This window comes from Paenibacillus sp. J31R109 (assembly GCF_059692055.1).
The window spans coordinates 57672-115048 of record NZ_JCAUAR010000010.1 but is presented as its reverse complement, the minus strand read 5'-3'; the positions used below and the strand labels follow the sequence as shown (position 1 = coordinate 115048).

At 45.4% G+C, this 57377-nt stretch carries 57 protein-coding genes (2 of these 57 cut by a window edge); 43 read left to right on the top strand and 14 right to left on the bottom strand.

The genetic code is table 11. The features are described from left to right. From AC58QT_RS23020 to AC58QT_RS22990, 7 genes are all read left to right on the top strand, one after another. On the top strand, window positions 1-698 hold the 3' portion of the coding sequence (locus AC58QT_RS23020; protein ID WP_497288259.1) for a transglutaminase domain-containing protein. It extends 451 nt beyond the left edge of the window; the window shows 698 of its 1149 coding nt (coding positions 452-1149); its start codon lies off the left edge, out of view; its stop codon occupies window positions 696-698. Window positions 699-725: 27 nt separating this feature from the next. Further along, the gene (locus tag AC58QT_RS23015; RefSeq protein ID WP_497411071.1) at window positions 726-1475 is read left to right on the top strand and encodes an HAD-IA family hydrolase; all 750 of its coding nucleotides are present in this window, start codon (window positions 726-728) and stop codon (window positions 1473-1475) included. Then, window positions 1472-3529, top strand: coding sequence for a peptidoglycan D,D-transpeptidase FtsI family protein (locus AC58QT_RS23010; protein ID WP_497411070.1), 2058 nt, complete (start codon window positions 1472-1474; stop codon window positions 3527-3529). The genes AC58QT_RS23015 and AC58QT_RS23010 overlap by 4 nt, the downstream gene beginning before the upstream one ends. Before the next feature lie 362 nt (window positions 3530-3891). Then, complete coding sequence (gene asnB, locus AC58QT_RS23005) at window positions 3892-5766, top strand: asparagine synthase (glutamine-hydrolyzing) (RefSeq protein ID WP_497411069.1); 1875 nt, start codon at window positions 3892-3894, stop codon at window positions 5764-5766. Between the two features lie 44 nt (window positions 5767-5810). Beyond that, complete coding sequence (locus AC58QT_RS23000; RefSeq protein WP_497411068.1) at window positions 5811-6548, top strand: Cof-type HAD-IIB family hydrolase; 738 nt, start codon at window positions 5811-5813, stop codon at window positions 6546-6548. 67 nt (window positions 6549-6615) lie between these two features. Further along, window positions 6616-7095, top strand: coding sequence for a DUF456 domain-containing protein (locus AC58QT_RS22995; protein WP_497411067.1), 480 nt, complete (start codon window positions 6616-6618; stop codon window positions 7093-7095). A 46-nt stretch (window positions 7096-7141) separates the two neighbouring features. Continuing rightward, window positions 7142-8833: a putative polysaccharide biosynthesis protein gene (locus AC58QT_RS22990; protein ID WP_497411066.1), complete on the top strand. Its 1692-nt coding sequence runs from the start codon at window positions 7142-7144 to the stop codon at window positions 8831-8833. Window positions 8834-8847: 14 nt separating this feature from the next. Here AC58QT_RS22990 and AC58QT_RS22985 read toward each other — a convergent pair whose 3' ends face one another. Continuing rightward, on the bottom strand, window positions 8848-10146 hold the full coding sequence (locus tag AC58QT_RS22985; protein ID WP_497411065.1) for a DUF2515 family protein: 1299 nt from the start codon (window positions 10144-10146) through the stop codon (window positions 8848-8850). A 221-nt stretch (window positions 10147-10367) separates the two neighbouring features. On the opposite strand from AC58QT_RS22985, the gene AC58QT_RS22980 reads away from it, so the two are divergent. The 6 genes from AC58QT_RS22980 (at window position 10368) to AC58QT_RS22955 (ending at window position 14507) form a co-directional block, all read left to right on the top strand. Next, window positions 10368-10754, top strand: a complete 387-nt coding sequence (locus tag AC58QT_RS22980; protein ID WP_497411064.1) for a GntR family transcriptional regulator — start codon at window positions 10368-10370, stop codon at window positions 10752-10754. After that, window positions 10751-11440: an ABC transporter ATP-binding protein gene (locus AC58QT_RS22975; RefSeq protein WP_497411063.1), complete on the top strand. Its 690-nt coding sequence runs from the start codon at window positions 10751-10753 to the stop codon at window positions 11438-11440. Before AC58QT_RS22980 ends, AC58QT_RS22975 begins: the two co-directional genes overlap by 4 nt. Further along, window positions 11437-12270 carry a hypothetical protein gene (locus tag AC58QT_RS22970; protein WP_497411062.1) on the top strand — a complete coding sequence of 278 codons (834 nt, stop codon included), beginning with the start codon at window positions 11437-11439 and terminating at the stop codon, window positions 12268-12270. Before AC58QT_RS22975 ends, AC58QT_RS22970 begins: the two co-directional genes overlap by 4 nt. Window positions 12271-12332: 62 nt before the next feature. Continuing rightward, window positions 12333-13562, top strand: a complete 1230-nt coding sequence (locus AC58QT_RS22965) for a hypothetical protein (RefSeq protein ID WP_497411061.1) — start codon at window positions 12333-12335, stop codon at window positions 13560-13562. Window positions 13563-13710: 148 nt separating this feature from the next. Continuing rightward, window positions 13711-14073, top strand: a complete 363-nt coding sequence (locus AC58QT_RS22960) for a DUF4183 domain-containing protein (protein ID WP_497411060.1) — start codon at window positions 13711-13713, stop codon at window positions 14071-14073. Window positions 14074-14078: 5 nt separating this feature from the next. After that, window positions 14079-14507 (top strand): DUF4183 domain-containing protein, encoded by a 429-nt coding sequence (locus AC58QT_RS22955; protein ID WP_310501498.1) that lies wholly within the window; start codon window positions 14079-14081, stop codon window positions 14505-14507. A 45-nt stretch (window positions 14508-14552) separates the two neighbouring features. Here the strand turns inward: AC58QT_RS22955 and AC58QT_RS22950 are convergent, their stop codons facing one another. Beyond that, a complete protein-coding gene (locus AC58QT_RS22950) occupies window positions 14553-14744 on the bottom strand; it encodes a type II toxin-antitoxin system antitoxin (protein ID WP_497411059.1) in 192 nt (63 codons plus the stop codon). Between the two features lie 12 nt (window positions 14745-14756). Further along, window positions 14757-15596 carry an SPFH domain-containing protein gene (locus tag AC58QT_RS22945; protein ID WP_310501496.1) on the bottom strand — a complete coding sequence of 280 codons (840 nt, stop codon included), beginning with the start codon at window positions 15594-15596 and terminating at the stop codon, window positions 14757-14759. Between the two features lie 294 nt (window positions 15597-15890). Here AC58QT_RS22945 and AC58QT_RS22940 point away from each other — a divergent pair, with 294 nt between their 5' ends. Then, the gene (locus AC58QT_RS22940) at window positions 15891-16334 is read left to right on the top strand and encodes a GNAT family N-acetyltransferase (protein ID WP_497411058.1); all 444 of its coding nucleotides are present in this window, start codon (window positions 15891-15893) and stop codon (window positions 16332-16334) included. Between the two features lie 173 nt (window positions 16335-16507). Here the strand turns inward: AC58QT_RS22940 and AC58QT_RS22935 are convergent, their stop codons facing one another. Then, the gene (locus AC58QT_RS22935; RefSeq protein WP_497411057.1) at window positions 16508-17878 is read right to left on the bottom strand and encodes a hypothetical protein; all 1371 of its coding nucleotides are present in this window, start codon (window positions 17876-17878) and stop codon (window positions 16508-16510) included. Between the two features lie 368 nt (window positions 17879-18246). Here AC58QT_RS22935 and AC58QT_RS22930 point away from each other — a divergent pair, with 368 nt between their 5' ends. The 9 genes from AC58QT_RS22930 to AC58QT_RS22890 all read left to right on the top strand — a co-directional run bounded on the left by AC58QT_RS22930 (window position 18247) and on the right by AC58QT_RS22890 (window position 29977). Beyond that, window positions 18247-18858 carry a histidine phosphatase family protein gene (locus tag AC58QT_RS22930; protein WP_497411056.1) on the top strand — a complete coding sequence of 204 codons (612 nt, stop codon included), beginning with the start codon at window positions 18247-18249 and terminating at the stop codon, window positions 18856-18858. A 203-nt stretch (window positions 18859-19061) separates the two neighbouring features. Then, window positions 19062-20477 carry an ABC transporter substrate-binding protein gene (locus tag AC58QT_RS22925; RefSeq protein ID WP_497411055.1) on the top strand — a complete coding sequence of 472 codons (1416 nt, stop codon included), beginning with the start codon at window positions 19062-19064 and terminating at the stop codon, window positions 20475-20477. Window positions 20478-20710: 233 nt separating this feature from the next. Then, window positions 20711-21517, top strand: a complete 807-nt coding sequence (locus AC58QT_RS22920) for a carbohydrate ABC transporter permease (protein WP_497411182.1) — start codon at window positions 20711-20713, stop codon at window positions 21515-21517. Next, the gene (locus AC58QT_RS22915; protein WP_497411054.1) at window positions 21514-22344 is read left to right on the top strand and encodes a carbohydrate ABC transporter permease; all 831 of its coding nucleotides are present in this window, start codon (window positions 21514-21516) and stop codon (window positions 22342-22344) included. The genes AC58QT_RS22920 and AC58QT_RS22915 overlap by 4 nt, the downstream gene beginning before the upstream one ends. A gap of 74 nt (window positions 22345-22418) precedes the next feature. Next, window positions 22419-23342 (top strand): glycoside hydrolase family 43 protein, encoded by a 924-nt coding sequence (locus AC58QT_RS22910; protein WP_497411181.1) that lies wholly within the window; start codon window positions 22419-22421, stop codon window positions 23340-23342. A 250-nt stretch (window positions 23343-23592) separates the two neighbouring features. Next, a complete protein-coding gene (locus AC58QT_RS22905; protein WP_497411053.1) occupies window positions 23593-25227 on the top strand; it encodes a response regulator transcription factor in 1635 nt (544 codons plus the stop codon). Next, window positions 25224-26993 (top strand): sensor histidine kinase, encoded by a 1770-nt coding sequence (locus tag AC58QT_RS22900; RefSeq protein ID WP_497411052.1) that lies wholly within the window; start codon window positions 25224-25226, stop codon window positions 26991-26993. The genes AC58QT_RS22905 and AC58QT_RS22900 overlap by 4 nt, the downstream gene beginning before the upstream one ends. Before the next feature lie 331 nt (window positions 26994-27324). Continuing rightward, window positions 27325-27903: a DUF3238 domain-containing protein gene (locus tag AC58QT_RS22895; protein ID WP_497411051.1), complete on the top strand. Its 579-nt coding sequence runs from the start codon at window positions 27325-27327 to the stop codon at window positions 27901-27903. A gap of 385 nt (window positions 27904-28288) precedes the next feature. Continuing rightward, window positions 28289-29977: a methyl-accepting chemotaxis protein gene (locus AC58QT_RS22890; protein ID WP_497411050.1), complete on the top strand. Its 1689-nt coding sequence runs from the start codon at window positions 28289-28291 to the stop codon at window positions 29975-29977. 647 nt (window positions 29978-30624) lie between these two features. Here the strand turns inward: AC58QT_RS22890 and AC58QT_RS22885 are convergent. After that, a complete protein-coding gene (locus AC58QT_RS22885) occupies window positions 30625-32460 on the bottom strand; it encodes a UbiD family decarboxylase (protein WP_497411049.1) in 1836 nt (611 codons plus the stop codon). 183 nt (window positions 32461-32643) lie between these two features. Between AC58QT_RS22885 and AC58QT_RS22880 the strand changes: the two genes are divergently transcribed. The 5 genes from AC58QT_RS22880 to AC58QT_RS22860 all read left to right on the top strand — a co-directional run bounded on the left by AC58QT_RS22880 (window position 32644) and on the right by AC58QT_RS22860 (window position 36771). Further along, window positions 32644-32988, top strand: coding sequence for a thioredoxin family protein (locus tag AC58QT_RS22880; RefSeq protein ID WP_056613511.1), 345 nt, complete (start codon window positions 32644-32646; stop codon window positions 32986-32988). A gap of 296 nt (window positions 32989-33284) precedes the next feature. Next, a complete protein-coding gene (locus AC58QT_RS22875; protein WP_497411048.1) occupies window positions 33285-34184 on the top strand; it encodes a COX15/CtaA family protein in 900 nt (299 codons plus the stop codon). A gap of 74 nt (window positions 34185-34258) precedes the next feature. Beyond that, the gene (locus AC58QT_RS22870; RefSeq protein WP_497411047.1) at window positions 34259-35224 is read left to right on the top strand and encodes a DMT family transporter; all 966 of its coding nucleotides are present in this window, start codon (window positions 34259-34261) and stop codon (window positions 35222-35224) included. Window positions 35225-35262: 38 nt separating this feature from the next. Further along, window positions 35263-35970: a Cthe_2314 family HEPN domain-containing protein gene (locus tag AC58QT_RS22865; RefSeq protein ID WP_497411046.1), complete on the top strand. Its 708-nt coding sequence runs from the start codon at window positions 35263-35265 to the stop codon at window positions 35968-35970. 6 nt (window positions 35971-35976) lie between these two features. After that, entirely contained in the window at window positions 35977-36771 is a 795-nt protein-coding gene (locus AC58QT_RS22860; RefSeq protein WP_497411045.1) for an SDR family oxidoreductase, read from the top strand. 183 nt (window positions 36772-36954) lie between these two features. On the opposite strand, the gene AC58QT_RS22855 is transcribed toward AC58QT_RS22860, so the two are convergent. After that, a complete protein-coding gene (locus AC58QT_RS22855; RefSeq protein WP_028558591.1) occupies window positions 36955-37200 on the bottom strand; it encodes a NifU family protein in 246 nt (81 codons plus the stop codon). A 96-nt stretch (window positions 37201-37296) separates the two neighbouring features. Here AC58QT_RS22855 and AC58QT_RS22850 point away from each other — a divergent pair, with 96 nt between their 5' ends. Beyond that, a complete protein-coding gene (locus AC58QT_RS22850; protein WP_310502357.1) occupies window positions 37297-37551 on the top strand; it encodes a YuzB family protein in 255 nt (84 codons plus the stop codon). Window positions 37552-37554: 3 nt separating this feature from the next. On the opposite strand, the gene AC58QT_RS22845 is transcribed toward AC58QT_RS22850, so the two are convergent. Together AC58QT_RS22845 and mqnE are read right to left on the bottom strand one after the other, a co-directional pair. Then, the gene (locus AC58QT_RS22845; RefSeq protein WP_497411180.1) at window positions 37555-38619 is read right to left on the bottom strand and encodes an NAD(P)/FAD-dependent oxidoreductase; all 1065 of its coding nucleotides are present in this window, start codon (window positions 38617-38619) and stop codon (window positions 37555-37557) included. Window positions 38620-38659: 40 nt separating this feature from the next. Then, complete coding sequence (gene mqnE, locus AC58QT_RS22840; protein ID WP_310502355.1) at window positions 38660-39766, bottom strand: aminofutalosine synthase MqnE; 1107 nt, start codon at window positions 39764-39766, stop codon at window positions 38660-38662. Between the two features lie 327 nt (window positions 39767-40093). On the opposite strand from mqnE, the gene AC58QT_RS22835 reads away from it, so the two are divergent. The 4 genes from AC58QT_RS22835 to AC58QT_RS22820 all read left to right on the top strand — a co-directional run bounded on the left by AC58QT_RS22835 (window position 40094) and on the right by AC58QT_RS22820 (window position 43025). After that, window positions 40094-40288, top strand: a complete 195-nt coding sequence (locus tag AC58QT_RS22835) for an aspartyl-phosphate phosphatase Spo0E family protein (RefSeq protein ID WP_310502354.1) — start codon at window positions 40094-40096, stop codon at window positions 40286-40288. Between the two features lie 113 nt (window positions 40289-40401). Further along, entirely contained in the window at window positions 40402-40773 is a 372-nt protein-coding gene (locus AC58QT_RS22830; protein WP_310502353.1) for a HesB/IscA family protein, read from the top strand. Window positions 40774-41007: 234 nt separating this feature from the next. Further along, complete coding sequence (locus AC58QT_RS22825; protein WP_310502352.1) at window positions 41008-42162, top strand: sulfite reductase subunit alpha; 1155 nt, start codon at window positions 41008-41010, stop codon at window positions 42160-42162. A gap of 182 nt (window positions 42163-42344) precedes the next feature. Then, entirely contained in the window at window positions 42345-43025 is a 681-nt protein-coding gene (locus tag AC58QT_RS22820; RefSeq protein ID WP_497411044.1) for a glycoside hydrolase family 73 protein, read from the top strand. A gap of 46 nt (window positions 43026-43071) precedes the next feature. Here the strand turns inward: AC58QT_RS22820 and AC58QT_RS22815 are convergent, their stop codons facing one another. Further along, a complete protein-coding gene (locus AC58QT_RS22815) occupies window positions 43072-43233 on the bottom strand; it encodes a mechanosensitive ion channel protein MscL (protein ID WP_310502350.1) in 162 nt (53 codons plus the stop codon). A 254-nt stretch (window positions 43234-43487) separates the two neighbouring features. Between AC58QT_RS22815 and AC58QT_RS22810 the strand changes: the two genes are divergently transcribed. Then, complete coding sequence (locus tag AC58QT_RS22810) at window positions 43488-43733, top strand: sporulation histidine kinase inhibitor Sda (RefSeq protein ID WP_397341975.1); 246 nt, start codon at window positions 43488-43490, stop codon at window positions 43731-43733. A 302-nt stretch (window positions 43734-44035) separates the two neighbouring features. Here the strand turns inward: AC58QT_RS22810 and AC58QT_RS22805 are convergent, their stop codons facing one another. After that, complete coding sequence (locus AC58QT_RS22805; RefSeq protein WP_497411043.1) at window positions 44036-45037, bottom strand: NAD(P)/FAD-dependent oxidoreductase; 1002 nt, start codon at window positions 45035-45037, stop codon at window positions 44036-44038. 403 nt (window positions 45038-45440) lie between these two features. Here AC58QT_RS22805 and AC58QT_RS22800 point away from each other — a divergent pair, with 403 nt between their 5' ends. Together AC58QT_RS22800 and AC58QT_RS22795 are read left to right on the top strand one after the other, a co-directional pair. Beyond that, window positions 45441-46631, top strand: a complete 1191-nt coding sequence (locus tag AC58QT_RS22800; RefSeq protein ID WP_497288031.1) for an NAD(P)/FAD-dependent oxidoreductase — start codon at window positions 45441-45443, stop codon at window positions 46629-46631. Between the two features lie 27 nt (window positions 46632-46658). Then, the gene (locus AC58QT_RS22795) at window positions 46659-46937 is read left to right on the top strand and encodes a hypothetical protein (RefSeq protein ID WP_310502347.1); all 279 of its coding nucleotides are present in this window, start codon (window positions 46659-46661) and stop codon (window positions 46935-46937) included. A 94-nt stretch (window positions 46938-47031) separates the two neighbouring features. On the opposite strand, the gene hemQ is transcribed toward AC58QT_RS22795, so the two are convergent. Continuing rightward, window positions 47032-47778, bottom strand: a complete 747-nt coding sequence (hemQ, locus tag AC58QT_RS22790; protein WP_497411042.1) for a hydrogen peroxide-dependent heme synthase — start codon at window positions 47776-47778, stop codon at window positions 47032-47034. A gap of 202 nt (window positions 47779-47980) precedes the next feature. Here hemQ and AC58QT_RS22785 point away from each other — a divergent pair, with 202 nt between their 5' ends. The 4 genes from AC58QT_RS22785 to dnaI all read left to right on the top strand — a co-directional run bounded on the left by AC58QT_RS22785 (window position 47981) and on the right by dnaI (window position 51946). Next, window positions 47981-48265 carry a YuiB family protein gene (locus tag AC58QT_RS22785; RefSeq protein WP_310502345.1) on the top strand — a complete coding sequence of 95 codons (285 nt, stop codon included), beginning with the start codon at window positions 47981-47983 and terminating at the stop codon, window positions 48263-48265. 75 nt (window positions 48266-48340) lie between these two features. Continuing rightward, window positions 48341-49231: an alpha/beta fold hydrolase gene (locus tag AC58QT_RS22780; protein ID WP_497411041.1), complete on the top strand. Its 891-nt coding sequence runs from the start codon at window positions 48341-48343 to the stop codon at window positions 49229-49231. Between the two features lie 202 nt (window positions 49232-49433). After that, window positions 49434-50927: a replication initiation and membrane attachment family protein gene (locus AC58QT_RS22775; protein WP_310502343.1), complete on the top strand. Its 1494-nt coding sequence runs from the start codon at window positions 49434-49436 to the stop codon at window positions 50925-50927. Window positions 50928-50989: 62 nt separating this feature from the next. Beyond that, on the top strand, window positions 50990-51946 hold the full coding sequence (dnaI, locus tag AC58QT_RS22770) for a primosomal protein DnaI (protein WP_497411179.1): 957 nt from the start codon (window positions 50990-50992) through the stop codon (window positions 51944-51946). Between the two features lie 59 nt (window positions 51947-52005). Here dnaI and AC58QT_RS22765 read toward each other — a convergent pair whose 3' ends face one another. Both AC58QT_RS22765 and AC58QT_RS22760 read right to left on the bottom strand, forming a co-directional pair. Beyond that, on the bottom strand, window positions 52006-53007 hold the full coding sequence (locus tag AC58QT_RS22765; RefSeq protein ID WP_497411040.1) for a protoglobin domain-containing protein: 1002 nt from the start codon (window positions 53005-53007) through the stop codon (window positions 52006-52008). 108 nt (window positions 53008-53115) lie between these two features. Further along, complete coding sequence (locus AC58QT_RS22760; protein WP_082595384.1) at window positions 53116-53256, bottom strand: YqzM family protein; 141 nt, start codon at window positions 53254-53256, stop codon at window positions 53116-53118. A 209-nt stretch (window positions 53257-53465) separates the two neighbouring features. On the opposite strand from AC58QT_RS22760, the gene AC58QT_RS22755 reads away from it, so the two are divergent. The 3 genes from AC58QT_RS22755 to uvrC all read left to right on the top strand — a co-directional run bounded on the left by AC58QT_RS22755 (window position 53466) and on the right by uvrC (window position 56340). Next, window positions 53466-53849 (top strand): MerR family transcriptional regulator, encoded by a 384-nt coding sequence (locus AC58QT_RS22755; protein ID WP_310502341.1) that lies wholly within the window; start codon window positions 53466-53468, stop codon window positions 53847-53849. A gap of 159 nt (window positions 53850-54008) precedes the next feature. Beyond that, window positions 54009-54323, top strand: a complete 315-nt coding sequence (gene trxA, locus AC58QT_RS22750) for a thioredoxin (RefSeq protein WP_056613612.1) — start codon at window positions 54009-54011, stop codon at window positions 54321-54323. Window positions 54324-54441: 118 nt separating this feature from the next. Beyond that, window positions 54442-56340 carry an excinuclease ABC subunit UvrC gene (gene uvrC, locus AC58QT_RS22745; protein ID WP_497411039.1) on the top strand — a complete coding sequence of 633 codons (1899 nt, stop codon included), beginning with the start codon at window positions 54442-54444 and terminating at the stop codon, window positions 56338-56340. On the opposite strand, the gene AC58QT_RS22740 is transcribed toward uvrC, so the two are convergent. Next, window positions 56300-57377: the 3' portion of a CPBP family intramembrane glutamic endopeptidase gene (locus tag AC58QT_RS22740; protein ID WP_497411038.1), read on the bottom strand. It continues 563 nt past the right edge of the window; 1078 of the gene's 1641 nt are visible here — the last part of the coding sequence; the start codon falls outside the window, past its right edge; the stop codon is at window positions 56300-56302. The genes uvrC and AC58QT_RS22740 overlap by 41 nt on opposite strands.

Sequence of the window (57377 nt, the reverse complement as noted above, 5' to 3'; positions counted from 1 at the left end):
CCGTTTCAGGCGGTGCCATTGGTTCTATAGCTGGATTTGCTAGAGCGCTTATGCTAATCGCAATTTTATTCATCTATGTTTCTTTGTTCCCCCACTCGTTGATAACTCCCTATATTGAGTCCTCGGCCATGTATCAAAAAGGAGCTAAAGAGGTCATTTCACCCTTTACAGGTGATTTTATAGCAGAGAAGGCGCCTGTATTCACACGTGCGGTTGAACAGGAATTTACCAATATTTTACAACGCAAATATGAAGTACTTGATGCGAAAATCCCTGGCAATATCGCAGATGCGGCCAAAGAAATCACGGCGAATGCGCAGACAGATGAAGAGAAAGCCAAACTGCTGTATAGTTGGGTTGGCACTCGAGTCAAGTATGATTGGAATAAAGTGAAATTGTATGAAGAACAGCGGATTTGGAAGGAACAGACACCAGAAGATACGTTTAATACCAAAGAGGGTGTTTGTATCGATTACTCTAGGTTATATGCCCAAATGGCCAGATCGATTGGACTGGATGTGAAGGTAGTCACGGGTTTAGGGTATGATGGACAAGGGGGTTATGGTCCTCACGCTTGGAATGAAGTGTACCTGAAAGAAACCAGTAAGTGGGTACCTCTGGACTCTACTTGGGTAGCCAGCGGTGCTAATTGGTTTAATCCGCCTAATTTTGATCAAACGCACGTGAGGGACGTATAGCTTTAGGCTTGTTTAGAAGGAGACGAGATGCGAAAAGAATTAACAGCATATAAGATGATTTATTTGGATGCAGGTGACACCTTAGTCACGATCCCTGCCGCACAAACAATTTTGAAGCAATACTTAGAATTGCGCTCTGTTGACCGAGATGAAGCGCATATTCATGAACTTTTTACAGAAGCATTTCGTCTATTTTATTATGTGGAGAAAAAAGATAACTTCGTGGTATGCAGTCCTGAGTCAGATCGTGAATTCTGGGTTAACCTATACCACTATGTTCTGCATAAACTAGGCATTCATGAAGATTGGACAGAGGAAGAAATTTTCGACTGCTGTCATGAGCTTTATGACATTTTCACGGCACCAAAGTATTACGATTTGTTCGATGATGTGAAGCCATTTCTGGAAGCACTGCGCGTGAGAGGCTTTCGTATCGGTATTATCTCTAATTTTGCTCCAACGCTGAAAGCCATTCTGGCAGACAAAGACGTATTGCACTATTTCGACCCGGTACTCGTTTCCACAGAAGTTGGCTTAGAGAAGCCTGACCCCGCAATATTCAAGCTTGCGCTGCAGATGGCGGACGTTGCGGCCGAGGATGTGCTGTATGTCGGAGATCATGAGACGAATGATGTATGGGCTCCTAATCAAGTGGGCATTGATGCTGTTCGTATCATTCGGTACCCTTACCATACGGGAGAAGGGATTCGTTCTCTGCTTGATCTGATTCAGGAGCCTGCCGGCGATGTACGAGAGAAAGGATATGAACCCGCATGAAATCATCCATTATGGATGATCCGAAGAAAAAAGAAATCACTAAAAAACGGCACTTTTCGTTTCGGATCAATATATTTTTCTTCGTTACCTTTTTATTGTTTTCCGTGCTAATCGTGAGGTTAGCGATTCTTCAGTTCGTTCAAGCCAAGGATCTGAAGGCCGCGGAGAATACCAATACGAATCAGACCAACAAGATCGCTCCGATTCGCGGTAATATTTATGATTCAACCAAATCCCCGCTGGCCTACACGATCCCGGTACAGTCCTTATTTTTTCGTATAGAACCAGGTCAGGATAAGGATGCTATCATTGATTTAGCCAAACGGATTAAGCGGGATGTTTTTGACCCATTTGCTAAACCCAATACCGTTAGTCCGACAGCTGAAGAGATTGTCCTTGCGATGGATTTAGGCTATGACATTAATAAAAATAAAGTGAAAGACCCCAGCTATTATTCCGTTCCTCGCCGTATTAAAGCGGATTTATCCAATGCTGAAATTGCATTTTTGCTAGAGCATCGTGATGAATTTAAAGGGCTGGAAGTCACGGAAGAAAGTATCCGTACTTATGAAGTGGAAGAAGATAAAACGACTATTGCTACGCAATTAGTCGGGTATACGAATGCTTTTTCAACCCAAACTGCGAAAGAAATCTATAAGGATAATCCGAATAGTGAAGAATATTTAAGCAATGAGAATGTCGGTTTCGACGGCATCGAGCGGATGTATCAGGATGAGCTGCGTGGCAAGAACGGGAGCAAGAAGTACCCCGTGAATGCTGCGATGAAAATCATTGGAAGAGCCGAAGTTACAGCTCCGATCAAAGGAAATAATCTGTATCTGTCCATCAACAAGGACGTTCAGAAGGCGACGGAGAAAATGCTGAAAGATCATATCGCATACCTTCGAAGTCCTACTCATGCCAATGATCTGTATATGAAAACGGGTATGAAGGCTTCTTCGGGCTTTGCGGTTGCCATGGAAGTGGATACGGGCCGCGTTATCACGATGGCGAATTATCCAGATTATGATGCGAATGCTTGGACAGGCGGTATTTCGCCTACGATTTACAAGGATATTAGTACGTTTATTTCCAATGGTACGATCATGACGGCCAAATCGAAGTATCCGGATGAGAAAGAAAATGCAAAGCATCCTTCTTCCATTGTTTTCATGGGATCGACGATTAAGCCATTATCAGTCTTAATTGGTTTGAAAGAGAAGTTGTTTACATCGGGGCAAAAATATTATGATTCAGGCACATTTACCTTCGGTAAAGATGGCAACAGTGCCATTTCGAACTCCGGAAAAGCTGCCTATGGCCCAATTAATGCAGCAGAAGCGATTGAACACTCCTCGAATACGTATATGTCGGCTTTTGTTGGTATTCCATTTTGGAACAAATATGGACGTGAGAATTCGAAAGTAACGGCCAAATGGGCAGAATATCTGGCTAAATTCGGCATGGGTGTGAAGACGGGCAGCGGGCTTCCAGGTGAATTCGCAGGCTCCAATGACTTTATCAAAAATGCGGAAAAAGACAGTTATCAATCGGCTATGGTCTATGCTTCTTGGGGTCAGAATGAGAAAACGACTACGCTTCAGTTAGCCCAATACACGGCAACACTGGCTAGTCGTGGCAAACGGATGAAGCCTTTGTTCGTTGATGAAATTCGTGATTACCAAGGTGAATTGGTGAAAAAGGTGGAGCCTGAGGTCCTCGAGGATGTATCGAAGGAGTTCGCTCAAGCTGATTGGAATACGATTATCCATGGGATGAAAAGCGGCGCCGAAGGCATCGAAGAATTGCCATTCAATGTCGCTCGTAAAACAGGTACCTCTACACAGGTTGTAGCAGGTGGATCTGTAGAGAATGCGGTACTTATCGCCTTCGCTCCGGTCGAGAATCCGAAACTGGCTGTGGCGGTTGTTATACCTGAGGGTGGATTTGGACGCTACGGGGCTTCCCCGATTGCGGCGAAAATCTTCCAAGCGTATGACGCGGCGAACGATGGCATTTTGACAAAGCTTGGCGGCGGGAAGAGACCGTGGTAAGGAATAGGGAAAGAGGGAGAGCTTGCTGCGGCAGGCTCTTTTTTTTGTGATATGAGGCTCTGCATGCACCAGTTACTCTCCTACGGCATATCCTGTATCAAGGGGGAGAACTTGCTCTACCCTAAATGTTGCCCTAACTCAACTTTTATGCATGCAGGAAAGGTGGTCGATTCATTTGAAAAAAAGGCGGTTGTCTGCTTCTTTAAAACGACTTATCATTTCCATCATTTTTCTATAGGCATCTGGGTTTTTCGATTTTCGTACCCTCATGGTATTTCCTGAATGGCGGGCTGATATGGTATACTAATATATCGGTTGTCCAAGAGAAAGAATGATGAGAGTACGGAGGAGTGAGTCTCACCATGTGTGGTATTACGGGTGTAATGTATTTTGAAGATAGAGAACCAACTGAGGCAAGCTTGAAGCAAATGACGGATGTGATTGTTCATCGAGGACCGAATGATGAGGGCTTCTGGACAGAGAATCGTATTGGCTTAGGATTTAGACGATTATCCGTTATTGATATTAAAGAAGGCCATCAGCCACTAGCGAATGAAGATGAAACCGTCTGGATTATTTTCAACGGTGAAATTTATAATTACAAAGAGCTGCGCACGATGTTGAAGGAGCGCGGTCATATTTTCCGCACGCAGAGTGATACGGAAGTCATCGTCCACCTTTATGAGGAATTCGGCGAGGATTGCGTGAAGCACATGCGTGGTATGTTCGGTTTTGTAATTTGGGACCGTAAGAAAAAGCAGCTGTTCGGAGCGAGAGACCACTTCGGCATTAAGCCGTTTTATTATCATGTGAGCGACCGTCAATTCCTGTTTGGCTCGGAAATCAAGAGCTTGCTGGCGGCCGAAGGCATGAACCGGTTGATCCATACGGACAGCTTGCTGAATTATTTGACGTTTCAGTATGTACCAGAGCCGCATACCATGTTCGAAGGCATCTATAAGCTGCCTCCAGCGCATTCAGTTACAATTACATTCGAAGGCAAAATGACCCTACATAAGTATTGGGATCCGATGTTCGAACCGGAAGAAAAGCCATTTGACTATTATGTGGAACAAATTCGTGAAGGCTTGAAAGAGTCCGTTAAGCTGCACATGGTCAGCGACGTAGAACGCGGATGCTTCCTGTCGAGCGGGATCGATTCGACGGCGATTGCTACGCATATGCGGAATATCGAACCGATCCGCACGTTCTCTGTTGGCTTCGAAGGTGCCAATAACGAGACGCCGATTGCAGCGCAGACCGCTGCAACGCTCGGCACAGAGCACTACGATAAAATCATCACGCAGGATGATTTCTTCGCGACCATGCCGAAAGCGATCTGGCACCAGGACGAGCCTGTTGCCGATCCTTCGGCCATTGCCCTTTATCACGTGGCGCAGCTTGCACGTGAGCAAGTGACGGTCGTGCTGTCCGGCGAAGGCGCGGACGAGCTGTTCGGCGGCTATCGCATTTATCGCGAGCCGCAGTCGCTCAAGCCGCTCGATGGGCTGCCGCCATCGGTGAAACGCATGCTGAACCGCTTCGCACGCATCCTGCCGAGCGGAGTGAAAGGCCGCAACTATGTGTTGCGGGGCACGACTCCGCTTGAGGAACGGTTCCTCGGGAACGCCAAAATCTTCTCCGAGGATATGAAGGCAGAAGTGCTTCGCCTCGATAGCGAGATGCTGCGCGCCTATAAGAATCCCGTGCAAATCGCCGGCGATTACTATAACAAAACAAAGCATCTGGATCCAGTAAGTCGGATGCAATACATCGACATGAATTTGTGGATGCCTGGCGATATTTTGATGAAAGCCGACAAAATGACGATGGCACATTCCCTAGAGCTGCGCGTTCCCTTTTTGGACAAAGAGCTGTTCGAAGTGGCTCGCCGGATTCCAGCGAAATACCGCATTGCGAATGGCACGACGAAGTACATTTTCCGTAAAGCGATGGAAGGGATCATTCCAGATCCGATTCTGAATCGTCCGAAGCTAGGCTTCCCTGTGCCACTCCGGGATTGGATGAAGGGTGCGATGGGTGACATGGTCATGGATCAAATCAAGTCCAGCGGAATCGAGGATTATATCGATATCGAGGCGGTTGAGAAAATGCTTCATAAGCACCGTGTTGGTCAAGGGGACTTCGCGAGACGCTTGTGGACCCTCTATATTTTTGCTCTATGGCACAAAACGTTCATGGAAGAACTGCCGAAGAAAGTACTCACTGCTTACTAGGTAGACATCATACAGGCTGCATGAGACTAGGAGTTGACGAGATTGTGGGAACGTATAAATTAATCGCGCTCGATATGGATGGAACCTTGCTGAATGAAGACAAAAAAATATCTGCCGAGAACCAGGCGGCTATTCGCGAAGCATCGTCACAAGGGAAAGTCGTTATTATGTCTACAGGTCGTGGAGCGATAAGCGCAATGCCTTACATCAAAGAGCTAGGGCTAACAACACCACTTGTCGTTGTGAATGGTGGTGAAGTGTGGGCTTCGCCAGATCGGTTACTGAAACGTACTTTAGTACCGATTGAAACGATTCGTGACTTGCATCAGCTAGCGGTAGCTCATGACTGCTGGTGGTGGGCTTATTCCGTGGCAGGCGTGTTCAATCGTGAAAGTGAAGGATTAAATTTGGATGAGCATGAATGGCTTAAATTTGGTTACTTCACAGACAATGCAGAGAAATTGCAACGCATTCGCGAAGTTGTGGCGAGCTGGGGAACACTTGAAATCACCAATTCGCATCCATCGAATTTAGAGATGAATCCACTTGGCGTTACGAAAGCAAGTGGTGTTGAAACGGTGTGTGACTTCTTGGGAATTTCGATGTCTGAGGTTATTGCTATGGGCGACAGCGAAAATGACATTGCGATGATTCGTGAAGCTGGACTAGGCATTGCGATGGGAAATGCGCAAGACGAAGTGAAGCGAATCGCTGATATGACGACAGTTACGAATGATGAACATGCGGTTGCACAAGTCATTCGCACTTACATGCTTGCCTAGTTTAGAGAATGTACTGTCCTACAAAGACCGTGAATCCGTTTAAGATAAATGGAGGAATGAACTGAGCATGATTACCTTAGGCTGGATTGTCGTTATTCTTTTATTTGTTGTCGGAATGGTCGGTGCCATCTATCCGATTCTGCCTGGCGTATTAGCCATTTATGCTGCCTTTTTCATCTACGGCTGGCTGATCACTTGGGAGCACTTCGGCTTGTGGTTCTGGTTGATCCAGACCTTGATCGTCATTATAATTATCGTGGCGGATTATGCGGTTAGTGCATTAGGTGTCAAAAAGTTCGGCGGCTCGAAACCGGCAATCGTCGGAAGCACCATTGGTTTGATCATTGGTCCATTCGTGATTCCAGCGTTCGGGATCATCCTAGGTCCATTCATCGGTGCCGTAGTGGGTGAATTAATTACTGGAACCTCTTGGCAGAACGCTATTCGCGCAGGAATTGGGTCCGTGCTTGGTTTTTTCGCCAGCTCCGTGGTCAAAATTGTTTTGCAGCTCGCTATGATTATTATTTTCTTCTTGTGGATCTTTTGAGGCCTAGATAGACGTAATAAAACTGTAAGAGAGAGAAGGAACGGACTTGACGAAGGTAACCAAAGATTCCCTTGTAAAAGGGACGCTCATTCTCACCGTAGCCGCGCTTGTAGCGCGGTTTCTCGGCGTTTTCCAGCGTATACCGCTGGTGCATTTGCTGCATGAAGAAGGCATGAAGAGTTATGTTATTGCATTTAATTTGTATTCAGTTTTACTGGTCGTTGCAACAGCAGGCATACCCAGCGCATTAAGTAAAATGGTAGCCGAGAAGCGTGCCATCGGTAGACCACACGAAGCACAGCGCATCTATCGAGCTGCGATTTGGTTCGCGGTTGTTGCAGGTGCAGTCATGACTATATTGCTGTACGTTTTTGCCCCGATTTATGCAGAAAGCATATCGCAAGGTGGTCCTGACGCAACGTTAGCTACGAGAGCAATCGCGCCAGCCATGCTTCTATTTCCCCTTATCGCGATCATGCGGGGATATTTCCAAGGACGACAGAATATGATGCCTAACGGCATTTCACAAGTCGTGGAACAAATTTTTAGACTCATTGTTTCTATTTCATTGGCCTTTTTCTTGCTTGATATCTCGCTTGGATGGGGTGTAGCGGGGGCATCATTTGGAGGCGTGGTCGGAGGTGCAGCGGCTCTAGCTGTCATGCTGTACTATGCTGTAAAGCTGAAACGAGCAGATGCACAAGAACAGAAGCAACCAGCTGTTTCACAAGCCGCGGCAGAGGAGATAGGAGCTGCTCGGTCGAATGATCATCCCGTTGAATTGCTCCGGTACAGAGATATTTATCGCAGTTTATTGAGGCTCTCGATACCTATTGTCGTATTCTCCGTGACGGTTACGTTCGTGTATCTGATTGACACTTCCATGATTATTCCCCTTCTGCAAGATGCGATCGGTACTAGTGAAGCCTCACGATTAGTAGGTATTCTTGGCGGGCGAGCCCAACCGCTTGCGGGAATTCCCATTATTTTGGCCATCGCCTTGAGTCAGTCCGTTGTACCTATTATTTCAGCTGCTTATTCGCGGAAAGACTTAAAGCAAGTTGGACATCAGACGACACGTGTGCTTCAATTGGCTATCCTTTCAGGTCTTCCTGCTGTACTTATGATTAGTATTGCGGCTAGACCGCTTGACTACTTCTTATTTGGTCTAGAGGACTCTGCTTACGGCATTGCTCATGGACCTGCTATGATTTCGTTGCTGACTGCCGGTGCGATGTTTCAAATCGTGATGCAGACCTCAGGAGCCGTTCTGATGGGGATGGGACGGATGAAGCCATTAATGGCTCATGTTGGTGTCGGCATCGCAATTAAGCTGCTTGGCAGCTTCCTGCTGGGGCAATGGTTCGGTATTTACGGTATCATTATCTCAACAGGATTATGCTTTATTGCCATGTCGTGGCTCAATATCCGCACACTTCGTAAAGAGGTATCGTTTACGATTCTGGGACGTCGTTTTGGCGGACTTATCGTAACGATTCTGGTGATCGGTGTTCTTGGCTTTGCGGCGGAATGGCTGACGCATACTTATGTGCTGCCTACACCTTGGTTCCGTTTGAATCAAGGTATCCAAGCGGTGTTAATTTGCGGATTCACTGTGGCTTTGTACCCTGTTATGCTGATGCTAACACGTGTGGTGACGAAGGATGATGTGAAAAGCTTTCCTTCACCCGTACAGAAGCTCATCGCGAAGGCGAGTCGGTTGTTAAAGCGATCTTAATCGGTTAAGTATCGCTAACGCATGAGCTTCTTAATCGCTTGTGCACTAACAACAGCGAGTTCAACTTTACTTAATCCGAGGCACATATCACGTGTCAAATCGTAAGATTCCGGAACAGCGAAGGATTGCATATGTTGCAAAGGTTCCTTTAACTCCGTAAACCAATCCCCACGCTCAACCGGCGCTAGTGGCCTGTCAGGCCATGCTGAATGAAGCGGTGGACTATAGAAGGGTGCTGCGCCTTTCTTAAGGCTGTAGCCATCGAGCCTCTCCTGATACTTGAGATCAGGAGGGGTTTTTCGTATTTGTGCAAATAGATGAGGCCAGTAATCAGAACGTGACCCCGTATGGGGAGTTGATGCTGCAAAAGCTATTGCACCTTGAAGGATGCCTGGTGCCCAAAACAGGATGGCGTATAAGCTTTTGCCGAATTCGATGCGTTCAGAGAGGTTCTTAAAATTTTCAAGAATTAGGCCTGCGAGATGTGGTTGTGGTGGATCGACCGAAGCGGAACGAAAAGGGAATCCGACTTGATTGAGCTGCAGCCATGCTTGTGTTTTGAACTGAGGCGTATTTAAAACCGTTTGTTTGTAGATCGGATTCTGAACGACGCGATCCTCGACGTAATGCTGCTCATTGACAATCAAGCCAAGGGTGAGAAGTGTCGTATCTTGATATAACCAGAAATCCTGCCAAATGGGTATCATCCAGGCGGATATATGCAAATGAGGAAGAAGATGAAATAAGTTAAGCTTCCTTCGTTTGCTTTCGGCGTAGAGCAGCAATTGCGGGTAGGCATCTTGAAAAATGAGAGCATTCGCGCGCTCAAGAAAGGCAAACAAATGCTCTGTGGCTTCGTTGTTCAATAGATGAGGCAGCAATTCGCCACGCAAATCGGTCATGCACCAGCCCCCATTGCGGGATACCATGTGCGCTAACAACGCCCAGTGCAGCTCTGGGAAGTCTCTGTAACAAGTCCAGTAGGCTTGCGTGCGAGTCACATTATTACGATTATGGGCTTGGGTCTTGGCGACGATCCGGGTAACAATCTCTTGCTCATACGCTGTGATGGCGGGGGGAATAACGCCTCCTTGCAGCAACGCATGCTGTTGGCGCAAAGCTTTTTCTAGTCTCGCTAACATCGTCGGGGTGATCTCGATAGTAGGAGGCGAAGCTGTATGCTCTGCATCTGACGAGGTAATTAACTTAGCGGCCTGCTGCTTAACAAGCTGAGCAATGGCACCCGGCAATCCTCGCATTTTCGCATATACGCTTAGGTTCTTCTTATTCTCCGGCGGAAGTTGTACTCGCATTATGGCCTCCTTTCTTATGCGAAATCCTTCTTTCTATTATTTGCATGTTGAGTTCGTGGTATGTCAACTGTGTGGAATAAAGGGGAGAGAGTATCTGGAGATACCAAATGTTGACAAATAAAGTGTATGAGTAGTATAGTACACCTATAGTGTGTGAACCACATAGTACACACACTAAAAAATTCCAGTTTTACCTAGAAAGGATCATAGGAGATGGGTAGATGAACATTACGTTTAATAATCGCGATCCCGTTTATCTGCAGGTTATCAGGTATTTCAAGGAGGAGATGGCTACTGGCAGGCTTAAGGGCGGACAAGAAATTCCTTCCAGACGTGAGCTAGCGGGGCTGCTTCAGATCAATCCGAATACGGCACAGAAGGCTTATAAAGAAATGGAGGAGCAGAAGTTGATCACAACTGCAGGTAATTCCCCGAGTCGGATAACGACGGATAAGCTCATATTGACTACGATTCGTGAAGAACTCATTGAAGAAGCGGTTGGCGTATTCGTTCAGTCCATTAGCAAAATCGGATTGCCAACTGATGAATTGCTGCGTTTCGTTAAAGAAAAGTATGAAGCTGAGCGCGGAAGGGAGGTTGCGGAATGATTGAAGTAGATGGGCTTGTAAAGCGATATGGACGGAAGCAAGTGTTAGAGAACGTTTCCTTTACTGCGGAAAGAGGCCAAATCACCTGTTTAATTGGTATTAATGGTGTGGGTAAATCGACGATTATGAAGGCAATCATGGGTTTGACTCCTTTTCAGCGTGGAGAAATTCGTGTGGATGGTCGGATACCAACTTCGAAATCGTATGAGAAAGTTGTCTTCATTCCTGATACGTTAACGATGCCCTCACACATGAAAATCAAAGAAGCCATGCTATTTATGAAGGATTTCTATCGGAACTGGAATGAAGCGCGGGCCGAAGAGTTGATCGCCTTTTTCAAATTAAATCCTGAGGATCGACTTTCGAGTTTGTCAAAAGGAAATTCAGCGAAAGCGAACCTTTTGCTGGGACTTTCTTTGGATGCGGACTATCTGCTGATGGACGAGCCTTTTTCAGGGATTGATATGTTCAGCCGCGAACAAATCACGGGTGTATTCACAAGCCATTTGATGGAAGACCGCGGTGTTCTTATTACGACCCATGAAATTCAAGATATCGAGCATCTCATTGATAAAGTCGTTTTGCTGGATGGAGGGCGGGTTCGCAAACAGTTTTATCCAGAGGAAATGCGCTCAAATGAAGGAAAGTCCGTCGTGGATGTCATGAGAGAGGTGTATGTGACTTGAAAACCTTTATTAAGTTGTTGAACTGGGAACTGGTACGGTTTAGCAAACTATATGGTGCCCTGGCACTTCTGTTGGTAGTATCTCAGTTTGTGGGGATTTGGCTAACGGCTCAATCGTATCTAAGTGATGCACATGCTTGGGTGGACAGAAATGGTGGAACAGAAGTGCAATACGCAGAAAATTTTCAAAAATTGAATCTTGTTTTTATATATCATTCGGTCTGGTACGAAGGAGCCATCAGTTTATGTGTAATCGTACTTGTCCTTTATATTTTTATGATTTGGTACAAGGAATGGTTCGGCCGGAATACGTTTGCTTATCGATTGCTTATGCTGCCAACTTCACGAATGAACGTATATTACGCTAAGTTAAGTGCGATTGTGTTGTTTGTATTTGGTTTTGTCTCTCTACAATTTGTAGTGATTCCACTTCAATTGGCCTCCTTCTTTGCCATCATTCCAGCTGAACTAAGAGTAGCGGTTTCAATAGGGGAACTGATTCGAAGAGATCCTTTGCTAAATTTGTTTATGCCTAGCTATGTTATGCAATTTATTTTATATTATGGAGCTGGCATTCTCGGTGTTTTTGTACTCTTCACGGCCATACTTCTGGAACGAAGTTACCGATGGAAGGGTATCGTTGCAGGTGTGCTGTACGGTGCGGCGATTCTGATCGTGATCGTGTTGCCCCAAGAAATAAGTCAATTAGGAGTTACACTGCCTCTATTTCCAAGTGAAATTGTGTTGTTGCAGGCATTGATTGGACTGTGTTTGATCGCCATTTCAATTGTATTCAGTTCTTATTTGCTGCGAAAAAAGGTGACGGTGTAAATTCTCGAATTCTCGAAATGCGGGTGAAGGGCTTTCAAAGACAATGCTAAGGAGGTGCGCGCATGAAACGATACTGGCTGCTTGCTACACTGATACCTTTTTGTGTTTTAGCAATGGGAACGTATTATGTGTCAGGTACTGGTGATCAGAAGCCGGAATATGAGTTAAAGACGTTGAAAGGTTCAGAAAGCGATGCTGCGGGACTGCAAATTAAGGTAAATAGTGATGGCATCACGACAACAGTCTCAACGAAAGGGAGCGAGTCGGATGTCGAGCAACTCTCCTATTTGGATAGGCTTGATGCTGAAGCTTACTATGATGACGATTTGAAAAGGCTTGTCAACGAGCATCGTTCTTTCATGCGGGGGAAGAATGATGTGAATGCTTTTTATGAGGATGATCAGGTACTTGCATATGTGGGTACTGAAGCTCATAATGATGCATCCAAGAAGCAATCTGACCGGTTAACCATTTCAATCATGGGGAAATTGGACCAAGAAACCATTTCGTTTCATATTCGTGCAGACAAGAAAAACGATGAATATATAGGTATCCATGACGTTCAGGTCAAAGACCAGACCATGAAGGTACTTGTGAATCGTACGCGAACCGACAAATATCCGCAGTTCTATCATGTTGGATACGATATGTATACGATTGATCTAACAAACCAAAGCTTGCTGAAAAGCGAGCAGATCCTGGCTGCCGAGACCCAATCGAATGAAATAAGAACGACTACTTGGTACATATCGAGCAATGATCGGATTGGTCCAAGTGGGTATGCGATATTTGATCGCAGTGAAAATAAAATGATAGATAAGGTCGGCGAAAGTCAGACCGTAAAGAGAAATGAAGGGTTAGTAAACCGGGAGATTCGTGTATACGATATTTGGAACGGACAATGGTGGACACTGCAGAGTGAGCCACTGCATAGCTTTTTGATGGAGGATAACTCGATGGGGATGTCTATCCAGTATGCTAATCAGGAGCTATCATTGGCTGCTATATCGGAGAATAAAGACACTCACGTCATGATAGTACAAGTAGCGGAGAATAAAGTGATTCGTGATGTGCAATTACCGCTTCAAGCGATTCAGAAAGAGTGGGGCAGAGTCAATTATAGCGTAGTAGAGAAGGATCGATTGTATCTACTTATGTCTGGTCGTCCAAATCCAGGCATTGCTATCGTTGAACTACAATCGGGGAATATCCTCTATCAGGGAGAAATTGAGCGTAAGGATCAGAAGAGTATTGGCTATATCAATGCGAACGGAATCAAAGTGCAGAACTAAAATTGAAGAAATAAAAGGTAGAAAACCCCCTAATCACCATGATCAGGGGGTTTTGCCTGTCATAAATGGGGATAAGTACCGAGGTGAATATCCAATTTCAGGTAAAGTTTCTTGCATAAGATATCTTAATCTATGAGTGGCTCGTGAGGTGATTCCCATCCGGAAACGAAAACGTCTTGAAAAAGCGGTCCGCAAGTCAAGAAAGGACAAAGAACGGCTGTGCAAAGCCAAATATGTCTCGAAGACTTATTTTTATTACACCATTTCAGACGGAGACAAGCGTTGGTATACGGAAGAGGATCGTACCAAAGGCTACGGCGCTCAATCGATTCCAGATCCGAAAACGGTGACCTTCGCACAAGTCTTCGTTAATGGTGTACTTCAGCCTAGTACGCTCTACCACATAGATAAAGGCTCTATTATGTTAACCTCGAAGGATGTGCCTGAAAAAGGTGTTCCCATCATCGTGCAATGTATTCGCGTTTACAAGCGAAGATCGGGAAGGGGGTGAATTAGATGGCAGCCTCACTTATTAAACTCTTTGTTACAGCTGCGTTGGCGAATGCGCCAGTTGCTTCAGGTGGTGTTGTGACAACAACCGTAGATCCTGATGTGACGAGATACAATGCAGTACTTGACGCAGGTATGATTGGGGGGACGGAAACAACAATTCTTGCAGAGGATTTTCTTGATGACAATGGTGATCCCTTACTCGCGAACGAACTACCAGCCTTACCTACTAACGGATATATTAATGTGTATGTCAATGGTGTGTTACAAGAAGCGGGTCTCTCGACACTAACCACGGCTTCCTTGGTGTTAGATACAATCTTAGCAGTCGTTGGTACACCTGTCGTTCTTGAAGTTGCAGACTTCTCCAATACAAGCTCTGCGATTACTACACCACAAACCATTTCTGCGCCAGCAATTAACGTTACAACCTAAGAAAAAAACAATCTTACATGACGCCATGTAAGATTGTTTTTTTTGTTAGTTGTCCAAATCTTCATTTGTTTGCTGCGCGGCACTAGGTTTAGGGAGCCGTCCCGAACGGAGGAGCGCTTCTCGGAGTAAATATTCAATGTGTCCGTTAACACTTCGGAACTCGTCTTCAGCCCATTGCTCTAGAGCTTGGTGGAGCTTCGGATCAAGTCGAAGCGGGAAGTTTTTCTTGAGAGCCATACCATGGCCTCGTTAATACAACGTTCCGGTATTAATGACCGGAGTTGCTGAACGATCAGATACAATCGCAACAAGCAGATTGTTGATCATCGCAGCTTTACGCTCCTCGTCAAGCTGCAAACCTTTGGCTTCCAATTGCTCAACAGCCAATTGAACCATGCCTACGGCACCTTCTACAATAATCGAGCGAGCTGATAAAATGGCGGAGGCTTGCTGGCGTTGCAGCATGGCGCTGGCAATTTCCGTCGAGTAGGCTAGATGCGTTAGACGAGACTCAATGACCTCGACACCTGCAACAGAAAGACGTTGCTGAAGCTCTGCGCTAAGTTCAGCCGCAACTTCATCGGCATTGCCTCTTAGCGAATAGCCTTCCGTTTCGTAGCGGTCATAAGGATATTTGCTGGCTACATGGCGTAGAGCAGTTTCACTTTGAATTTCTACGAATTTCTCATAGCTGTCTACATCGAATAAAGCTTTGTACGTATCGACCACTTTAAACACGATCACAGCAGCAATTTCGATCGGATTTCCATCGATGTCATTCACTTTTAATTTGACACTGTTAAAATTGCGAACACGCAGCGAGATTTTCTTATGAGAAGAAAAAGGGATAACAAGCCATATCCCGCTTTTACGAATAGTTCCTAGATAGCTCCCGAAAAAAGTAATGACAGTAGCTTGATTCGGCTGAACGACAGTGAACGACGACAGCGAGATGATGCTAACGACAATTAAAATAGCCCCAATGAGAAAGCTTTGTTGCGTGAAACTATAAATACCTAGCCCAAGTGCGGCGAAAAATAAGAGTAAGCCAATAAAGCCATTGACTGACCCTGCTTTAACTTCTTTCATAGATGTATTGCCTCCCTTAGTTTGTATATTGTTTTGATATTTATATGATATCACTTTTTACTTTAATTGTAAAATGTAAACATGTAGCATCCGATTTGATAAATGTCCGACATCGAAGAATATATTACAAAGTAGTATGACAATCATCGATTAGGTTAAGGGGAGACGATAGTTCAAAACGCAGCCTGCCGGAGAGATCCTGCAGGCTGCGTTTTGAACTATCGGGCAGGATTGCTTCATCAGTTGTCGAATTCATTGCTCATGAAAACTTCATTTTAAGGGGGGGGGCAGGGCATGGAAATAAAGTTACGAGAAATTGAAACAAACGATTTTTCTAAAGTTGTTTTGTTATGGAACGATGTACTTGGCGTTCGTACTGTTACGGTTGAGAACTTTCCCGTTACGATGGAACAGATGAGCAAAGCCGGCAATTACAAAACGTTTGTAGCCTTAATTGAAAATCATATTGTTGGTTTCATATCTATCGTTCATGCATTAGCTGTAGGGTCTGCGAATGGTTATCTGCATATAACCGGTCTTGCTGTTCATAGTGATTATCAGCGTCATGGGGTAGGAACTGAACTGCTACGATTCACAGAAAACTATGCGAAAGACAGAGGAATAACCAGCATTATTCTATGTACCGGGATGAAGCGCATCAAGGCCCATGCGTTCTATGAGCACAATGGCTATGACAAAGATTCATACTGCTTTGATAAAGTTATTAATCTTGACTAATGAATAACCAATTTGCGTTCAACTAAAGGGAACGATAGTGCAAAAACAAGTATCACAAAATCCAATCATGTGACTTGATCTATTTCTTTGCCACTTTTTGAAACATTTTTTTGCCTAAAAGGAAGACGACATGATTGGAGCCATTTTATTACGATGCAGCCTTGAAGACCACCTCACGTTTGCGGATGAGTCGTCTCCTGTTCATCAATGAACTTGTTCATGTTCACCGACTTGATGCCCTCGGCAGTGAGCAGCTCCTTAAGCCGCTTAAGATGCAAATCGCCGAGTCCGTACAACAGATAGCCCTCGTTCTTCGCTTTCTTGATATGCTGGAACATTGAGAAATCACGGGCCTTCTCCGCTTTCATAATCTCGGTATCCGCTGCACCATAATCCGACTTGGCCACATGCCAATTGTCGGCAAAAGCCTTCTTATCCGCAGCCGATGCCTGTGCCTGCTCCTCTTGAAGTTTCGTAGTGGCGTAAGCCGTTACTTCACGAACGAACGTAGTAAACAGATCCTTGCTCTTTGCAGCTTTCATGGCCTCCGTTAAAGGCTCCGCCGATTGGCCATCGCCTTCAAGGCTGGCAGCGGTTCGCTGCCACAGATCTTCCTGAGCCGCATAGGTCTGATAGAGTACGGATTCTTCATCTGCACCCGCCGCAAATCGAATCGCCATACCAAATAATCTCTTTTCTGCCTCCGACGCCATGACCCGATAATCGTAAATCACATCAATCCCTTGCAAGCCTCGAATGACTTTCGGATAAAAACTTTCCGCATAGTGCGATTTAGCCCCCGGACCCGTGCCGATGCCACCGAACTTGGCATTGCGCTCAACCTCTCGCTTCGTTATAGCCGCTTCCAGCTCAGGATTATCGGCAGCTTCAGCCGGACGTTCGGTGTAGGCTTCGTGCATGAACTTATCTGTCCCCACAGCTTTCACAACATCTTCCAACGTAGTTTCCGTATGGATTTCCCCGATTACCGTCAGCTCATCCGGAATGCGAATCCACGTATCCGTCTTCTCGACATACCCGATTTTCTCAGTCGTCTTCGCAGCGTACTGAGACATTTCATCCTTACTGTTGAAATAGCGTGATTTCCCGTCCGCGATCATATTATCTACTTTCCGCTCGCCTGCACCTTCGTTGCCGCGGCCGGTTTTGGTCTTGTTCCTGTAGCCGCCAATTAGTGCCCGCTTGATATACACCTTACGCTGAATATCGGTTTGGGAAGGCGAAGCGGCTTGAATTGTACCAGCGGCTGGTGTCAGCTCCGCAGGTTTTTCCACGGCTCTCGCAGCGGGGTTAGCCGCTGACTGCTGCTTCTTGAACAGCTCGCCAACCGAGCGGTTGCCGATCGTACGCTGCAGATGCATCATCTGCGCTGGGCTCATCGCCTGTGGGAGCTTCGTTGCACGCTGAAGAGCTGCACCTGACAAGCCTTGTGCCGTTTCATTTTCAACCATATTCAACGATTCGGCGGTGCCTGTCGTCGTTGTCTGCTGAGCAGCCTTGCCCGGTTGTTGGTGTGTTTGCATGAATACGCCCCTTCCTGATAGGACTGTTCACTAGATTGTATCATGCTAAGTATTGGAAGAAAATACTAGTACATATGTTAAAGCACCTCATTGGGTGCTCCTCTTCAGATGAAGAAAAACTCTAATCTATTGCAGACTAGAGTTTTTTTGTTTTAATGTGGAAATATATCTATTTACCCCGCCTAGAATCTCCCCAAATCATTAATCTAAGTGAACACTATAGTATGGCGGTGGAACCAATCCATCGCTTGTTTTCGTTTCTGTGAGTTCCGCTCAACTAAAGGGTAGGTTACTTCCAATATATGCTAATATTAAAGGGTTCGAATTTGCCAGAACTAGTAGACGCCATTATACAAGGGGGAAGATATATGGCTATTTATTTTGTGAGACATGGTGTAGACGATGAAGGCTATCGTGGGGGATGGAGTCAAAGAGGACTTAATGTTGAAGGTTTTAGGCAATCACAAAAGCTAGGTTGTCATCTGAAAGATAACCAAAGCACTCTTCAGATACATCGTATAGTGAGCAGTGACTTGCAACGGGCATTAGATACAGCTAATGAGATTGCTATATTTTTGAATTTGTCGGTTGAAAGTACCAATCAATGGAGGGAAATGAATAATGGAGTGATTGCTGGAATGGCTAACGAAATCGTCAATGAACGATTCCCTGGGCTATATTTCTCCAGTTTGCGTATGGATGAGAGGTTTCCTGGTGGTGAGAGTCCACTAGAGTTTTATTCTCGAATAAAAGAAACTTTCAAACGGGAATGTGAGGAGCAATTAGCAAAAGATCATCTCGAGAATGTAATTATTGTTACCCATGGGGGAGTTATCAATATCGTTTATCACATTCTTAAGGAATTGGAATGGGGAAATAAAAATAAGTCGTTTCCAACTTCAAATACGGGCATTCATAAAGTAGAGAGCACCAATGGACTTTGGAAACTAACATTAGAAAACTTTATGGGGCACTTATAGTTTCAATAGGTTGCTCAGCTAACGCATGAACGTTACTCCAATAAACAACAAAATAATTTAGGCTCCACAACGTAAGAAGCAATAAAAGTCCACCATTCTAGAAATGATCGGGTTTCGTAAGCGCTCTCTATCTTTTACAATGAAGGAAGTCATAGACTGCAGCTATGAGCAAATGAGAAGGAAGTAGAGAGGGGCTCAAATTAGTGTCAATTAACAGTTGGAAATTTATCCCTATATGTTTAGCTTTCATTCTGACGACTGTTCTCGTGTTATCTGGCTGTACGAAATCGGATAGCGGAAGTTCAAATACGAATAGCTCTACAGGCCCTGCAACTAGTACGGCTAACAATGGTGAGCGCATTACCCTTCGGTTTACGGGCTGGGGTTCTCCGGATGATTTGGCTGCCTACAAGGTTGCTATTACGAAGTTCGAGAAGACGCATCCGAATATTAAAGTAGATTTCCAAGCTATCTCGGCAGATTACGATACCAAGTTGACGACAATGGTTGCGGGCAATGATGTACCGGATGTAGCGATGATGGAATCAGGGAGCATTGCTTTCCCTCTTGCTGAACAAGGCAAGTTCCTTAATTTGCAGGATTTTCTAGCAAAAGATAAGGAAATTAATAAGGACGTGTTGGTACCGAATATCACGTATTCGCTTGAACCCGGGAATGTGATCGGGATCGCATCGGGGCCGGAAACATTCAGTCTTTTTTACAATGAAGATGTATTTAAGGAAGCGGGAATCGAACCTCCGCCTTCGAACGCCTCCAAAGCTTGGAATTGGGATCAATTTGTAGATATTGCCAAGCGGCTAACGATTGACAGTAAAGGGAAAAATGCAACGGAGGAAGGGTTCGATCCGAAGAATATTCGTCAGTTTGGCATCAACCTTCCGACTTGGTGGGGGGCTTACAGCAACTTTATTTACTCAAACGGTGGAGACTTCTTGTCGGCAGATGGCAAGACGCTAGCGATTAATGAGCCGGCAGCAGCGGAGGCCATCCAGAAATTGGCCGATCTGATCAATGTGCATCATGTTGCACCGTCAGCGCTGCAGGCCAAAAATATTCCTGGCACGAACGTAGCACTTCAAACCAAAAAAGTAGCAATGGCGATTGACGGACAATGGGCAAGTACGGCGCTCGCGCAGTCCAAGTTCAACTTTAATGTGGGTGTTCTGCCCGTTATGAAAGAGCCGGTTACGACGGTTGTCTGCGCGATGTTCTCCATTTTCAAGACTACTAAACATCCGCAGGAATCATGGGAGCTGCTTAAGGCACTGCTTGATCCGGAAGCATCCTTGGATTTGCTGACGGCTGGCACATTGATGCCTGCTCACAAGGACTGGTATACAAATGATGAGAAGTTAGCGAAATGGACGAAAAATCTACCTTCGCGTCCGTCTGGTTACCAAGGAGCCGTTATTGATATGCTGCTTAATCATAGCCATGCTACACCAACGGCTTATGTTAAAAACTTCAGCAAAATCATGGATGATATTAACCCGGCACTGGATAAAGTTTGGCTTGGTAAGCAATCAGCCAAGGAGGCGCTAGACGCGGTTGCTGTGAAAGCGCAAGAACATGTACAGGGTCGACGCGACGTTAAGTAGCAAATCCGAAATAGCGGATGAACAATTGAGGACAACGGCCCTTTCTTCCAAAAGGCGTTGTCCTCTGGCATAGATAGGAGGAATACGGTATGGAGATTTCGGTACTAGACAATCAGAAGGCTATTGTTGCTTCACGCAGCACGAGCACTAAGCGGGAACGGAAGGCTCTGTTCTATGGCCTGCTGTTCACATCGCCGGCGATAGTAGGCTTCCTTATTTTTACGCTGGGACCGATGGTTGCGAGTTTATATCTTAGTTTAACGGACTACAACGTCTTCAAGGATACGACAAACTTCATTGGACTCACCAATTACATCAAGCTGTTTTCAGGTGAAGATGAACTGTTCTACCAGTCGCTTGGCACAACCTTTTATTTCGTCTTATTACGTGTGCCTACGGTTATTATCTTTTCGTTTTTCTTGGCTATTCTTCTAAACATGAATGTAAAAGGCCGTTCCGCATTCCGGACAATCATCTACTTGCCGAGCATTGTGCCGGCGGTTGCCTCTTCGATGATTTGGTTGTGGCTGCTGAATCCGGATCTGGGCTTAGTTAATACCGTGTTAGAAAAATTACATCTCCCAACTAGCGCTTGGTTGTTCAGCGAAAGCAGTGTAATTCCCTCCATTGTGCTTACGACATTATGGGGAATTGGCGGAACCGTCATCATTTTTTTAGCAGGATTATCGGTCATTCCTTCAAGCTATTACGAAGCTATTGATGTAGACGGTGGAGGCTGGTATCAAAAGCTGAGGCATATTACGATTCCGATGATGACACCAACGATCTTTTTTAACACGATTATGACGATTATTGGTTCTTTCCAAGTATTCAGTGAGGCGTATATTTTGACACAAGGGGGACCGAATAACAAAAGTTTGTTCTTTGTGTTCTATCTATGGCGAACTGCGTTCCGCGATTCGGAAATGGGGTACGCCTCAGCACTTGCGTGGGTGCTCTTCGTCATTATTATGATCTTTTCGTTTCTGATCTTCAAAACCTCGAAATCCTGGGTTCATTATGAGGGGGATCGCGCATGAGAGAGTCCAGACTTAAGCTTATAGGCGGGTTTACTGCCCTTGTCATCGTTTCCGTCATGTTTATCGTGCCGTTCATTTGGCTGCTGCGCAGCTCGGTTATGGACTTATCCCAGATCTTCATTATGCCGCCGCAATGGATTCCCAAGCCGTTTCATTTCGAAAATTTCAAAAATGCCCTTACGGTCGTTCCATTTGGTGCTTTTTTCAAAAATACGCTGATTATTGTTGCCGCCGTTTTGCTGGGCACAGTTGTTTCGAGTACTGTTGCAGCCTTTGGCTTCTCACGCATCCGTTGGAAGGGGCGCGAAGTGGTGTTCGCCATCTTGATGTCTGCCATGATGCTGCCGGGGGCGGTTACCCTTATTCCAAGTTTTATCGGCTGGAAGACGCTTGGCTTTTACGACACCTTCTATCCACTCATTGCTCCTGCTTATTTTGGTGGAGGTATTTTTAATATTTTCCTGCTGCGCCAATTTTATATGACGATTCCACAGGATTTCGATGAAGCGGCGTTTGTGGACGGAGCAAATTATTCTCAAATCTATTGGTGGATCATTCTGCCTCTCAGCCGTTCTGCTGTTATCGTCGTTGCTCTCTTTACATTTCTGGGGTCATGGAATGACTTTATGGGACCGCTTATTTATTTGAAAAGTGATAGCCGGTTCACACTTGCACTTGGCTTGCAGATGTTTCAAGGCAGCTATACAGCGCAGTGGGACTTGCTAATGGCGGCATCAACGGTCGTTGTACTGCCGTGCATCGTTGTTTTTTTGGTAGGGCAACGCTATTTCCTCGAAGGAATTACGCTCACGGGGTTGAAAGGATAAGGTATGATTGTTTGCCGCTGCCGACCAGTGGCTTACTTTAAACCATAATCAGGAGGTTCACAAAAGTGAATGAAATGAAGGATAAGCGATCGGGAAATCCGATTTTTCCAGGTTGGTATGCGGATCCAGAGGCCAGAATTTTCGAAGGAAAGTATTGGATCTATCCGACCCATTCAGCACCGTATGATGAGCAAACCTACTTCGATGCCTTTTATTCGGAAGACTTGGTGGCGTGGACGAAGGTAGACCGTATACTGGAAATGAAAAGTATATCATGGGCAAAGAGAGCCCTATGGGCCCCCTCTCCGATTGAACAAAACGGAAAATATTATTACTATTTTGCTGCGAATGATATCCAAAGCAATGATGAGCTCGGTGGGATTGGCGTGGCTGTCTCAGACCGGCCCGAAGGTCCATTCGTTGATGCGATAGGTAAGCCTCTGATCGATCAATTCTATCACGGAGCCCAACCCATTGATCCGCATGTTTACATCGACGATGACGGCAGCGTTTATTTATACTATGGCGGATGGGGTCATTGTAATGTTGTGAGATTAAATGAAGATATGATCAGCATTCGAGCATTCGATGATGGAGAGACGTTCAAGGAAGTCACACCTGAGCTTTTCGTCGAGGGACCTTGCATGATCAAGAGAAACGGGCTTTATTATTTCATGTGGGCAGAAGGCGGTTGGGGTGGCCCGGATTACTCTGTTGCTTACGCGATAGCGGAATCGCCCGTAGGTCCGTTCAAACGAGTGGGGAAAATACTGCAGCAGAACAAGGATGTCGCAACTAGCGCAGGACATCACGGGATTATCAAGGTGCCGGACTTAGACGAATGGTACATCGTTTACCATCGGAGACCGTTATCGGAAACGGATGCGAACCATCGAGTTGTCTGCATCGATCGCATGTACATCGAGGAGGATGGCAGCATTCGACCGGTGAAGTTAACGTTTGAAGGAGTAGCTGCCCGTCCGCTAAAAGAAAGATAAGAGCGGAATGAGCTTCGATTCTGGTCGAAAGAGATTTTATGAGTAGACAAGTTTTTGTCGTTGATGAACGACAAGAGCTTGTCTATTTTGTAGGATAGGGCACGAAGCGACTCCTTATATATGGAAAATAGTGTGATTGTAGCAGGAAATGTAGACAGCGGGGTTTAAGTCCCCCTCTATCCAAGACTTGGATTACGTAGTACTGTGGTAGAAATTGATCGGACACATCGTGGAGAGGAGGGAACACAAGGTGAAAATTCTCATCGTGGACGATGAACCGCGGCATTTGAGAGGAATGGCCGCTATGGTTCAGGCTATGCGTCCGCATGCGCATGTATCCGTGGCTAAGGACGGAGAAGTTGCGCTCGCGAGTATTCGCTCGGAGCTGCCTGACGTCATTTTTAGCGATATTCAGATGCCTAACATGGATGGGCTTTCTTTGTTAAAGTGGTTGGAAGTGGAGGGGATACAGACGAAGGTTATCATCGTTTCGGCCTTCAATCTATTCGATTATGCCCAGACCGCGATTCGATATGGTGCCAGCGACTATTTGCTTAAGCCGGTTGACGCTGACAAGGTGGAAGCCTTGCTTCAGCGGATAGAGCAAAAGCTAGCCGCGGAGATTATGGAACAGGGGGAGACTGCTGACCTCAAGCATAGACTGCAGCTGACTTCTTCCGCGTATAGGAGCCAATTGCTTCATCAGTGGCTGAGTGGCGAGTTGTCCCCGGGCGAAGGCGAACGGTTAGACGATTGGGCGGTGCTGCAGGAAGTCGATCTGATGATTCTGTCCGAGATTGGCACTGGCAGCAGTACAGGCTGCAACACTGGAGGCAACCCGGTCATGTCGCTGGAGTTGTTGGCGGACCGGTTGAGCCAGCTGGGTGCGGGCTTCGGCCATGTTTGTACGTTCCCACTTCAAACCGTACCGAATCAGGGAGGCCGGGTTGTAACCGCGATCCGGTTGAGCGAACCCGCTCGACTGCCCATGTTGATACCGGAGATGCGTGCTTTATTGCAAGCGATATCTGAGCACGGTGAAGCAGGTGGCTATTTGTTCCACGGGATCGGGTGCAGACCACTGGAAGCAGAGAAGTTAACGGATATTCCGCAGCTGTATCAGCACGCGCAAACAGCGCTCTCACATACATTCCACGAAGAGTGGCAAGGGGTTACGAGCAGCTTGGAGCTTGTTCTGTCAGCGACGTCCTCTTTTCGGCTGGACGGGGAGCAGCTGTTCGAGGCACTGCAAGATCCGACGATGGATGCTGCCGAAGCCATGTGCCGCACAGCCTTCCGGGAGCTCGCAAGCGGTGGGAACACCGATCCGAAGCTCATGAAGGATTACGCGTCATTGACGCTGATGAAGATGAAGAGCCGCACGAAGGAAATCGTCGATCGCGATGTCGGGATTGCTATTACGGAAGCTGTTGTTTCGGAAATCGCGATGTGCCGTGGCAGCGAGGAGCTCATGGCGCTGCTGCTCCAGAGCTTGGAGAAGGTGCACCGTTCGATGATTATAAGGAAGCAAGATCGCAATGAGCTGATCATGGAAGATTGCATCGGGTGGATCGACCAGAATTTCCATGAGGATCTTACGCTCGAAATGGCGGCAGAGCGGTTTCATTTCAACCCCTCCTATTTCAGCACGTTAATTAAGAGCAGGACGGGGAGATCCTTCTCTGACCACCTTACGGAAGCTCGCATGCGTCGTGCCAAGGAGCTCCTTAGCACGGGGCAGCTCAAGGTTTACGAGATCGCGGAGCAATGTGGCTACCGGGACACGAAATATTTTACACGGATGTTCAAGAAGCAAGTAGGATTGTCTCCGGAAGCCTATAAGCGGATCCCCTCTCCGACTGATGGAAGTGAGGAGAACTCATGACATTCAAAGCGAGACTGCTGCTGAGTTACTTAATTCTCATCGCGCTGCCGCTCCTCGTGCTGAGTACGATCTTCTACCGAACGAGCCTGAACGTTGTCACGGAGCAAGCCCAAAAGAACGTCTATGCTGTGGTTCAGAAGAATAACGACGTGATCAATACGAAGCTTGGGATTGCAGATCAGAATAGCCGATCCTTGTTTGTGGACAAGGATTTGTTCGAAATCTTTAACAATCTCAACCCGGAAGCCGAAGAGGAGCTTGTCGCTGCCGACCGCAAAGTCACGGCGATTCTGAGCAAATATTTCTCCCAGAACGAGGATGTGTACGCAGCGCAGCTGTGGACGAGCTACTACAGCTTTGGCCTATTGGCGATGCCCCAAGGAGACCCCGCGAAGTCGCAGATCTATAAGGCGGCCGAGCAGGCAGCAGGGAAAATGGTTTGGTACCCGACCTACGATTTTATCAAGATGTTCGACCAGCCTTGGCTTAAGGACGGAACGTTCGACTACCGCTACTTATTCACAGCTACTCGGCTGCTGAACTTCTCTCACCTGCAGGACAGTACCCTGGTGAAGCTTAAACCTAACGTGGAGCGCCCGGTGCTGACGATCAGCTACAAATCTACGGTACTCGATGATCTCTTCGAGAAGAGTATTCCCGCAGGATCGACGTACATGGTGCTGGACCCAGACGATGTTGTGGTGGCATCAAGTGACAAGTCGCAAGTCACCGGAACGTATAAGCAGGACTGGGTCGGCGCCTTCCGTGCGCAAGGGAGCGGGACGACGAGACTTAAGCTGAACGGGGCCAATCAGATCGTTGTCTTTGACCGTTCGGCGGTGACGGGCTGGTTGTCGATCGTCATTACGCCGGAGTCCGCGCTCGTCGGAAGTCTGGTTCCCGTCATCCGCACATCGACACTCGTCAGCGCGCTGGCGCTCGGGGGTGTTGCGCTGTTGTTCGCGTATTTCATCCTTGGGCATGTCACGGTGCCGATTAAGAAGTTGATTAGCGCGATGCGCTCTGTGGGGGAGGGCGATTTCCAGAAGCAGGTTGAGGTGGACAGGAACGATGAATTCGGTCTTCTTTCGCAGCGCTTCAATCGCATGAACGATCGTATTCAGCTGCTAGTCAAGGAAAATTACGAGATTAAGCTGAAGGAGAAAGAAGCAGAGATCCACGCGCTGAACATGCAGATGAATCCCCATTTTCTGTACAACACGCTCAATATCATGAACTGGACAGCAATCGAGAACAACCAAAAGGAACTCAGCAAAATGCTCGTTTGCCTGTCAGGCATGCTGCACTATACATCCCGGAAAGATTGGGGTGCTGTCTCTTTGTCAGAAGAGCTGGAGTGGATGCGGAATTACTTTTACATCATGTCAGCTCGGTTTGAAGGGAAATTCAGCGTCACTTATGAAATAGAGCCTTCGCTTTACGAGGGAAAGTTGCCAAGGCTATTATTCCAACCGTTCGTTGAGAACGCGATTTTACATGGATTCAGCGGTCTGGAGGAAGGCGGCCTCATTGTAATCCGCGGGTGGACGGAGGACGAGAGCCGATATTTCCAAATTCGCGATAACGGAAGAGGGATCAGCAAGGATGGCATCGACACTATTTTGTATAAGGAGTCAGCATCCGTCGGCATCAAGAATACGATTTCGCGTATCCAATTAGCCTATGGTGAGGCTTATGGTGTCCGAATTCAATCCGAGCTAGGCGAAGGGACGTCTGTTACTGTGCAGCTACCGTGTAGGACATGACTTTTATGAGAATTGTTGAAAGTGACAGGGAGAAGAAGGTAGGTGCTGAAATGACTATTAAAGGTGAATTGGTCCTTGATATTGGAGGAGTCCTCGCTACAAATTTTTCTCTGTTTCGTTTTTTTGGCAAGAACTTTCCGATTCCTAATGTACGTACCTGTCGAGTGACAAGAATATAGTCCGATTGCCGACAAGACCAATATAACATATATTCTTAGGCATTCAGCTGGCAGTATAGTTACAAAAAAAAGGAAATTATTAATATCCAAAGAATATTATAAATACTTTTAAAAATATTATAAGTTAGTAAGAGGAGTAAGGGGTTACTATTATGGCAGAATTAATCAAAATTAGAGGTAGTGTGTTCATCGGAGGTATGCTTTATCTACCACCAATTCAAGATTCTTCAGGCATGATTTATGAATATCAGGGGGATGCAAGGGAATTCACTCCGTATGCAGTAAACACAGGGCGTTGCCGTGTAGAGCAGGAGGTCGTTATTGACTTCGTAAAGCAACGAATTAACTCTTTCTCCGATACAGGTGTCACTGTCCTCAAAATGACAGCCCCAGACGGCTTAGTAGAATACAAACAAGGAAAAGCATCTACAGACGGGATTCGAATTGAAGACGAAGTGTGGAGCGGGGATACGGTATCATTAACTATGCGAGCGAGCGTAAGCAATCCGCTTCGGTCTGATGCACCGACGGTAGACTACTCTCTGCAGATTAATGCGCATAAAGATGGGACCGTGCAGGTGAAGGGAAGTCATGATGGGTTCCCTTGTTACGAGTTTTATAAACAAGTGGATTTTGGAGATTTTCAACTTCTGCACGCACATGACTTTCGAAAGACTGCCGATACGCCAGCGGCAATGGCTGGGGATATGGAGTATCATTTTGAAGCATGAGAATCAGAGAATTTCGCCTTCAAGTTCATCGTTTCAAAAGAGCAGGTCATTTAACTCACGGAGAACTATAGCTTAGACCGACTATTACCAGGCAGCCATCACAACCGGCTGTCTTTTCCCCGAACGTGCAGGATAGCGTAAAAAAGCAGTTTACTTTCCGTATGTCTGTTGAGAAGTCCTTATAAAATAGACTTAGTTCCTCATAGTTAATGTTGATTGTTGGCTTATATCTCTTTTCGTTGATATGAATGTGCTCGAATCAGCGACAAAATTTGGTGATTTACTTTTACGATACACCTGTTAAGTATTTCCATTGCATATTAAGGAATTTTCTCCCATAATAGTTTTGTTGTATATATACGTCAAAATGAATCGGGGGAGAGACATGAACACCATCAAGAGCTTAAGAATCAAAATCTTGCTAGGATTTTCAGTTGTTATATTGTTAATGGTTGTTATGGCAGTTTTTAGCTATTCCAAGGTATCCTCATTTAATCGGAGTGTAAGCGCAATCATGTCCCACGATGTCACCTTGCTTTTAGCCGACGAGAAGCTAAGTGGAAATATCCAAAAGCGGATTGCTTTGATTCGGGGATATATTCTTTTTGGCGATCCAGACTATAAAAAACGTTTCATTGAAACCACCGAGGAAAGCAAAAAATTCCAGGAGACGCTGTTGGCTACGAGCACCTCCCAAGAGGCCCACGACCTGGTGAATAAAAGTATCAAATGGCGTGAGCTTGTTGAAGGAACTCTATTTCCTGCCTACGATAGCGGCAACAAGGAGCTTGCCTTAAAGATTCTGAAGAATGAAGTCACCGTCACGGGGCGTGAAATTGATGAAGCTTTTAACAAATTGGCATTTTCAAGGGAAAATGAGATTAAAGTATCCGGGGAGCATCTGTTGCAAAATGGCGATCAGCTCGTGCTCAGTATTGTTATCCTATCAGTTTTGGCGATTATCGTTGGGGGATTCCTAGCCCTTTACATTGCTCAGCAAATCGTAGTGCCGATTAAGCGTATAGCCAATAGAATGGTGGCAGTCGCCGAAGGGGATTTGACCGGTAAGCCACTTACTGTAAAAACCAATGACGAGATCGGACGCTTGCTCCATGCCGTCAACAACATGACCGAGAGTCTTCGTCACATCATTCAGCAAGTTCGGGGAACGTCCGAGCAGGTTGCGGCTTCGGCTGAGGAGCTTCTGGCTAGTGCCGAGCAGACCTGCTCCGCTACGGAGCAAATCGCAGCCACCATGCAAGAAATTGCTACTCACACGGAGAGAGAAGTACAAAGCGCTGATGATAACATGTTGACGGTGACAGAGATGGCTTCCCACGTAAAGCAGATCGCAGCGAATGCACAAGGCACCTCTAGCACAGCGACAACGACCTCAGCCAAAGCTGCAGACGGTGAACAAGCAATTGCTACGGCTAGCCGGCAAATGCAGGCGATCGATCAAAATGTCCGTGAATTAGGTGAAGTCGTTAAAGGGCTGAGTCATCGTTCGCTCCAAATCGAGGACATCGTGAAGGAAATTGCAGGCATCTCCTCGCAGACTAACCTTTTAGCGCTGAATGCGGCAATTGAAGCAGCTAAAGCCGGCGAGCAAGGCAGAGGTTTTGCAGTTGTCGCGACAGAGGTACGCAAATTGGCGGAGCAAAGTGCACTGTCCGCAAAGCAAATTGCTGATTTGATAAACTTGATTCAGACTGAGACCGCTCATGCTGTCCAAGCGATGGAGAATACCTGCCTTGAAGTTACACAAGGACTTCAGGTTGTCGCCACCGCCGGTCAATCTTTCCAGCAGATTGAAAGCTCGATCCAAGATGCCAAGATGCAAATCGAAGGCGTGTCTGCTGCAGTACTACACATTGCCGCCGGCGCGGAGCAAATGGTTGAGACAATGCTGGTCAGCGCTGATGCTACGGGCACCATTGCAGCCTCTGCGCAGGAAGCTTCCGCCTCAACCGAAGAGCAGCTAGCCGCAATAGAGGATATTACCTCTTCCGCTACGCAACTGACCGCCATGGCCGAGCAGATGAAAGGTTTAATCAATAGGTTTCATGTCTAATCGAAGCTGCTCGATCCAGACAAGTGACTCTTCCTTTCTTGGTCTATGGAGCGATGCTTTTATGGCCAGAAATTTTAAACAGAGTCGGCGATGCCGCTTCCTACTTCTCGTTCGGTGCGACGATTCTCCTATTAGCGTTTAAAAAATTTCAGGCAGTCCCTTTCGTTTAAACGCAAAGTGCGGGATGCACGGAATATGGAACTGAGAAAAAAGGGCAAGATCAAATTGAAGTTCTGAATCTAAAATAATCAGCCCGTTACCTAAGGCTGGTTATTTTTTACATGATTGGTCTCTTACGTTCTTATTGCACAAAGGAAAACAAAATAGATTCGAAGTAGTAAATATCACTAACAAACTTTATTTTCTATTTTTAAAGTATTAACTCTTCAAAAAGTCATTTAACTAACGAACTTAATTTATTTTCTAACTATTGTGAAAACCCCGAAATTACTGGACTCTCACTAACGAACTCTATTTTCCTGCATCAGCAAGCAAGCAAGGTCGTGAAGCGGGTAGGTGTGACCCTGGCAGCGTGATGACTCATGCCGAGTTGGCAGTGACCGTTTAATGAATGCTGACTAAGCTGAATAAATAATAAACCCAAAAAATCCAGCCTTGCCGAATTGGGCAAGGCTGGATTTTTTTGATTACTTTTGAATGCCGCCTAGAACAGCACCTTCGGCAAATAAGCGCATGATGTTTTTTTCAACCGTTGGATCCGGTATTAATGGCGGTGCTTGGTGCGGTTTAATTCGCGCATCAATCACAACATTATCGCAAGCCCAATGTTTATTCGCATAAAAACTGTTCACGCCATATATATCATGGGAAGGATTGCTGCGTGTGAATGTAGCCCAAACAAAGTTGTTAATACTCTCACTCATAAACCGGCTATCATCACATACAATGATTAATGGACAAGCAGGGAGTGGGCCTTTTGCGCCAATAGCCTCGCATAAATCGTTCATTTCTACCTGTGTCTCACCGTAACTTTTAAATTCGGACATCTGAACCGCGACGATCCCCGGCATCACCAAACACGCATGTTGAACCCCTGGTATTTCATTAAAAACGCCAGGAACCTCTAAGCATAAATCCCTTTTTTTATCACCGACTGCTGCGAAGACAACCTTACTGCCGCTATTTAAACCTGTACCTGAGTAATCTAGGGTATCGATCGTCGTATTGGTATAGAAATGAAGGTCCCGATGAAGGTCTATTCGTGCCAAAATGTATTGTAAGAATTGCTCTACATCATGGGAATCCAAAGGCTGGCTCTCTTCTGCTGTGATGAATAGGTACTTGGCTAAGCTAACTTGTCCCGTCCCTAAAATGCGATTAGCAATCGTGAGCAGCTCTGCCGGTTGCTTGACTTGTTGATAGGGCGTGTAACGTTCGCTGCCAATCGCAAAGAGCAAAGGGTGTACGCCTGCAGCATCTACAGCATGAACCTCTTTGACCCCTGGGATTTCTTGCTTAATTGCATCGCCTGTGAGTTCATGAATTAATGCCCCGAACGCCGTATCCTCTTGAGGGGGTCTGCCCACGACAGTAAATGGGAAGATTGCCTTCTTCTTCGCATATACTTTGTGCACTCTCATGAGAGGAAAAGGATGCGTAAGGCTGTAGTAGCCCAAATGATCGCCGAAAGGGCCCTCCGGTTTGGTTTCGCCAGGATAAATTTCTCCTGTGATAACAAAATCAGCATCGTGACTAATACAATAGCCATCTATATAGCTGTAGCGGAAGCGGCGCCCTGAAAGTAAGCCCGCAAAGGTAATCTCACTCATGCCTTCCGGCAGGGGCATAACCGCTGACAAAGTGTGCGCCGGCGGTCCGCCAATAAAAATGCTTACTTTTAAAGGTGCTCCTTGCTTAGTTGCCTTTGCTTGGTGGACACCGATACCGCGATGAATCTGATAATGCAAGCCGATCTCTTTATTTAATTCATACTCGTTCCCGCTTAGTTGAATCCGATACATCCCCAGATTGGAATTCATAATGCCTGGTTTCTCCGGATCTTCTGAATACACTTGAGGCAGGGTGACGAATGCACCGCCATCCTCTGGCCAGTGCTTGATGAGCGGGAGGTCAGCAATGTTGATTTCCTCAAAAGAAGCCGGAAGATCACCGTTTATTTTGATTGGCAGGGCTTTCCAGGCAGCCAGACCCGTACCGATATGTTTATGTGGGCTTTTCATTGCCTTCATGGGATCGCTTCGTAAAGAGATTACGTTTTTCACGCCTTCCCAAGTATCTCGAAATATATATTTGCTGCGCTCTACGGTACCGAAAAGGTTGGATACCGCCCGAAACTTGGAACCTTTCACATTCTCGAATAATAAGGCTGGGCCACCAGCTTCATGAACTTTCATATGAATGGCTGCCATTTCAAGCTCAGGATCAACTTCTTCATGAATGCGAACCAAGTGTCCGTTCTTTTCTAAATCAACTAAGCATTCTTCTAAATTTTGATAGATCATTATTTTCTCCAATCGGATAGCTATTCCCCAAAAGGTCTATGTAATAATGTCATTCTACAACAAATGCCGAAAATAAAAAACACGTCATAGTCGTTCAAAATTTTACTTTTCTGAACCAGCTGCTTGACACTGATTTTCTCACATGCTATAAGAGAGTAAATTCTAGAAGTGATGAGGTGTCCTATGCGTAAAGTATCGACTGAGCAACAATTTCAAGAGCAAATTTCGCAGTCTGGCGTGACAATAGCTATTTTTAAAACGACATGGTGTAAGGATTGCCATTATATTGATCCTTTTATGCCTGCTGTAGAGCAAGCCTATGAAGGCCGTCTTACTTTCATTGAACTGGATCGTGATGAATTCCCGGATTTGTGCGAACAATTGAACATCTTAGGTATCCCGAGTTTCATTGCTTTCCGTAACGGGCAAGAAGTCGTTCGTTTCGTCAGCAAACTGCGTAAAACCCGTGAGGAAATTGAGCAATTCCTTGACCGTGCAATTGAAGTTTCGAATGCGTTGGCTCCTTAAGAAGGAGTAGTTTGAATACACATCACATGGACACCGTTGTCGGATTAATTCGATGCCGGTGTTTTTTGATGTTAGCCAGGCTCGAATCGAACCTTTTTTCATATTCGGAATAAATGCTTCCATACTACACACACTATAATGTTATTTCCAAGTCTTGGGCGTAGCTCGATTCCCTGTTGTTTCGGAGCTTTGTAACAATTGCGAATGGAAATGGCTTCATATTACAGCTATAATTAAAGCGGAACTACAGTATTCGACATGATCCTCAGTAGATATGACATAAAGTAGGTGCAATCATGCAAAAATGGATCCAAAGATTTGCGAATTTATCCGCCATCGGCATGTTTCTTATTCTTGCGATGGGGGCCTTAGTAACTAAGGCTGACGCTGGCCGGGGCTGCGGCGACGAATGGCCGTTATGCCATGGGAAATTCATTCCAGCACATACCATTTCTTCGTTTATCGAGTACAGTCATCGCTTAGTTGTAGGTGTTGTGACCATGATACTTGTTGTAACGTTTTACTTGGTGTTCCGCTATGTGAAGCGTAGAGATGCTAAATTCTTTATCACAGCAACCGTAGTCATGACCTTGATTCAAGCAGCGATGGGCGCATTGGCCGTTGTTTGGCCGCAATCCTCACTTGTCCTTGCTCTTCATTTCGGTTTATCCTTGCTTGCCTTTGCTTTCTCCCTGCTGCTTGCACTCGTGTTTACCCCGTGGGGACAATTTATTCGAACAACGCAGATTCATACTAGTTTTAAAGTAATCGTCTGGTTTACAGCTATTTACAGCTACGTTGTAGTTTACTTAGGAGCATTCGTGCGTCATACCGTTTCTTCGGGTGGCTGCTCGGGCTGGCCGTTATGCAATGGCGAAGTGATCCCTGAACTTAGCGGTGCAACTGGCATTGTGTTTACACATCGGATTGCCGCTTTGCTGCTCTTTGTATGTATCTTATTTTTGTACCTGCAAGCTCGACGCCATTATCAGAAGACGGACAAACTTTGGTTCGGGAGCAAATGGGCTCTTATTCTCGTTTCGCTTCAAGTGATTAGCGGCGCAGTCGTAACATGGTCCTTAGGGAATGAAGTTGCTTATTTATTTACAGGTATGATTCATGCCATTATTGTGGCTTGTATGTTTGGATTCTTATGTTATTTGTGTGTACTCACGTTATATGATCGTAAAGCCTAGCAGCATCATGCGGCACAGGCACAACAAGGCCTTCTAACGGAAGGCCATTTCCATTATAGAGGTGTTACGACGTGATGAACTCGGGACGTTTACGAGCGATCTACCCACATTTGGGATTTGTATTGGTCTACCTGCTTTGGGGAATTAATTTGGCCTCTCTCAAAATCGGCGGAAGAGAATGGGACAGTCTAGTCTTTAATGGTCTACGCTTCGCAAGTATGATTCCGATCCTGTGGGTCTATACTTACTTCTATTATCGTTCTCGGTCGCTTCGTTTTCACATTGCAGGTCGCGATCTTCTGCTTATCTGTGGGTTAGGCATACTCAATGCCGTTGGAATGGAAGCACTCCTGCAATATGCGTTACAGTTTTCCAATGCTGCGAATGGTGCTGTGCTGGGGCGAGGCTTCATGCCTGTAATAACCGTACTCATTGCCGTAATTGTCGGGCAAGTGAAGATTACTTGGAGAATTCTGGTTGGGATTCCTTTGGCACTCGGTAGTGTAATGCTCATTGTCTCAGGGGGCGCCGAGGGCTTTCACTTAGGCAGTGATACATTGAGAGGGGATATCTTGCTCTTGATGCGCAGTTTCATGGGAGCCATTTATCTCATTGGGATGAATCGTTTGGTGATAAAATATCCACTTCCAATCCTCATTTCACTAGAAATGACAGCGGGAGCTTTGTCTTTATTACCCTTCGTCATATTGCGTGCGGATGGTGCTTACTTCGCAGCGATCTCGCAGGCTGGATGGATTAGTTTAATTTATACTTCGCTCTTGGCAACGGCTGTCGGGTTTTCTCTGCATAATTGGAGTTTAGCTAAGTTAGGACCATTTAAATCATCGGCTTACGGTTACTTGCTTCCTGTGACTGCTGCGCTTGGGGGCTTCATTTTCCTTGGAGAATCGATCTCGTTAAGTCAGTATTTGGGAGGTGCAGGTGTGTTGGCTGCGATGTATTTCGTGCAGCGTGATCGTACTGCGGGAGCTAAGCGATCCGCTATGCCTGTCTCAACAGCCAAAACGGTATCCAAGTAACAAGATGATCAGATGATGATAAAAAGGGAGGTGATCTTATGCTTCGTGTCTTATTTAATGAGCCGAAACGTGTTGATAGTGGTCTCCTGCTGGAAGCAGGAGATGCAATAAGAGCCTATATGAAACAGATCGCCACCGAGCAGAGTCACCTCTCTACGGAATATTCGATCTTTCATCGGCAAGCCATATGGAGTAAGGGGTTTATCGATGCTTTAGATGAATGTGAACAAAGCAAATATTGCTGCGAGCGCTATGGTGAGATGATCGTGAAGGGCTTTCTGGAGGACATGAATCCGCAGGAAACAGAGACGTATCAGCGATTTGTGTATTTCTTCAAAAATGCGTTTATTCGTCTATTTTCTATTTTAGATAAGCTAGGGACTTTCATGAATGACCTCTTCTCTTTAAAAACAGAGACGTTAAAATCGCGATTCTCGTATTTTACAGTTCTGCGCCATATGCATGAGAAGCATCTTCATGGTTCGTTAGAACTACAGCTTTATACGCTCAAAATGGCTTATAAAACGCCGTTAGAACGACTCCGCAATCTGCGTAATATGGAAATGCACTACATTAATGCAGAGATGCTGGACGATCTCCAGCAGAAGGAACCTTTACTTGGTGAGCGCATACATCTTGAGAATGTGAAGCTAAATTTAGATGATTTGCAGCAGGGATTTGACATGGTATGCCGAACCTTAACAGTAGCATTTACTTACATTACGGCGTATGTGACAAAGGGGTAGGGGACCATGCCATTAAGAGGTCGAACAGTACTGGTTACAGGCAGTGCCAAGGGTTTGGGCAAAATGACGGCATTAACCTTAGCCAAGAAAGGCTGCCAGGTCGCTGTGAACTATGTAACAAGCGAGAGGGAAGCTGCTGAACTTGTTCAGCTATTGACGGAAATGGGCGTGCGCAGCATCGCTGTTCAAGGGGATGTAGCCAAACGCGAGGATAATATCCGTATGGTGGAAGAAACGGTCTCAGCGCTGGGATCGATTGATATACTTGTGAACAATGCAGGGCCTTTTGTACGGGAGCGGCGCTTTTTCGCTGATTACGAGATCGATGAAATTGACTATTTAATGCGCGGAAATCTGCTGGGCGTAATGACGTTAGATCATCTTGTGCTGCCTATGATGCGCGAGAAGCGATGGGGGCGTATCATCCATTTCGGTTTCGGGAAAGCGGCGGAAGCAAGGGGCTGGACGCACAGAGCTGCCTATGCGGCTGCCAAGGTTGGGTTAGTCTCCTTTACCAAAACATTAGCCGAGGAAGAAGCCGCGCATGGCATCACGGTGAATATGATTTGTCCAGGTGATATTCGCGGGAAGAACAAAGAGCGCACGATGGAAGAAGCACGCTTAGAAGTGGATGGGGAAACACCTGTGGGGAGACCAGGAACAGGCGAGGATGTTGCGCGTGTCATCGATTTTCTATGCTCGCCTAACTCAGATTTCATAACCGGCAATATTATGGATATCTCTGGTGCATTGGATCCTATCCAACCAATCCCGGTGATCAAACAACGCAAATCGGAATAGTCCTCGTACCGTACAGCAAAAAGAGCTTACCCTAGAGGTAAGCTCTTTCTTTCCACATAAGAATTTAGAAATTTCCGGGTGTGCGGAAGTAAAAATTCTTATTGGCGATATAAACAACATCTAAACGCGGTCGATCATCTTCGAAAGACTACGATAAAAGTTTATCTCATGATATAGTCGTAATTAGAATACCTGTACGACTTCTGTTATGCCTTCTACCTCTTCAACTAATGCGCGCTCAATACCAGCCTTCAATGTGATTGTTGAGCTCGGGCAGCTACCGCAGGCACCCATAAGTTTCAGTTTTACGATTCCGTCTTCCACATCAACTAGATCGACGTCACCGCCATCACGTTGTAGGAAAGGACGAAGTTTATCTAAAACCTCAAGAACTTCATCGTAAATCGCTTCTTTGGTTTTTTCTGTCATTTGATTCATCTCCTTTCTTTATCTATTATAGTACAATACGCTTTAAATGAAAATGGTTTGAGGCTTGAAACTATCAGCATGGGGTGGAATTTTTAAATGCGACCAATTATAGAATTTTGTGCCAGTAATATGCACACAGGAACTGATAAAGTCATGAAAGACCTTGAAGCAAATCCCGAATTCGATGTTATGGAATACGGTTGTCTGGGCAATTGCGGACAGTGTTATATGGAGCCCTACGCGCTAGTCAATGGCGAGATTATTGCTGCTGAAAGCGCAGAGAGTCTCCATACTGCCATTTTAGATAAGATCAAAGAGATTGAAGCCATGTATGACTTGCTTAGTGAATAAAACTTAACCGAAGTGGCGTTTGGATTTCCAGAGCACGCCGCTTTTGAGCATACGAGCAATTTTACCAGTCATTAGTGTACGTTTACCCATAATACCGAAGCCACTTTTCTTACCAAGCGAGCCGAGCGTTCCTCTTAGCTTAATCTTGCCAAGTTTAGGAGTCTCGCCTTTCCAGATCGCTTGAATGGCTTCTGCAATTTGCTTGCCTTGCGCTTGAGCTGCTTGAGCGCTTGGTGAGAAAGGTAATGACGCGCAGTCACCTACGACGAAAACATCTTCGTAGTTCGGAATTTGGTGGTACTCATTTAACAGAATACGTCCTTGGCGGTCTTTTGGTACATTCAAAGCTTCGACAATAGGCGTTGGTTGTATACCCGCCGTCCAAATTGTCGCATCTGTACGGATAATTTCATCCTGATTATAAAGATCTCCGCCATCTAATCGAACAAGCGAAACTTGTGTCCGCAGCTCGATATGATGTTCGATCATCCATTCACGCACGTACTGCTGCAGATTCGTAGGGAAAGCAGAGAGCAGACTTGGTCCACGATCGATTAATCGAATATTGAGATCGGGGCGGCTCTCACGAAGCTCTGAAGCCATCTCTACTCCGCTAAGTCCTCCACCAATGATGGAGACTTGTCCGTACGGATTGATGTTGTTTATTTTTTGATAGGTTGCACGGGTTTGAGCCAGTGTTTGAATACTGGAAGAAAACTCCTGAGCGCCGGTAATTCCGTGATAACTATCTACACAACCCAGACCAATGACTAACCAGTCATAGGTAATGGGTTCTTTATCGTAGAAGTTGATTTGTTTCGTGCTAAGATCAACACCAGAAACTTCTCCGTACACAAGCTGTAGTCGCGAATCATCCGGATAGGCAACACGAATATGAGTTTCCGCAATGGTACCTGAAGCAAGGGCATAATATTCGGTTTTGAGACCTTGAAAGGGACTGCGATCAATCATAATAATTTCTGTTTCGTCGGGTAGATCCTTTTCCAACAAGTTTAAAGCTATGGTCAAACCGCCATAGCCTCCTCCGAGAATGACAAACTTTTTCATAGCCAACCAATATCCCTTCTGAACGATGATCTATTCTCTATTATCTCTCATACACTTTAATTTCATTATAAAAGGTGTCTCGCTCAACAGCGACGCGGCCCGCACCTTGAATGAGCCATACAATCTCATCGCGTGTTAAACCTTCTGGTGAAAGAGCGCCAGCAGCATGCGAGATTTTCTCTTTCACGATCGTGCCATGAGCATCTGAAGCACCGAATGTGAAGGAAAGTTGCGTAAGTTTCGTTCCAATATTGATGAAGTAAGCCTTAATATGTGGGAAATTGTCCAACATTAAGCGGCTTATTGCCATTGTTTTGAGTTCGTCCCAAGCGGGAACGAAACGTTTAAGACTTGCATTTTTGCTCGCTGGCTGAACAGAGTTAGGAATGAATACGAGGAAACCGCCTGTTTCGTCTTGCAGTTCGCGCAGCAACATCATATGGCGAATTCGTTCTTCTTTCGTTTCAATTGAACCATATAGCATGGTCGCGTGCGTCTTCATCCCAAGAAGATGAGCTTGACGGTGAACATCCAGCCATTCTTCGGTGGAAGCTTTCTCGACCTTCATTTTCGAACGGTAACGTTCTGTAAGGATTTCGGCTCCGCCGCCAGGCAGCGTGGAAAGTCCTGCATCCATTAATGTTTTCAGCACTTCGCGGTAGCTTAAGCCACTGATACGGGAGAAAAATTCAATCTCAGCAGCCGTATGAGCTTTAATCGTTACGTCTGGGTAAGCTTGCTTCAACCGACGAATACAATCGACATAATACTCGAAAGGCAGATGGGGGTTGTGCCCCTGACTAATATGGAACTCTTTAATTTCAGGGTTAAAATTCTCGGCAATATAATCTAACATCTGATCCGGCGTTAATGTGTAAGCTCCTTCTTGACCTTCATCGCGGCGGAAATGACAAAATGAACAATGCTCCTCACAGACATTCGTGAAATATAAGCTCATGTTTTGTACAAAATAAACCTTGTTTCCATTCAATCGTGTGTTCACTTTATTAGCTAATTGACCAATGGTTAAAAGGTCGTCAGATTCATATAAAAACAGTCCATCTTCCATGGTCAAACGTTCGCCGTTCTCAACTTTGTCAGCAATCTCAGCCATCCGTTTGATCGGGTCTACTGTCGTAATACTCATGTTCCATGCCTCCTATAAATATAAAATAAACCGCAAAATGAAACGACGCAGCTAGCAATTAGAACTAGGTGCGTTAGGTGGTGTGAGTTGCTCGCGTACCTGTCAACCCGTTCGGTGAAGGAATTCACAACCAGATCTATAACGATACAAGCTTTCCATCCATCTTATTATAAACCTCCTACTTAGGAGGGGCAACATCAGAACGTTGAAGATAAATCGACAATCTTATCCATGTCCTATATTTTTTCGATGAAATTGGCCAAATGTTATTCCCAATATTAACAAATTCCTGTATACTATTGCAATGTGATTACGTAAGGGCTAAAGGTGATAATAATCGTGCTACCATTATTCGTGACCGAACCGCAGGAACGACTTCATAATAAAATTGAACTGCTACGAGGTAAAATGGTTAGTTTAGGAACCTCATATGGTTTCCTTCATCCTGATGTGCAGAAATGCAGTCGAGATCTAGACCAGCTATTATTGCAGTATTATGCCATAAGACGTCCTAAACAGTGAACAACTGCCCTTGAGCATCGGATGGATTAGGAGTATACTTGAAGCAAGCACTTCGTATGCGAATGCCAGGTTTCCTTTATTATGTAGGGAACAACCAAGGAGGGATTTCCATTATGATTAACATTAGTGAATCAGCAAGTGATAAGATTAAAGAGCTTTTGGCTGCTGAAGAGTCTACAAAGCTATTCTTACGCCTTGGCGTGAAAGCTGGCGGTTGCAGCGGCTTTTCTTACGGAATGGGCTTTGACGATGATCAAAAGTCTGACGATAAAGAATTTACCATTCACGGCGTTAAAGTTGTTGTTGACGAGGAAAGCGCTAAGTATTTATACGGCGTCCAAATCGACTTCGAAGATAAAGGCATGGGCGGCGGCTTCACCATCAATAACCCGAATGCAGTAGCATCTTGTGGTTGTGGCTCGTCCTTCAAGCCAGCGGATTATGAAGGAACACCTGAGCCTTGCGATGATAAGGTTGAGGCATAATAACCGATAACGAACCTTCCAAGTTTGTGTTGATGTTTAACACAGATTTGGGAGGTTTTTTGTTTTTTTGTGTGAAATAGGCTCATAAAATGAAAAATTGGCCTCAAATTAAGACAAATTGTTTAATTTTTTGGAAAAACCTAATAATTCATAATAGAGTTAATTAAAAAATATTCCTAAGTTGAGCGGCATGTGCTATTCTAAATGAAAAAAATTCTCATGGGGTGAAGAGAAATGCAAGTTACTGATGTCGAAAAAGTACCATCCTTGTTTTCTAGAACCAATCCGTTTCAAGCCAAAGTGTTGAAAAATACGAATTTGAACGGTGAAGGATCCACAAAAGAAACACGTCATATTGAACTTTCACTTGAAGGCTCTGGCCTGTCCTATGTGCCTGGCGACTGCTTAGGCGTAGTGCCTGACAACGATCCGGAGTTGGTCGCTGGTATTCTTGAGGTCATGAAGTGGGATGCGGACACAGCGGTTGTCATTAATAAACAAAACGATACTCTTCCGCTTCAAGAAGCGCTTTTGAAGCATTTCGAGCTTACGCTGCTGTCCAGAAAAATCGTTCAGCAAGCCGTTGAATTTTCCGACAATGAAGCATTGAAGCAACTTGTTGCAGATACGGAGCAGTTGAAGGCTTATACAGACGGCCGTGATTTGCTTGATTTGCTAAGTGAATTTGGTCCATGGAAAGCTTCCCCGCACGATATTGTTGCTTTATTAAGAAAAATGCCGCCACGCTTATATTCCATTGCAAGCAGCTTTGCAGCCAATCCGGGGGAAGTTCACCTTACGATCGGTGCTGTTCGCTACATGTCGCATGGCCGCGAGCGCAAAGGTGTATGTTCCGTGATGTGCGCAGAGCGCCTGAACGAAGGTGATACGGTTCCTGTGTTTGTCCAACTGAACAAACATTTTAACCTGCCGGAGTCCTCGGAGCAGGATATCATCATGGTAGGTCCAGGAACAGGTATTGCGCCATTCCGTTCGTTTATTCAAGAGCGTGCAGTGAGCCAAGCGTCAGGCAAAGCGTGGTTGTTCTTTGGAGACCAGCGTTCTGCGACAGATTACCTGTATAAGGAAGAGTTGGAGCAATATCAACAGGCTGGCGCACTGACCAAGATTGACGTAGCTTTCTCACGCGATACGGCGCAGAAAGTGTATGTACAGAATAAAATGCAGGAGAATAGCCAAGAGTTATTCGCATGGTTAGAGAGCGGCGCTTACTTCTACGTGTGCGGCGATAAACAAAACATGGCGAAGGATGTTCACAACACGTTGATTGATATTATTGAAAAAGAAGGCAAGTTGAACCGCGAAGAGGCTGAAGCTTATTTGAATGGCTTGCAAGAGCAAGGACGTTACCAACGCGATGTTTATTAAAGAATGATAGATGAGGGTGTCCCGAAGGTCATGAAAATGACTGAGGCGCACCCTCTTCCTTTTTTATGTGAACAATTTCAATGAAATATCCACATCTAGACCCTCTACTAGCCGTCTCTACCTACCATTTTATGGAATACTATAATATATAACTTTGCAGTTGATAGAAGGGAGGGCGTTCCATGGCTTCAAGAAAGGATTTCATCGATCTCGTTGCACCGATTGCAGTTAAGTTGCGTTTAGAAGGCTCACCGATTTTCCCATCTGTCCGGATATCACAAGCGTTGCTGGAAACAGGTGGCAAAATCAATGCGTGGAACAATTTGGTAGGTTACAAAGTTGGGAATGGCGTACTGACGCCTTACTGGCGGGGAGATCGTGTCTCTGCAAGAACCTGGGAATTCATAAATGGGCAAAATGTGACTAATGTGATAGGGGATTTTCGAGCTTACGCCTCTATTGAGGATGGATTTCGGGATCAAGATCTACTATTTCAAGCAACGCGATATGCGGCAGTTCGGTCAGCGAGCAGTCCACAGGCTCAAACAACAGCTTTACAGCAAAGTGGATACGCGACTGACCCTGCCTACACAAGTAAATTAAATGCCATCATAGTAACAGAGGGGTTAAGTTTCTTCGATGAGGAGGTCATTCGGATGTTAGAGAAACTACAGGAACAAATCGCAGCGTTAAACGAGAGAGTTCAATCACTTGAAGACCAAACGGCACTATCCGTCATACCGGCTTGGGCCAAACCAGGCATTGATGCAGCGGTAAAAGCAGGACTCATCGACACACCCGAGAAAGGCAGCTATGATTTCTATCGATTAATCACCGTTTTACATCGCAAAGGGATTATTTAATTATTTGATTGTGGAAGAAGAGCAGGCCGAGGGTGATAGGACTTTCTTAATACACGATTCGGCCTTTAATTCGAACATTGTCACCATACTTGGCTTGCATTAACTTCGTTTGTTCTTGCATATAGGCATAAATTTCTTTCAAACGGTTCTTGCGGGGTTTAATGGTTTCTTTAATTTCGCCATTCAAAACGATATCATAGACGATCATTTGTACTCATCTCCTTTTTTATTAGGCTTACAAGTCTTATTGTAAAGGATGATTATTAAGGGATGATTAAAATTTCTTTTCAATTTTGTGAAAAAGATGAACGATATGTTAAGTGAACGTTAAAAATGCCTAAATTAGTGATCATTTTTTTTTATCGGTAATTGGCAGGTTTTGGATGTGCATAAGTTTATGCACATTATCCCCCTATACATTGCTTGCCTTCATGGTACATATTAACAATTTACCCACAGGATATGCACACTTATCTGTGGATAACGGAACGCTTGTTCTATCAAAAACCCCGTGATACTATAAGTTTAAATTATAGAATATGGGTGATTTCAGTGAGACAAATTAGCGATGAGACATTGATCGACTCTTATTACAAGGCACTAGATTTGAGATTAGAATCCGATTTTCTTGAACTTTTGCTCGCGGAAATTCAAAGACGTAAATTAAAGTTATCGGTATTGGTTAAGGACGAAACACCACTTAATTAACGTTTACTCAGCAGGTATTTGTAGGGTAAAGCTAGAATGACAGTCGGGACAATTCAAGAGATGAAGGCAAGCGTCTAGATCATCGCCATCTTGGTTTGTCATAGAAATGTTATTCATCTCGTAAGGCGAATAAGGACCGAGCAAGTCACTCAGCTTACCATGGTCACACATACGCTGCGAGCACATAGGACAGTTGGTTTGCAATTCTCGCAAGCCATTACAAACTGGACATATAGATGACAAAGGGGTATTCCTCCTAATCCGTAGATTAGGTATAGAATACCCCATTTCATTTTTGCTGATTACAATTTCATGTTCGAGCTGTGGCCAGGTGAAAGCTTGGCACTTGGGTCAATGTACACTTTGGCGTTATTAATCGCTGTAGGAGCTTCACCGAAGCCAACAGCAATCAATTTCAATTTTCCTGGGTATGTCGTAATATCGCCAGCAGCGAAGATCCCAGGAATATTCGTTTCCATCCGGGAATCAACCACGATGGAACCATTCTCGATGGCAAGACCCCATTCAGAAATCGGTCCGAGAGAGGATACGAAGCCAAAATTGATGATGACTGCATCGACATCGTGGATACTTTCTTCGCCTGACTTCATATGTTTAAGTGTGATGTGCTCAATTCGATCTGTTCCGTGTAGCTTCGTGATTTCTGTTGGTGTCACCACATGAACTTTCGAGTTAATTAGGTTCTCCACACTGTGCTCGTGCGCACGGAATTTATCTCTGCGATGAATCAAGGTTACTTTCTCGGCAATGGGCTCCAGCATTAAGGCCCAGTCAACTGCGGAATCCCCGCCGCCGCTAATTACAACTTTTTTTCCAGCAAATGCATTCAAATCACTTACGAAGTAATGAAGGTTTTTTTTCTCGAATTGAGCAGCTTCCGGTAATTCAAGACGACGCGGCTCAAATGCCCCAACGCCACCTGAAATAATTACGGCATGGCACAAATGTACACCTTTGTCAGTCGTAATTTCGAATAGACGCTCTTTTTTCTTAACAACCTGATGAACTTTTTCTTCCAAGCAGATGGTAATAGCAAAATGTTTCATTTGTGCAGACAAATTATTGACGAGTTCTTGGGCCGTTACTTTAGGGAAGCCAGCGACGTCATAAATATTTTTCTCAGGATACAAGGCAGCAAGCTGACCACCTAGTTGAGGCATGCTTTCAATAATCTTCACAGAAGCTTGACGCATTCCTGCATAGAAGGAAGCAAACATGCCAGCAGGCCCGCCGCCGATGACAACAATGTCAACGATTTCTTGATTTATTTCTCTCACGTTCATAGCAGAACCTCCGATTTGGTCCGATATGAGTAAGTATATGAAATAAAGTGATAATCATGATCATTTTAAACGTCTCTTCTTCGTAAAGGAAACAGATAAGTTGGAATTTCATATTCCATTGCTATAGCTATGATAAGTAAATGCTTACATAGATTGGGGCGATTAAACGCCTATAATACAAGATTTTTTATGCAAAATGACACTTGATATTTACTTATTAAAATTATATCATATCATGAGAATCGGTTTACCATGGTTGTGACGAATCTCCACCTGTTTCATCATAATTCACTTCGAAAGCGTGCAAACTAGTAGCAGTATACTACTTTTGAAGCTGTTTGTGTAATTTTTCACAAGATAGAGAGACCATGGGACAAAATACGGATATGGAAGTGAGAGAGACATGAGTAGAATACCAAGAATCGTTATTTTAGGTGCCGGTTACGGCGGAATCCTTGCTGCAATTCGGTTGCAAAAGGAACTGAATTACAACGAAGCTGATGTTACGCTTGTAAACAAGCATGATTATCACTACATTACAACACATCTTCACATGCCAGCTGCAGGGACAGATAATCCTGAAAATGCACGCGTGAACATTTTGAAATTGATTGATGAATTTAAAGTTGATTTCGTGAAATCAACGGTTACGCAAATTCGTCCACATGAGAAAAAAGTAATTCTGGAAGACGGAACTCTTTCCTATGACTACCTAGTAATCGGACTTGGTGGTGAAGCGGAAACATTCGGAATTCCGGGTCTGAAAGAAAATGCTTTGAATATTCGCAGTATTAACAGTGTACGATTTATTCGTGAGCATATCGAGTATCAATTCGCGAAGTACAAACGTGAACCAGATCGCAAAGATTACTTGACGTTCGTTATCGGTGGCGCAGGATTTACTGGTATTGAGTTTATCGGTGAGCTTGCTGATCGTATTCCTTTACTTTGCAAAGAATTCGACGTGGATCCTTCCCTCGTGAAGATTTATAATATTGAAGCTGCTCCAACGGCGTTGCCAGGATTTGATCCTGAGCTTGTTGAGTATGCGATGAAAGTTCTTACAGACAAAGGCATCACTTTCAAAATCGGTACGGCGATTAAAGAGTGTACACCAGAAGGCGTATTGATTGCTGGTGATGAGTTTATTAAAGCGGCAACTGTTGTATGGACCGGTGGTATCCGTGGTAACCATATGCTGGATGAAGCTGGCTTCGAAACGATGCGCGGCAGAATCAAAGTCGATGAGCACTTGCATGCACCAGGCTTCGATAACATCTACGTTGTAGGTGACTGTTCCATCGTGATGAACGATGAAGGCAGACCTTATCCGCCAACAGCTCAAATCGCGATGCAGCAAGGTGAAGCTGTTGCTCATAACTTGATTGCTTCCATTCGTGGATCCCAGATGAAAACTTTCAAATATTCGAACAAAGGTACAGTCGCTTCCCTTGGTAAAGGTCAAGCAATTGGTATCGTTGGTTCCCGTAAATTGAAAGGGAATGTTGCTGCAATGATGAAAAAAGTGGTCGATATGAGATACCTTTACATTATTGGCGGAATTCCACTTGTTATACGTAAAGGACGTTTCTAGTCAAAGGATGCTAACGGGGGGATTTCCATGCGACACTGTAGTGTCCAAGTAAGAGGACTTCTTACAAGGGATGAACTGGATCGCTACAATGCCTTGATCGAAGTCGGTCACTTCTTAGAGACTGAGAAACGGTACGATCATGTTGCTGTTGTCCAAAAGGAGATTGATATCCTCATTCTTCCTGCGATTGAGCGTCTAAAAGAGAAAAGTCGTCAGCGTGACCGCGATACGGAAGCTTATCTGGCGCGTAAAGCACAAATGGAAGCTGAATTGGAAGCTGCTCTGCGTGACGACGACGATGAATAGATGATTGCCAAAAAGCATTGCTCCTCATAGGGCAGTGCTTTTTTTATTAATGTAAAAAGAGCAAAGGACAGAAGCCCTTTGCTCTTAACTTGTCTTATATTTGAATGAATGAAGCGAATTTCTCAGGAAGCATAACATTGCCAACATAGAAATCACCGAACTCGCCAAAGCGCGCACTAACTTCATCAAAGCGCATTTCGTATACGAGTTTTTTGAAATGTAGCGGATCATCGGAGAATAGGGTAACGCCCCATTCCCAATCGTCCAAACCAACAGAGCCGGTAATGATTTGTTTGACTTTACCTGCATAGGTACGACCAATCATCCCGTGGCTGCGCATCATGGACTTACGATCTTCCGCAGGAACCATGTACCAGTTGTCATTGCCTTCACGACGTTTGTTCATCGGGTAGAAGCAAATATGCTTGGATTTCGGAAGGATCGGCTTCAAGCGTGCTTGAATATCAGGATCTTGCGCAGGATCAACACCTGGCTTCGCTAGGTATGCGCTTAATTCTACGATGGAAACATAGGAATAAACGGGTATAGTAAAAGCAGCGAAGCTAGACTTGTTAAAAGCTGTTTCAAGCTCATTCAATTCTTCCAGCGTTTCACGCAATTGCATGAAAACAAAATCAGCTTTCTGACCGACGATGCTATAAACGGCAGTACTGCCTAGTTTATCGTTCTCAACTTGTTGCCACTGGGACAAGAAGGATTGCAGCTCGTCCGCTGCATGCTTGCGTTCTTGTGGGGTTGCGGCATGCCATGCATTCCAATCCATGAGACGGAAATCATGGAGCGCATACCAGCCTTCCAGCGTTTGTACGGCTTCACTCATTGTTTTTCCTCCATTCAAGGGCTAATATCCCCTACATTGTATCCAATTCATGGAGAAAGGGCAAATGGACAAAGGGTGAATATCCCGTATAAATTGTTCAATTTGTGTACACTTTACCTGTACCTTTTCGTCGATTACAATAATAGGAGCGACAGAAGCCAATGTTAGGAAGAGCTTCTTACATATACAAGGGGGAACTATCGTGCTGCAAATGATTATCGCCACTGTCTTAATGATGGTGTTATTCTTTGGGATCGGCTTTATTCTGAATATGCTTATGAAAACAACATGGTTTCCGCTATACGCGTTCATTGCGCTGGTGATTGGGATTATCATCTATGGCTATATGGGCTCCTCATCTTTCTTATCCAGTGACGAGAGCTTTACAGTCGTTGACGTGATTCCAGCGATCGGTGGTTTAGTTGGCGCTATTCTGAGCGGATCGGCCATCAAAGCACTGCGTATTCGCGGGTTCAAAATGTTCTAATTCGTCATAATGGAAGGCCGATCGGGTCACGCTAAGAGGAGTTACTTAAACTTCATTGCGGAGGAGACACGACCAGTGCCTTGGGCGAATGTGAATGAAACATCACTGCATTATGAGATGACAGGGCCAGAAATGGGCACGCCAATTGTGTTTATTCCCCCTCCTTTACTAACACTCGAAGCGTTCAAGTATCAGAAAGAGCAACTAAGCGTCTATTTTCGAGTGATTACCTTCGATATTAGAGGGCATGGCGGTAGTGCTCCTTCAAAGATGCCGTTACGTTATGAACTTATTTCGCAAGACATCGTCGGGCTTCTTGATTTCTTAGGAATCGAGCAAGCCTTTCTGTGCGGATATTCAACCGGAGGAACGGTTGCGCTTGCGGCTCTGCTCGCATACTCTTCTCGATTTGTAGGGGGAATTATTGTGAGTGGTATGTCTGAATTGACAGACACCTACAATAGAATCAGAGTATGGCTTGCGATTCGAATGGCGAATCCTAGCCGAGTTATGAATCTTTTGACTAATGCAATTACGTATGGCAATGCCGATAAACAGACAACCTATCAGGAGCTTAACGAACATGCGTTGCACGATGCAGCAGCCAATGTGAAATCGTATTTCGAACAATCGTTTCACTATAGCTGCACGACTCGGCTTCACAGCATTCACCAACCAGTCTTATTGATCTATGGTCAAAAAGATAGAGGGTTCCACCCTTATGCGCATATTCTTCATGAGGGTCTGCCGAATAGTTCTCTTTTTTTCATCAAAGGTGCGAAGCATCCTGTCCCAATCCAAAGCGCTGGACGTATGAACGATATCATTCACCTATGGATAGAGAGTTTAGACAAGAAGGAGCAGAAAGAGCGCTGGAAGCTGGATCTAGCCATTGCACAGAAGCTTCATCCACAGATGTATGGGACCGAAGAGGACACTGAGAACGGGATTGAAAATTATCATTAAGCATGCCAAGCGAGGATTCCATTGCTAGTGAGTTATTGCGATGGAATCTTTTTCTTGCCCAAAAGGTAAAATTATCTTTTCTCTTGTAGATACCAAGATTGTCGATTTTTGTGGTAGACTAATAGAGAGAGACTGAGGCATGGGGTAGCAGTAATTTGGGCTATCGCTCAGTCGAGCTGAGGCAGGATGGTGCTGTAACGGGATGAGAATGACGAATATGCTGCATTTCACCGAGAATCACAGGTTTTGTGTGAACCGTGAGTTTTCTTTGAGCAGTTTGGACTATAAAATGTTAGCGATGATGTATCAACCGATGATAGGCGGTTTGGCGATTAGTCTCTATCAAGCACTCTATCAGCAGATGAGTGCTGAGAAAGTCGGTTACTCACCGATGGAGCAGCAACGGAAGTTGTTTCTGCTGCTTGATCTAGAGCATGGCGAACGGGGACGCAAGTACTTAATAGAACAATCTTCCAAACTAGAAGCGATTGGTCTTCTACAGACGACGCGGAAATTCATTCCGGAAGAAGAGGATTACGTTTTCGTCTATACGCTGTTCGCGCCGCTCGGGCCGAATGAGTTTTTCCGCAATCAGCATTTAACCCTGTTGCTGCGCGACAAGGTGGGCAAATTCATGCTGTTGTCCCTGCGAGAAGATCTTCTATCTCCCGAACCTGAGGAGTGTAGAGAGGCTACGGAAGAGAACTTGTCAGTACCTTTTTATGAGCTATTTCGCTTGAACACGCAAGTCGTGGATTATGAGCTGGAGCAAGCACTGTATGAGGCCTCTGCAAGCAAGCAAGGGGACGCACGGATGGACGTGACGACCAAAGGCTTTAAGTATGCGGATATCATCATGAGGTTCCCTCGTGGCGCGAGTAACCGCGTGTTCGTTGAAGCGCTGAAGCACAAGCCAGAGCACATGATAGCAATTAATATTGTGGCGAAGAAGTACAATCTATCTCTTCAAGAAACGTGTCGCTTGCTGGACGAAGATGGCGTGTTCACCGAAGAAGGTGAACTTGTTATGGATCTTATGCAGTATAATGCGAATCTGTTTTATAGACAGAGTAAGAAGCGGGATGAGGAGCGGGAGCGGACGACAACGAAATCCGAGGACGACACACAGGTTTCGGAAGAGCAGTCCGTTGAGATGGCTTTTTATCTTGAGGTTCCTCAGCAGCTGCGCGGCGAATGTACAGATCATCAATACAACTACATCATGCGAAATGAGCCATACACGGCTGTGTTGAAAATGTTTTTCACACAGGGTTCGATACCTGATGGCGTACTTAATATTTTCGAGAAAATCGATTTGAACTATAAATTAAAAGAGGAAGTCATCAATGTCTTGATTCACTTCCTGCACATTGATCGTCGCTCTTGGGCCAAATCCTCGATTGAGGCTGTTGCCTCTGATATGCTGGGCAAACAAATTATTTCCTATGAGCAAGCTGTTGAGTATGTCCGTGAGAAAATCAATTATAAACAAAAGGCTGCTTCCAAAGTGGAATCTGCCAAAGCTGGTGGGGGCTCTGCTACCCGTGGTCGTCAGGGTAAGACCCAGAAGCCTCATATTCCTATTGTGATGCCGGATACGGGGACTACGTCGTCTACTAGGCTGTCTGCAGAGGAGCTGGAGGCTGCTAGACGGATGGCGCAGAAGCTGGATGAACGATTTAACCGTAAAAGCTAATGTGAGCCGAGCCGTGGATCTGAGGATTAGTCCGATGGAACTGTTAGGAGGTGCCGAACATGATGGAATCCTTATCGCAATTACTCAAGTCCTTACCGGATACGGAGTGGAAGAGAAAAGCAGAAGAGAAAATTCAAGGGGTTATGGCAGACCCTTTGATTGCTAAGTTTCGTCAGAAGTATCCCTTTGTGGACGATTATGCGATTAAAATAAATATGAACAAGTTGTATCAGCATGTTTCTGAATTCAAAACGTGCTCAAATTGCCCTGGTTTGGAGAACTGTCCCAATGATATGACAGGCCATTATACAATCCTGACAGCCGAGTCGGTGGAGGGGCAGACGCCTTTTATTCATGAGGAGAAGGTAGCCTGCAAGAAGTTTATTGCCAAAGGACAGCAAGATGCGATTAGCTCCCGAATCCGCACGTTTCACGTAGACCCGCGAATGATTTCGCGAAGTTTCTCTTTCGGTGATATTTTGGAAACGGATTTGGATCGAGCCAAAGCGGTTATGCAAATCAATGACTATGTGAGCTTGACCATTGAAGAGGGGCTTCAAACCCGTGGGCTCTATTTATCCGGCTCATTCGGTACGGGGAAAACGTTCTTGATGGGCTACATGCTGCATCAGCTAGCCAAAGTCGGCATGACGGGAGCCATCGTCTACATGCCTGACTTCGCTGAGGACCTGAAGGGAATGTTCCAGGAGCCTTATAAACTGAAGGAGACAATTGACCTTCTCAAGGAAACGGATCTGCTCGTATTTGATGATATTGGGGCAGAGAATCTGAACCCTTGGTTAAGAGATCATGTAATCGGCGCTATTGTGAATCATCGGATGAATCGGAAACCAACCTTTTTCACTTCAAATTATGCGTTGTCGGGGTTAGAGAAGCATTTTAGCTTCACGAACAAAGATGGCGATGAAGAGTATAAAGGGCAGCGGATTATGGACCGGATACGCCCGTTCGTCGATGTGGTGGAAGTGACTGGAACGAATAAACGCGGGAAATCATAAGGAAAAGAGGCAGTCTCAAAAGTCGAATCGACTTCTGAAACTGCCTCTTTGACGCATTTTCATTTTTTCAATTTCTCAAGCTCAGCCGTAATTTTCTCAATCATTTGGACAAACGAGGTAAGTTCCTGTGCGCTTGCAGCTTGTGTTCGCGCATAGTGCGTCGTTTCCTCGGAGCCTTTTCGAACCAACTCCAGCTTCTGAGTGATCAGCTTGAGCTTCGCTTGAATTTGATCAAGGGCTTGTCTGGAATTAGCAGCCAATTTGCGCACTTCGTTGGCAACGACCTCAAAACCTCGGCCAAATTCGCCGGAATGGGCAGCCTCAATGGCGGCATTCAATCCGAGAAGGTGAGTTTGCTCGGAAATTTCCTTCATGACCGAGCCCATCTTGGCAATGTCTTTAATTTCGTCATTTAGCTCATCAATGCGCGTATTGGAAAGATCTTGAGATTCAGCGGTTTGAATTGCTGTATCTGCAACGGTCTGACTGCTGCTGCCTAGCTCAACCATCATAGACGCGAGCTCTTGAACCGCGCTGGAGATCGTTGTCAGCATGTGACGCTGTTCATCAGCGAGTGTTTGTATTTTTTGCTTCTCGTCATGCTCATAAGCTTCAAGGACAAGTTGGGAATCTAAATTAAACATTTTGCTTAATGCATAAATCACTTGGGCCCAATCATCTGGTAAAATGCGTTTGAAATGCGCAGTAGCTAAGTCTGCATATTTGAGATAAGTGCCTAGATACCACGAAGTTGTGAGACCGATGCGGGAATGAACATTACCGATATAAAGACGTTTGGATATAAATTCATCATCAATCACGCCAGATGTCATGGACATGAAATACCAACGTTGCGTTTCTTTGAGGCGATCTAGTGTACTGTGTTTCTCAATCAATTCTCTAAGCTCTGGCCAATTAATAATATCGGCGTACAGTTCATCAACAAGCTGATTGACGATGAGCTGGAAGGCTTCTGTTTTGCTTTTTAATAGCTGTAAATCCTCATTCTTTAGGCCGATGTATGTAATGAGTTTCTGACGTTCTGACTGCACTTTAATCATGGATAAATGATTCCCCTTTAGACGATGATACGTACAAAATTGCAGGAAAAAAGCCACTTCACAGTAAGTGTGCAAAGCGGCTTTTCATTAGAAAACTCTTACCTATTCTTATTTCATCACTTGGATGACAGTGGCAATGACTGCAATGACGAACAATGCGCCAAAGAATACGCCAAAGCCAATGCCTACGTCCATGAAATCATTACGTGGTTCTTCGTACACGTGATGCTCAGGGTGTTGATTGCTCATGTGGTTACCCCCTAACGTCCGACTTTCTTATTTGTAAGCCTAGTATACCCAAATTCGTCGAAAGTTGTAAAGCTAATCAAAGTGACAATTGTGCAAACAATTGCAATAACGAGAAGAATGGGCAAAATACTTCTTGACTCTGACATTAGTGTTATGGTTTACAATAAAGACATTCCTCCAACATGTAGGAACAGGAAAGAAGTGAGGCTATGCGGATTAGTGAGCTTTCCAAGCTTACCGGGGCAAGCATTCGGTCCTTGCGCTACTACGAAGCCAAAGGGTTGATCGCAACACAGCGTGAAGAGAATGGGTATCGGGTCTACAATCAGATGGTTGTCGAGCGGGTAAAGACGATTCAATTTTATTTGAGCCTCGGCTTTACGACCGAACAGATTGAGAGCTTTCTGAACTGTGTGATGAAGAATCAAGAATCACTCTGTGATGATTTGCTGCCTCTGTATACCGAGAAACTGCAAGAAATCGAGAAACAAATGGAGATGCTGCAGCTGCTCCAGGCGAATCTCAAGGATCGTATTTCCTATATTGAGGAACAGCGACGCCAAGGGCTGCCTGTTGAATTACCCTCCATATAGACCAAAGGATACCCGGTTTGCTAACTTATGGCTTGGTTGAAAAGGCCTATGAGTGTGGTATACTTTGTATGTTGACGTGATGCGAAGCAAGTTAAGTGACTAACTTAATCTTACTTTTCACCTTATAAATCAAATTCATTCTTAGAAGGAGGAACTATCATGGCAATCGTGAATGTTTCTGACAACAGTTTTAAAGCAGAAGTTGAAGGAGAAGGTACAGTACTTGTAGACTTCTGGGCACCTTGGTGCGGACCTTGTAAAATGATCGCTCCTGTATTGGAAGAGCTAGATAAAGAAGTTGAATCTTTGAAAATCGCAAAAGTAAACGTGGATGACAACCCGGAATCCGCAGCTCGCTTTGGCGTTATGAGTATCCCAACGTTGATCGTTTTCAAAGACGGTCAACCGGTTGACAAAGTGGTTGGTTTCCAATCCAAAGACGCGTTGAAAAACGTTGTTTCCCGTCACCAATAAGAAATAATCGTTACAAACTAGAAACAATTGTTCGTGAGAAAAAGCTCTTTTTCTGCTATGCTGAGAAAGAGCTTTTTTTTTCATTCGCGATGATTTTTTCTGGAAGGAGATTTAGAGGATGACTGACTTCGAGCAAGAGGACGTTGACGTCCGCGAACAGAGTCTGGAAACGATCCGGCACAAGCTATCTTTATTACCTGATAAGCCGGGCTGCTATATTATGAAGAATCATCAAGGCACGATTATTTATGTAGGTAAAGCTAAAGTATTGAAAAATCGTGTGCGCTCCTATTTCACGGGGAGTCACAGTGCCAAGACGCAAAAGCTAGTCAGCGAAATTCGCGACTTTGAATATATTATTACCTCCTCTAACATGGAGGCACTCATTCTTGAGTGTAATTTGATTAAGCAACATCATCCTCGTTATAACGTGCTGCTCAAGGATGATAAGACGTTTCCTTATATCAAAATTACACATGAAGAGCAGCCGCGTCTGGAAGTCACGCGGCGAGTGTATAAGGATAAGGGGAAGTATTTCGGCCCTTATCCGAATGCTTTCGCAGCCCAGCAGACGAAGAAGCTGCTGGATCGGTTGTATCCGCTGCGCAAGTGCAAGACCATGCCCGATAAAGTATGCCTATACTATCACATGGGGCAGTGTCTCGCGCCTTGCGCACTAGAGGTATCCGCGGAAACGAATGAGCGGATGGTGCAAGAGATCAGTCGTTTCCTGAACGGGGGACACGACATCATTAAAGAAGAGCTGACGACCAAGATGTTGGCGGCAGCGGAAGAACTGAACTTCGAGCGCGCGAAGGAGCTGCGCGATCACATCATGAGCATCGATGCGCTCATGGAGAAGCAGAAGATCACGACGGCGGACGCGCTGGATCGCGATGTGTTCGGCTACGCCGTCGACAAAGGCTGGATGGCGGTGCATATTCAGTACATGCGCCAGGGCAAGCTCATTGAGCGGCATGTATCGCTCTTTCCTTACTACGGCGATGAATACAACGATTTCATGACGTATGTATCGCAGATGTACGCCGATAACCCGGCGTTGCCGAAGGAGATTTTCCTGCCGACGATGCCGGAGCCGGAAGCGCAGCAAGAGGCATTGGCCGAAGGAGTCCGGCGCACGGAGGGCGAGGAGAAGGAGATTCGCGAAGCGCTGGAATCGTGGCTCAAGGTCAAGGTGCATATTCCGCAGCGCGGCTTGAAGAAGCAAATGGTCGATATGGCTAGAGACAATGCCGTGAATGCGCTGAAGGAGAAATTCCAGCTCGTGGAGCGCGATGAGCGTCGTACGACCAAAGCTGTAGAGAACCTCGGTGAATGGCTCGGTATTGGCACAATTCGCCGCATTGAGGCTTTTGATAACTCGAACATCCAAGGGACGAACCCTGTTTCTGCCATGGTTGTATTTGTTGATGGTAAACCTGATCGCAAGGAATACCGGAAATATAAAGTGAAGACGGTCGTTGGACCGGATGATTATGAAACGATGCGGGAAGTCGTCAGACGACGCTATGAGCGCGTGCTGAAGGACAATCTCACGATGCCAGACTTGATTGTTGTCGATGGGGGGAAAGGGCAAATCTCCGCCGCAATTGACGTTCTCGAGAATGAATTGGGCTTATATATTCCGATTTGCGGACTTGTGAAGGATGCCAAGCACAAAACAGCTCAGCTGATGATCGGTGATCCTGCCGAGATTGTTCCGCTGCCGCGGGACAGCCAGGAGTTTTATCTGTTGCAGCGCATTCAAGATGAAGTCCATCGCTTCGCGATCACGTTTCATCGGGAAACGCGGGCCAAGTCGATGGTCGTCTCACAACTCGATGCCATTCCTGGCATCGGGGAGAAGCGCCGCAAGGCGCTGCTGAAGCATTTTGGCTCCGTGCGCAAAATAAAAGAGGCCGAAGTCACGGACTTCAAGCCTCTGGGTATTGGTGAGAAATTAGCAAGTGAAATTATCAAAGCACTTCAAGGCGAGGCGGCGGCTCCCCAGGAATAGGGGGCTTTCGCCTTTTTTCATGCAACCAGGCCAAGCCTACCCCGACAAGTCCGGGGAGTATCAGGTACAGAAGGCCAGCAAGTACATCGCCAACATTACCTAACGAGAAGAGGGACAAGCCCATCAGAATGCTATCCATGCAGGCATGGGCAAATATAGCGGTGATGAACCCATATTTCAAAAAGACATAACCGAGAATGATACCGATGATCGTGACCTCGATGAGTCGCGTGTATACGGGATAGATCGGATACTGCGTATGACTAGCTGCCCAGATTACACTAGGAAGCAGGATGGCTATGAAGTTGTTGCGGAATAGCTTCTTAAAAAGAATAATGCCTAGAAACCGGAAAGTGGCCTCCTCCGAAATAGCCGCAACCCACGCCATCAACGGGAATAATCGAGGTTCGAGCATATTGAGTACGGAATCCGACGGATCATTGACGGACCATACATCGAATTTCATTTCGCCTGCATAAAATAAGACTTGCTGAACTCCTAGGACGAAGATAGCTAACAAATAGCCGCGTCCCATTCCGTCATATACCTCTTGGCCAAATCTATTCTCTTTCCAGCTAGGCCATTTATTCTGACCAATGGAGTTCCAAAGGCCGATGCCTGCGACCAGTGAAAGATAGAGCGAAATCCCTAAAAGGAGTGTGATGGCACTCATAAATAGGATTGTAAACCGTACAGCAAAATCACTGTTCATATCCCCGCTCATCACTCGAAAAGCCGGATACATATTCACATTATTCATGATATAAATGACTAAGAAGATGGTTGTTAGGAGCAAACCTCTGCTGAATCGGATATGTTTTCTATAGATAATGGCAAAAACGATAGCGGCAAGTGTCATTAACAAGCTGAACCCCATGGATACCCACGTCATGCGTGAAGCGGAATCGTCTTGCTTAGTAAGCCAATCTAGGTGAGAAGCAGGAAGTTGGAAGTTAACTTGAAAGCCGGTGAGACTCGTCTGATCGAAATCCACGCGAACCTGAAGCTTAGCCTCGCCGATTGGATTCGTGCGTTTT

What these genes read in the sequence shown, in the direction of transcription:
- AC58QT_RS22945 (WP_310501496.1), bottom strand. Translation starts at nt 15,596, where the DNA reads ATGAAAGAAGTTAAAGCAGGGTCAGTCAATGGCTTTATTGGCTTACTC.
- AC58QT_RS22940 (WP_497411058.1), top strand. Translation starts at nt 15,891, where the DNA reads ATGGAAATAAAGTTACGAGAAATTGAAACAAACGATTTTTCTAAAGTT.
- AC58QT_RS22760 (WP_082595384.1), bottom strand. Translation starts at nt 53,256, where the DNA reads ATGAGCAATCAACACCCTGAGCATCACGTGTACGAAGAACCACGTAAT.
- AC58QT_RS22975 (WP_497411063.1), top strand. Translation starts at nt 10,751, where the DNA reads ATGATTGAAGTAGATGGGCTTGTAAAGCGATATGGACGGAAGCAAGTG.
- AC58QT_RS22800 (WP_497288031.1), top strand. Translation starts at nt 45,441, where the DNA reads ATGAGTAGAATACCAAGAATCGTTATTTTAGGTGCCGGTTACGGCGGA.
- AC58QT_RS22950 (WP_497411059.1), bottom strand. Translation starts at nt 14,744, where the DNA reads ATGGCTCTCAAGAAAAACTTCCCGCTTCGACTTGATCCGAAGCTCCAC.
- AC58QT_RS22805 (WP_497411043.1), bottom strand. Translation starts at nt 45,037, where the DNA reads ATGAACGTGAGAGAAATAAATCAAGAAATCGTTGACATTGTTGTCATC.
- AC58QT_RS22880 (WP_056613511.1), top strand. Translation starts at nt 32,644, where the DNA reads ATGCGTAAAGTATCGACTGAGCAACAATTTCAAGAGCAAATTTCGCAG.
- AC58QT_RS22830 (WP_310502353.1), top strand. Translation starts at nt 40,402, where the DNA reads ATGATTAACATTAGTGAATCAGCAAGTGATAAGATTAAAGAGCTTTTG.
- dnaI (WP_497411179.1), top strand. Translation starts at nt 50,990, where the DNA reads ATGGAATCCTTATCGCAATTACTCAAGTCCTTACCGGATACGGAGTGG.
- AC58QT_RS22855 (WP_028558591.1), bottom strand. Translation starts at nt 37,200, where the DNA reads ATGACAGAAAAAACCAAAGAAGCGATTTACGATGAAGTTCTTGAGGTT.
- AC58QT_RS22890 (WP_497411050.1), top strand. Translation starts at nt 28,289, where the DNA reads ATGAACACCATCAAGAGCTTAAGAATCAAAATCTTGCTAGGATTTTCA.
- AC58QT_RS23010 (WP_497411070.1), top strand. Translation starts at nt 1,472, where the DNA reads ATGAAATCATCCATTATGGATGATCCGAAGAAAAAAGAAATCACTAAA.
- AC58QT_RS22820 (WP_497411044.1), top strand. Translation starts at nt 42,345, where the DNA reads ATGGCTTCAAGAAAGGATTTCATCGATCTCGTTGCACCGATTGCAGTT.
- AC58QT_RS22920 (WP_497411182.1), top strand. Translation starts at nt 20,711, where the DNA reads ATGGTTGCGAGTTTATATCTTAGTTTAACGGACTACAACGTCTTCAAG.
- AC58QT_RS22825 (WP_310502352.1), top strand. Translation starts at nt 41,008, where the DNA reads ATGCAAGTTACTGATGTCGAAAAAGTACCATCCTTGTTTTCTAGAACC.
- AC58QT_RS22850 (WP_310502357.1), top strand. Translation starts at nt 37,297, where the DNA reads ATGCGACCAATTATAGAATTTTGTGCCAGTAATATGCACACAGGAACT.
- hemQ (WP_497411042.1), bottom strand. Translation starts at nt 47,778, where the DNA reads ATGAGTGAAGCCGTACAAACGCTGGAAGGCTGGTATGCGCTCCATGAT.
- AC58QT_RS22980 (WP_497411064.1), top strand. Translation starts at nt 10,368, where the DNA reads ATGAACATTACGTTTAATAATCGCGATCCCGTTTATCTGCAGGTTATC.
- AC58QT_RS22795 (WP_310502347.1), top strand. Translation starts at nt 46,659, where the DNA reads ATGCGACACTGTAGTGTCCAAGTAAGAGGACTTCTTACAAGGGATGAA.
- AC58QT_RS22815 (WP_310502350.1), bottom strand. Translation starts at nt 43,233, where the DNA reads ATGATCGTCTATGATATCGTTTTGAATGGCGAAATTAAAGAAACCATT.
- AC58QT_RS22930 (WP_497411056.1), top strand. Translation starts at nt 18,247, where the DNA reads ATGGCTATTTATTTTGTGAGACATGGTGTAGACGATGAAGGCTATCGT.
- AC58QT_RS22845 (WP_497411180.1), bottom strand. Translation starts at nt 38,619, where the DNA reads ATGAAAAAGTTTGTCATTCTCGGAGGAGGCTATGGCGGTTTGACCATA.
- AC58QT_RS23015 (WP_497411071.1), top strand. Translation starts at nt 726, where the DNA reads ATGCGAAAAGAATTAACAGCATATAAGATGATTTATTTGGATGCAGGT.
- mqnE (WP_310502355.1), bottom strand. Translation starts at nt 39,766, where the DNA reads ATGAGTATTACGACAGTAGACCCGATCAAACGGATGGCTGAGATTGCT.
- AC58QT_RS22985 (WP_497411065.1), bottom strand. Translation starts at nt 10,146, where the DNA reads ATGCGAGTACAACTTCCGCCGGAGAATAAGAAGAACCTAAGCGTATAT.
- asnB (WP_497411069.1), top strand. Translation starts at nt 3,892, where the DNA reads ATGTGTGGTATTACGGGTGTAATGTATTTTGAAGATAGAGAACCAACT.
- AC58QT_RS22870 (WP_497411047.1), top strand. Translation starts at nt 34,259, where the DNA reads ATGAACTCGGGACGTTTACGAGCGATCTACCCACATTTGGGATTTGTA.
- AC58QT_RS22860 (WP_497411045.1), top strand. Translation starts at nt 35,977, where the DNA reads ATGCCATTAAGAGGTCGAACAGTACTGGTTACAGGCAGTGCCAAGGGT.
- AC58QT_RS22885 (WP_497411049.1), bottom strand. Translation starts at nt 32,460, where the DNA reads ATGATCTATCAAAATTTAGAAGAATGCTTAGTTGATTTAGAAAAGAAC.
- AC58QT_RS22875 (WP_497411048.1), top strand. Translation starts at nt 33,285, where the DNA reads ATGCAAAAATGGATCCAAAGATTTGCGAATTTATCCGCCATCGGCATG.
- AC58QT_RS22765 (WP_497411040.1), bottom strand. Translation starts at nt 53,007, where the DNA reads ATGATTAAAGTGCAGTCAGAACGTCAGAAACTCATTACATACATCGGC.
- AC58QT_RS22915 (WP_497411054.1), top strand. Translation starts at nt 21,514, where the DNA reads ATGAGAGAGTCCAGACTTAAGCTTATAGGCGGGTTTACTGCCCTTGTC.
- trxA (WP_056613612.1), top strand. Translation starts at nt 54,009, where the DNA reads ATGGCAATCGTGAATGTTTCTGACAACAGTTTTAAAGCAGAAGTTGAA.
- AC58QT_RS22995 (WP_497411067.1), top strand. Translation starts at nt 6,616, where the DNA reads ATGATTACCTTAGGCTGGATTGTCGTTATTCTTTTATTTGTTGTCGGA.
- uvrC (WP_497411039.1), top strand. Translation starts at nt 54,442, where the DNA reads ATGACTGACTTCGAGCAAGAGGACGTTGACGTCCGCGAACAGAGTCTG.
- AC58QT_RS22910 (WP_497411181.1), top strand. Translation starts at nt 22,419, where the DNA reads ATGAAGGATAAGCGATCGGGAAATCCGATTTTTCCAGGTTGGTATGCG.
- AC58QT_RS22895 (WP_497411051.1), top strand. Translation starts at nt 27,325, where the DNA reads ATGGCAGAATTAATCAAAATTAGAGGTAGTGTGTTCATCGGAGGTATG.
- AC58QT_RS22865 (WP_497411046.1), top strand. Translation starts at nt 35,263, where the DNA reads ATGCTTCGTGTCTTATTTAATGAGCCGAAACGTGTTGATAGTGGTCTC.
- AC58QT_RS22755 (WP_310502341.1), top strand. Translation starts at nt 53,466, where the DNA reads ATGCGGATTAGTGAGCTTTCCAAGCTTACCGGGGCAAGCATTCGGTCC.
- AC58QT_RS22775 (WP_310502343.1), top strand. Translation starts at nt 49,434, where the DNA reads ATGAGAATGACGAATATGCTGCATTTCACCGAGAATCACAGGTTTTGT.
- AC58QT_RS22935 (WP_497411057.1), bottom strand. Translation starts at nt 17,878, where the DNA reads ATGCAAACACACCAACAACCGGGCAAGGCTGCTCAGCAGACAACGACG.
- AC58QT_RS22955 (WP_310501498.1), top strand. Translation starts at nt 14,079, where the DNA reads ATGGCAGCCTCACTTATTAAACTCTTTGTTACAGCTGCGTTGGCGAAT.
- AC58QT_RS22810 (WP_397341975.1), top strand. Translation starts at nt 43,488, where the DNA reads ATGCACACTTATCTGTGGATAACGGAACGCTTGTTCTATCAAAAACCC.
- AC58QT_RS22900 (WP_497411052.1), top strand. Translation starts at nt 25,224, where the DNA reads ATGACATTCAAAGCGAGACTGCTGCTGAGTTACTTAATTCTCATCGCG.
- AC58QT_RS22965 (WP_497411061.1), top strand. Translation starts at nt 12,333, where the DNA reads ATGAAACGATACTGGCTGCTTGCTACACTGATACCTTTTTGTGTTTTA.